The sequence below is a fragment of the Streptomyces sp. NPDC041784 genome, from assembly GCF_055591025.1.
In genome coordinates this window covers 1-43,423 of sequence record NZ_JBVJAB010000046.1, presented here as the reverse complement: position 1 = coordinate 43,423, position 43,423 = coordinate 1, and the positions used below count along the sequence as shown (strand labels likewise).

The following is a 43,423-nucleotide window of genomic DNA, read 5'->3' as shown; positions in this document are numbered from 1 at the left end:
CGCCTCACCGGTGAAACCACAGTCTCCTGGCGCGACCCGACACCACCGGACCAAAACCGCATCACGGGATGAAACAACGGGAGAAAACGACCTCTGAGGGTCCGGATGTGCGACCCGTCCACGGCACAGTCGTCCAGGTCCAGCAGGTCGGCGCTCCGCAGCTCGGCCGGTAGAGCCGCGTGCAGACGTGGCCAGACGCCGGCCTCGGTCCAGTTCCGCAGTCGGCGCCACGCCGTCACCCCGGAGCAGCCCACGGTCTCCGTCGGGACGTCGCGCCATGCGACGCCAGTCCGCAGCACGTACAAGACGCCAGCGAGGGCCACCCGGTCGGGAACACGCAGTCGCCCGGGATAGCGGTAACTGCGCTCGGGAGTACGCGGCAACAGCGGAGCCACCCGCTCCCACAGGTCGTCCGGAACAAGATCAGCACGCGCCCGGACACCCTGCCCACCGTGACCGCCGACGGCAAGACCCGCAGCTCGACTTTGTCTCGGAAGGCGTCTGGTGGTGAGTTGGCGGGACACGAATCGGATCAGCTCAGCTGTGGTGGGACCCAAGCGTGGTGCCGAAGGATCATGTGCGTTGCGGCGCGGGAGGGTGTCAGCCGCATCGCCGTGTTCCGCAGGGCGACGGCCAGTGGGTGGGAGAGTTGCTGGCCCATCCGCCCGGCCTGCCGGGCGGCCCGCGCGACGGCCTGGCTGCGCGGTCGGCGCTCGGCGTCGTAGCGAGCGAGCGCGGCCTTCACGGTGGCCTCGGTGGCTAGCGCGGCGGCCAGGGTGACTGCGTCCTCCAGCGCCTGGCATGCACCCTGTCCGAGGTTGGGGGTCATCGCGTGTGCCGCGTCGCCGAGCAGCGCGGTCCGGCCGACCGTGTACGAGGGGAGCGGTGTGCGGAGTTCGTTGACGTCGTGGTGCAGCACGGCGGCGGGCCGGGTCGCGTCGAGCAGGGCGGGTATCGGCTCGTGCCAGGTATGGAATCGTCTGCGCAGTTCGTCCAGTGGGTCGGCGAACCGCGTCCCGGCGGGGAGGTTGAGGACGGCGTGCCACTCGGCCCGCCCGTCGTGGAAGGCGATGTGCCCGAACTCGGCGCCGTGCCCCCAGGTCAGCTCAAAGTCGGTGCTCAGGTCGACCGCCTGCTCGGTGATGGCGCGCAACACCGTCGAGCCGCTGTAGACCGGACCGGGGTGGGCTGGGAAGAGATGGCTGCGTACTTTGCTGCCGATGCCGTCGGCAGCCACTACCAGATCGGCGTCCAGGACGGTCTCACCGCAGCCGACTCGAACCGTCCCAGGGCCGGGCTGCTCGACCGAGTCCGCCTCGGAGCCCATCAGCAGTGCCTCGGCGGGCAGGGAGTCGCGAAGCAGTCGGTGCAAGGTGGAGCGGGGGATGCCCATGATCGGTGTGCCCACCGCCTTCTCCAGCGCCGAGCCGTCCATCCGGGCCAGCCAACCACCCTGTGGTGTGCGAGTGCCGCCGTTGTACTGGCCTCGCGAGGCATCCCGTACCGCGTCGCCGACGCCGAGTTCATCCAGTGCCCGCAGGCCGTTGGCGGCCAGTGAGATGCCCGCCCCCGCGTCCTCAAGCATGGAGGCACGCTCGACGACCGTCACTTCCCATCCGATGCGGCGCAGTCCGATCGCGGCGGCCAGCCCGCCGATGCCCCCTCCGACCACCACTGCCGTGTTGCCCATACCGAAGCCCTCACCCTTCTACATCTGTAGAAGGGTGACTCTATCTGAGGCTCTACAGGTGTAGAAAGGAGTCATGGCTTCGGATCGGCGCACCCTCCTCGCGGACGCGGCTCTCGACGTACTTGCCGACGAAGGGGTCCGCGGCCTGACCCACCGTGCGGTCGACCGCAAAGCGGCCATGCCGCCCGGCACCACGTCTGCCTACTTCCGCACCCGGGCCGCGCTGCTCACCGGTCTGGTCACACGCCTGGTCCAACTCGACCAGGCGGAACTGCAAACGATGGCCGAAGAGCTTCCACCTCTGCGCACCGCCGAGGAACTGGTGGACGGCATGGTGCTGCTCGCCCGACAGCGACTCACCGGCGAGGGCCGCCGCCGCTCGCTCGCTCGCTACGCCTGCGCCGTCGAGAGCGTGCGTGACCGTGAGCTGCGCGAGATCCTCGTACCCCGCGAGAACGCCGGCCGTGATGCTGTCCGGCTGTTCCTCGCCGCGCACGGCGTGACGGACGTCGAGAATCGCAGTCACATCCTGCTGACCTGCATCGACGGACTGGTCTTCGACCGGCTGGTGAGCGGCGGCGAAGTACCGCGCGAGGCCCTCGAAGGCTTGGTCGCCGCCGCCCTGCGTTAGGACCCGGGCATCCACGGTCCCCCTTCGAACTGGCCTGCAGCCTCATCTGTCCGGCGCCGCCCACGCGCTCATTCTGAAACGATCAGTAAGCCCTCCGACGCACACGAAGGGGGCCCGGCGCCGTCGAAACGGCACCGGGCCCCACTGCACTGCTTAGCTGCGGGCGGTCCAGCCCTTGATCTCCTCGGCGACCAGGCGCACGTCCAGGCCGTCACGGGCGATCCGCTCGGCGAGGTCCGCGGCCTCCTTGGGTGACACCGTCACCACCGACCCGGACACCGTCAGGTACGAGGCGGCGACGACCGCGCCGAACAGGGCGTTGGCGTGCTCCAGCCCGGGGCAGCGGATGAGCTGGTGCATGAGCGCGGCGGCCCGGTGGTGCACTTCGGTGTAGACGGGGGTGTTCATCACCTTGTCGGCGTGTCTGGCGACGGCGGCTTGGAGCGTGCCGAAGTCGCGGACGTCCGGGTCGCCGGGAAGGCTGCGGTGGGCGAGGTCGAGCAGCCAGGCGCGGTCGATGTGCAGGATCACGCGGCGTGCCCGTGCGGCTCGTGCTTTGCGGGTGCGGGGTGGCCGAACCGCTCGGCGAAGTGCTCGCCCCACTCCTCGGCGAAGTGCGCGCCGGCGTTGAGGAATCGGTGCCGCAGGTCGCTGCCCTCGTCGGCGAGCACCGTACGGGCGTACTCGGCCACGTCCATGCCGACCGCGTGAGCGCGCTCCTCGATGGTGGCGTACTCGTCTTCGTCCACCCGTACGTTGATCTGCTTCTTGGCCATGCAGTCAGCGTAGCGGGTTGTACACGTCGCTACAGCAGCACGGGAGAAGTCGTCGTGCAGCGCGGTTCACATGCTGACGGAGCCCGCCATCGGCGCGGGCATGGCGCAGCCGAGATGGCCGTTCGGGCCGACGGGGGCGGGGGCGGGCCTGCGGTACCTGCCGGGATGAGCACAACGGGCCCGGGGGCCGGCCTGGTCATCGGCTTGCGCGCGGGGCTGTCGCTGCCGGTGCGCGCCCCTCCCTTGCGGAAGGTCTCGATGGCCTCCACGGACGGGGCGCGCGCGGCCGCCTCAGGGACTGCGAGGATGAGGTCATCGGCCCCCCTTCGGGGACCGCCTTGTCCCGGTCGCTGTGGACGTCCGAGGCCCGTGAGGTACCACGGAGCCGACGGCCTGCTGAGCGCCGCCGAGCCCGAGCGCCGCAGCGATCGCGCATCCACGAGCGTCAGGTGGCGTCGTCCCTGCCCGCTCGCGCCATCTGCGAGATCGGTCTTCATCGCAGACGATGCCGCAGTGAGGTGTACGCATTTAACCGCGACAGGCTGAGATGGCCGGTCACTCACCGCTACATGTCCGTCTGCCGTAGCTATACGAGCAGACCCCCGACTCCCGGGGCAGAACACTTAGCCCGTCCGGGCGGCGGCAAGGTGGGCGTCCACGGCGACGACACCGTCGACGCCCTGGCAGAGGCCCACGACCACCGGAACGAGGCGCGGTTCCGGGACGTGACCCCGAAGGGTGACGACCCCGTCCCGGACCTCGACCGCGACGGTGCCCTCGTCCAGGCCGAGGATGCGCCCGAGGACGTGCTGCTCGACCTCGCCGCGGATCTCGACGTCGGAGCGGATGAAGGCGTCGAGCAGGTCACTGCGGGTGACGATGCCGGTGAGGAGCCCGTCGTCGCCGACCACCGGCAGCTGCTTGACGTGCCGCCTGCGGAGTTCCCGTGCGGCCCGGGGGATCGTCCAGTCGGCGCGGGCGGTGAAGACGGGGCTGCTCATGAGCGCGCCCGCGGTCCGGGCCCGGGCCTTGCCCCAGGCACGCTCGTCGTTCCCGTCCTGCCTCTGCGGCTCGGGCATGCCGGCCTCGTGCCGCAGCACGTCGGACGCAGACACGACACCGACGGGAGCACCGTCGTCGTCGACGACCGGGGCCGCGACGATGTCGTTCGCGTCCAGCAGGACGGCGACCTCCTGGAACGGTGTGCTGGGGCGGACGGTGACGACATCCTCGGTCATCACGTCACCGACCGTGCGGCGGTACAGCATGGCATCGGCCTCCTCCGCTGTGCGACGGGGCGACCGCGATCGGTCCGCTCGGGCGGACCACGCGCGGCGCGGCGGCCTCCGCGCCCCTGTCGGCTCGTCCACGCCGTCTTCCCTACCCATGACAGCACCGCGCCGCTCCGGCGGCCAGTGACGTTCGGCCTGGCGGGGAGGGCCGGCGGTCCCACGGCCAGGAGTGCGACCGAGTGCGCGGTAGATGCTGGCGACGCTGGGCGCCTGGCCCTTGCCCTTGTTGATAGGGATGATCAGGTCACCCCCTGGCCGCTCACTCAGCGTCATTGAGCTGCGGGCTTCAGCCGCGCATACGCGACGCTTCAACATGCGAGCTCACCAGTCTCACACCCGTTTACTAGTTACCAGCGGTGCAGGTCCTTGCGTAGCTGTTCGTACCAGGATCGTCGGCGCTGGTCAGCGTCTGACGGATTCTCGCCGAGCGCGACGACCTGGTCGGTGATGTCGTAGGTGAGGCGATACAGCAGAACCTCGGTGGCGGTCTCAAGCCACTTCTGTGTGGACTCGGCTGATGTCACCGCCGGACCGGGCTCGGGCAAGACGGCCGTGCTCGGGCTGATCGCCGTCCTGTCCCATCCCGAACACCGCCTCACCGTCCCGACCCGCTCCCTGGAGCTGTCCGAGCGTCTGATGCCGGACGTGGGCAGCGTGGACGTCGCCATCTACGCTCAGAGCCTCACCAACGGCGATGTCCTGGCCGGACTGGCCGCCGCGGCCGGCCTGAGTGAACACGGTGGGGGAATTCCTCCAGGCCCTCGAAGCGCTGAAGCGTCCGCGGCCCTTCACCGCCCTGATCGATGCACTCGATGAGGCGACCACCCCCGACAGCCTCTGCTCACAGATCGTGCAGCCACTGATCCAGTACGGAAAGGGGAGTGTCCGGCTGCTGCTCGGCACCCGCCCCTATCTTCTGGACTGCCTCGGCCTCGCCTCTGCCATGCCCGCCTACCCTGAGCAGGTCATCGATCTCGACGACCGCCGCTACGCGGATCCCAAGGCCCTGCAGATCTACACGATCCGCAACCTCCTGGACGCCCAGCCCGACTCCCCCTACCGACAACACCCCTCCGCTCTCAGGGGAGTTGCTCAGGCAGTGAGTGAAGCAGCCGGGAATTCCTTCCTCGTCGCCCGCATCACCGCCAGCACCCTCGCGGCCGCCGGCAGGAAATCTCCGGCCGCCCCTACACCAACGCCGATCTGATGTGGCTGCGCCGCAACGCCGGCGCCTACGTCGTCGAAGCCACCAAAGCCGGCCGCTCCGCCTACCGCCTCTACCACCAGGCCCTGGTCGAGCACCTCCGCGACGGCATCGACCACACCGGCATCCACGCCGCCTACATGAACATCCTCATCGAGGCCGTTCCCTACTGCGCCGACGGCACCCGCGACTGGTCCCGCGCCCACCCCTACACCCTCACCTACCTGGCATTCCACGCCACCGCAGCCGGTCACCTGGACGAACTCCTCGACCACCACGGCTACCTCGTCCACGCCGCCCCCCGCTGTCTCACCCCCCACCTGCACCACGCCCGCACCCAACCCGCCCGCCAGACCGCAACCATTTACCGCTCCAGCGTGCCCCTTCTGGTGCAAGCCACCACTGACCAGCGTCGTCAGATTCTTGCCACAGGCGCTGCGAGTGCCGGAGCGACCAGCCTGCACGAGCGCCTCGCCCATGACATTCCCCCAGGTGCCTGGACACCACGCTGGGCCACCGGCGGCCTCTCGCACCCAGCCCTCCGCGACACATATACGGGGCACAGCGCCGTGGTGACTGCGGTGGCCTGCACGGTGCTGGACGGCACGCCCCTTGCCGTCACCGGCAGTTACGACGGCACGGTGCGGGTGTGGAACCTGGCCACCGGCCAGCAGATCCGCGAACTTTTTACCCTCGTCGTCCCGTCGCTGGAGCGGCTCGGCCGTTCCATCCAGGACCTCATCGCGATTGTGTCCGGCCTGCGCAAGCGTGGCGTCGGCTTCACCTCGCTGCACGAGGCGCTCGACACGACCACGCCCGGCGGGCGCCTGGTCTTCCACGTGTTCGCGGCGCTGGCGGAGTTCATCCGCGAACTCATCGTGCAGGGCACCAACGAGGGCCTGGACGCCGCTCGTGCCCGCGGCGCCCGACTCGGCCGCCCGCCGGCGATGACGGAGGAGCAGGTACGTCACGCCCGCGACCTGCTCGCCCGCCCGGAGAACACCGTCACCTCGATCGCGAAGCTCCTCGGCGTCTCCAGGAACACGATCTACAACTACGTGCCTGAGCTGAAGGGCGGTCGCCTCGCACTTGCTGAGGCGACGAGCACGCCGGAACTGCCCCAACCCACCAGGTCCGAGGACTGATCACCGCCGTTTGCGGCTGATGACACGGTTCTTACCGGCACGACGGCCGTGGGTTCAGCGTGACTGAGGGACTTTCACCGGGAACCCACGGCGTCTTCGGCAGGCAGGCTCGGAAGTGCGGTGGGTTCGTCGCTGCTGTTCCGGCTAGGGCCGGAGCTTCCGTGCCTGCGAGTCGAAGCAGTTGAAGACCATCGACCTGACAGGTCGGGGGCGGTTCTTCGTCTTGGCCCATGGGGGCAGAACGAGGACACGTTCGTGGGCCCCTCAGCTCAGTCGATACAGAACTCGTTGCCCTCGATGTCCTGCATCGGGATGCACGAATCATTGCCGTCATACAACGTTTGCACGTGTACCGCGCCGAGCGGGACCAGTCGTGCGCATTCGGCTTCAAGTACGGCGAGGCGCTCTTCACCCACGAGTCCAGTGCCGACCCGGACGTCAAGATGCAGCCGATTCTTGGCGGCCTTGCCTTCGGGGACGCGCTGGAAATACAGTCTCGGGCCCACACCTGAGGGATCTATGCAGGCGAACCATGAATCCCGCTGCTCAGGTGGCTGCGAGCGCTTGAAATCGTCCCAAGTGGCAAACCCCTCTGGTGGCGGCGGTACGACATACCCCAACACCGCGCACCAGAAACGAGCGAGGCGCTCAGGTTCTGCGCAGTCGAAGGTGACTTGGAACTTCTTGATCGATGACATCGGTCCACCGTAGTGGCGCGTGCTGGCACCGAGGTTCCGGGGTTTCATCGCCGTGCGGGTCGAGGTCTCGCGTGACATGAGTAGCGCCAACAGACCAGGTCGCCTGAGCCGACGAGCGAATCGGACCAGATCACCTGTGACAGGGGCCGATTAGCATGAGACGAGACAGTCGCCACTGAATCAGCAGATACTCATTCACCCTCGGCGGCCTGCTCGATCTGGTTGTCACGTCTCCAAGGATCTGGTCCCCGTCTCAGGTGATCTGGTCCGATTCACTTGTGGTCTCAGATGATCTGGTCCGGCGACTGCCCCATCCGTAACACGTGTCCGGTATGCGGCGTGACGGTTGCCGTTAGCGGATGTCGTGGTCGGGGTGGGCCCGGTCGTACGCATGCCGCGCCTCAGCGATAACAGCACGGTGAGTGAGGGACCAGTCGGCAAGTGCCTTAACGAGGTGGGTCAGGCCGGCCCCGGTCGCGGTCAGACGGTAGTCGACCTGGGCAGGGACCGTCGGGTACACAGTGCGTAGCACGAGGCCGTCGCGTTCGAGCCTGCGCACGGTGAGGGTGAGCATGCGCTGGGAGATGCCGTCGATGGCTCGCTGCAGTTCACGGAACCGGCGTGGCCCGCCCGCGAGTTCGACGATCACGAGCACCGACCACTTGTCCCCGATACGGTCCAGGACGTCGCGGATGCCGCAGTCGGGATGGTCCTCGCGTCCGCAGGGGTCGAGGTCGGCGGGGGTGGTGGTTACCCCGGTGTGCGTGAGTGACATCAAACTGCCTTCTTGTGGCCGGTGGGCGTGCGGTCAAGGATCAAGCGTAGTTACTGATGAGAACCACGACGGAAGACTGCGATTGACATGATCTTGGTGACCGGAGCGAACGGGAACCTCGGCTCGGCCGCTCTCGCGGCGCTGCGCGCCAGCGGCGTAGTCGCGACGGGCGGCAGCCGGACCCCGGACGAGGGGATGCGGCGTGTCGACTTCGACGACCACATGAGCCTCGACCTCGCCGGAGTGTCAACCCTGGTGCTGATCTCCGCCGGCTATGCCGAGGACGACCAGGTCGTCGGGCGACACGCGGCGGTCCTGGACACCGCCGTCAGGGATGGCGTCCGCCACGTCGTCTACACGAGCCTGACCGGTGCCGGCGACCATCTCGGTTTCGCGCTCGCGCACCGTGCGACCGAACGCCTTGTGCGGGAGAGCGGATTGCCATGGACGATCCTCCGCAACGGCCTCTACGCCGAACTCTTCGGCGGTCTCCTGATGTGGGCCGACGACGGAGTGGAGTCCGCGTTCGGCGGTGGCGCCCTGGCCGCGGTCGCGCGAGAGGATCTCGCCGATGCCGCGGCGATCGTTGCGGCGAATCCGGCACGGCACAGCGGGCGCATCTACGACCTCGTCGGTACGCCGATCACGGCAATGCAGGTGGCCGACCGGCTCGGGGTCCCGCACCGCATCATCAGCCTGGGCGAGTACCGGCGCAGGCTCCTCGGCGAGACCCCGGGACTGCTGCCGTTCCAGCCGCCGATGCTCGCCTCGATCGCCACTGGCATCCGGCACGGCTTCCTGGACGGCACCTCCCCCGACCTCGCCGACCTACTTGGCCGTCCAGCCCGTGATCCACTGGCCACGGCCGTTGCAGTCGCCTCCGCCGCGAGACCGGAAGCAAGTGTTTAGCAGCGGGCGCCACGCGCTCGGCGACGAACTGAGTCCTCCCGGCGATCGTGGCGGGGTAGCGGCTCGCGGCGGTGTGGGACATGTTGAAGACGAGGGCGAGGTGCAGCGGGTCGGCGCCGACGGTCAGCGCCTCGTGCAGTACCCGGTCGCCGCGGATGCGTTCTAGGTAGACGCCCCGGTGCAGCAGGTGCCGCTTGAGGAATTCGGCACTGACGGGCTCGCTTCCCAGGGCGGTCTTCGCGTTGATCAGAACGTGCCGGTTGGGGGTCTTCGGCCAGCTGACGCGACGCTGGGTGAGCCAGGCCAGCAGGGTCTGGTGGGGCAGTTCACCGAGCCGTTGGACGTGTCCGGCGATGGTGATCCGGCGGTTGGGAAGGCAAGGTCGTCCAGGGTGAGGTGTCGGATGGCCGTAGCGTGGGCGGCATGGACGGCGGCTAGGGCGACGATCAGCCGTTGCGCCGGGGTGAGGCGATCTGCTGGACGGCGAGTACCTCGGCGTCGGTCATCGGCAGGAGGCTGCGCGGGATGTCTTCGGTCTTGAGCCGGGTGGTGGGGTTGGCGAAGATCAGACCGCGCTTCTTGGCGAAGCGGGAACAGTGAGCGAAGTGCGGCGATGGCATTGCGACGCTGCCATCCGCGCAGGGGTGACAGCGCGGCCGTGACGTCGGCGACGGTGATCTCGCGCAGGTGCCCACGGGTCGTCGCCCAGTTCTCCAGCAGGGGTCGGACGCAGCCGAAGTAAACGTAAAGGCAGGTGCGGGACCGGGGCTTGGCACGCCTGTCGCCGTCGAGCAGGACCAGCAGCCAGGCGCGGACGTCACTGGCGAAGCCGGCGGGCAGTTCGCCGGTGCGGTCGTCGATCCAGGAGCGGATCGCCAACGCGCTGTCATCTTCCAGAAGTTCCAGGTCGATGAGGACCTCGGCGACCCGACGGCTGGAAGCATGTCGCGGTATTCGCGCACGGACTTCGGTGAGCTTCACGGGCTTGCCAGGCGGACGGCCCTCCAGCACCGCCGTCAGGCCGTCCATCGCGCACAGCACGAGTGACGGCGACCATCCGTTGGTCTCGCCGAGCTGCTTGGCGTGGGCCGCAGCCGACCGCAGCGCGGGGTTGTCCGAGGTCAAGGCGGGGTGCTGCCAGCGTGGCGGGGGTGAGATGCCTGCCTTGCGCCGGTAGTAGGAGCCCAGGCCCCGGCACTTGTTGTCACAGTACGCCCGGTCTCGCCGAGACCCTTCGGGCAGCGGCATGCCGCAGTGCACGCAGGTCATCGCGGTGGCAGAGACCTGCCGGTGCGAGGACGCGGGGCGACGGCGCGCGGCTGGCCCACCGCCGTGGCCTGTGAGTGGTCGCCGGCACCGGCTCCGGCACCTTCTCCGGCTCGGGCAGCAGCAGTTCCTCGACTCCGCATCCGAGCACGGCGCAGATGACGTCCAACTCATCGAGCTTGACGGTGTTCGGCTGGCCGGACCACAGGCCCGACAAACACTCTCAGTCGCGCCAGGGAGCTACGGACGAACACGGAACTCGGGGACTATTGCTCACCCCACTCCGTGTAACGGTCGCGAGCGGTTGATGCGAGGGCCCACTCGCCCTCCACGGTGGGGCCGTTGGCCACGAACCGCAGCCGGGCGAGATACCTGGTCTCCATCGGGGTCTCCTCCCGCTTCATTGTCGACCCCGGCGGGCGAAGGACGGCAGACAGCATCGCATCGGTTCCGAGGCCTTACCTCACTCGTACGCGGCGGCTCGAAGGGGCGGGCCCTGTCGTCGTCCGGGGGTCGAAGGTGGGCTGTGGCGGCGGCGTCATCGCCCAACTGCTCAACCCATTACGAACGGAGCCGGTAGGAGGCACTGCTACGGCGGCGAGTGAGGGTCAGCTGCCGAACGGGGCTACCTCACAGAGTGCTGCGCACCGTCGGGGGGAAGGCGGGACGGCAGCAAGGGAGGCGGACCGCCTGGCACGGGAGATCGGCGCCCGCATCCCGTCGACGGACTGATGAGACATGACCGCGGCTTGTGGCTGGATTCGTCGATGTCCCCTTCCCCGCCTCTGGATCAGGGGGTATTCCCTGGACGAGATGCGGGGCGGCCCCCAGGCAGGGAAGGGACACTGCGATGACCCATGCGGAGAGCTATGGCCGAAGAGACCTGGGGAGTACCGCCCCCGGTGAGTCGGCCGCCTGCGGCCAGGCGGAGATGACCTCGTTCGACGAGGTGTACGACCAGCCGGACCCCAGGCACTTCTTCCGTGTCCTGGGCCACTGGGACTATCAGACGCCTCACCATGCACAGGGGGTGTTCCGGCGCGTGGCCGCCGCCCGCACGCGAACCGCCCGCGCCTCCGCCCCGGTCACTGTGCTGGACATCTGCTGCTCGTACGGCATCAACGCGGCCCTCCTCAACCACAACCTCACCCTGGAGGATCTCTATGCCCACTACACGTCCCCGCAGGCCGCAGCGCTCACCACGGCGGAGCTGATCGAGTGGGACCGTGCCTACTACGCGGCACACCGACGCCCCGACGCGCACCGGGTGATCGGGCTCGACATCGCCGCGAACGCCATCTCCTACGCGCTCGCCGTCGGCCTGCTGGACGAAGGCTTCACCGAAAACCTCGAAACGGCTCCTCCCACCCCCGCTCTCCTGCGCGCCGCGCAGCCAGCCCTTCTGGTCACCGTCACGGGCGGAGCGAGCTTCCTGTCCCCGCGCACCTTTCAACCACTCCTCGCCGCCGCCCGTGAACCGGTGTGGATCGCGGCGTTCGTTCTGCGTACCGGCTCCTACCGCCACCTCTCTGACGGGCTGACACCGTACGGCCTCATCACCGAGAAAGCGGCTGCTCCGACCTATCCGCAACGCCGCTTCACCAGCGCGCAGGAGCAGCGGTATGCCATCACCGCGGTGACTGCCGCCGGCGAGGACCCCCGGGGCAAGGAGACCGACGGCTTTTTCCACACGGCCCTGCACCTGTCACGACCGGCGAAAGACGCCGCAGTCCATCCGCTCACCACGTTCACGTCGGAGAGCGCGTAAGCACACTCGCACCGACCCGGGTTGTCCGCTCGGTTCGGTTCAGGTGAGGCAGGGCGCGGGGCGTGCGTGCCCGAGCAGAAGGCCGCCGACTGGCCGTGTCGGCCGCGTTCGGCCCTAGCTGGGCGCGGTAGTCGAGGCCGATGTCGCCTGCGACCGTGTCGGGCGATGGCGGCACGCAGTCTGCCGGCATCGCGCCCGTCCCGGTCTCACCCGGGCCGCCGGCGGCCAGGGCGGCGCCGTAGGCGATCGCGACGTGCTCGACCGCCCTTATCGCGACGCACAGGACGCGGGCTTGGTGCTCGGTGAGCTCGTCGCCAGCGTCGACTGCGAGCGAGGGGCGATCGTCGCGAGCACGACGAGCGCGGCTAGCAGTGCGAGGTTTTGGAACAGGTGGGGCATCACTGCCTTTCCTGGGCCGGACGACGGTCGTCGGCCTCACTTCTTCCGCCGAGAAGCAGGCGTTTTGCAGGACGGAATCGCGAAGTGAGACGCACGTCACGCAAGTGCGTCCCGGGCCCGCTGATTCAAGGCCGTCTCGCTCCTTGCGGTCGCTGCGCGGCATGGGACAGCATCACGTCACCTGTTCGCACGCTTGTGCGATTTAGGGTTATGGTGGATACCTCGGCCGGCATGCGGGTCAGCGAACAGACCCTGGCCGCGCTCGAGGAGGCGGCCTCGCAAAAGGGGGAGCGCCCAGGGAACAAGACGGGCAGGACGGCGAAAGCGATCCGGTCGGCGCCGAACGCCGACGCATCCGCCGCAGGCGGAGGACCCGGCTGAAGGCCGCTCTGCTCGGCCGGTCCCGCGGCGGGCTGACCAGCAAGATCCATCTGGCCGCCGACCGGCGCTGCCGACCGATGGCCCTCCTTCTGACCACCGGGCAGGCCGCCGACAGCCCCCAGTTCGTTCCGGTGCTGAGCAAGGTACGGGTCCGCCTGCCCGTCGGCCGTCCCCGCACCCGGCCCGCCGCCGTGGCCGGCGATAAGGCCTACTCGTCTCGCGCCAACCGTGCCCACCTGCGCAAACGCCGCATCAAAGCGGTCATCCCGGAGAAGAAGGACCAGGCCGCCAACCGCAGAAAGAAGGGCAGCCGGGGTGGCAGGCCCCTCACCCACAACGCCGATCTCTACCGCGACCGCAACACGGTCGAGCGGGCCATCAACAGGATGAAGGACTGGCGAGGCATCGCGACCCGCTACGACAAAACGCCCGAGACCTACCTCGCCGGACTCCATCTCCGCGCAGCAACCATCTGGATCAGCAGCCTCCTGAAGCCCACTGATCACAACTGAAGACAGCCCCTAGCGGTCGAGTCGTCGCGGGGCTCCGGGCGGCCAAGTTCTTTGAGCCATCCAACGGCGACAAGCTCACAGCCATACCCAGAACCCCTGGGCCCGCTGATCTTACGAATGACCAGCTCAGACCACGCTTGGAAGGTAGGACAAGCTCATAGCCTGTTCCGCCCCGAAGAGGAGGGATGGGCTGTTCGTCATGACGCTCGTTTGACGCTCTGGGCGCCCACAGGCGGGACAGCGAGCCGAGAAAATGGCCTCTGCCCTGGCCTTTTCTGCGGCTCGCTCAGGCCGACACCTTTCCGATGACGCATCATGTGGAGTGCGTGGCGATCGTGGAGCCTGTCCGAGAGGGCATCTGACGCGTAAATAAGACCTGGTCAGGGTGGGTGCAGGCAGGGTTGGGTGCCCGGTGGCCGTGGTGGGCCGCCGGGTGTCGGGGCTGTCGGTCAGGCCGCGTTCTCGATGCGCTGACCGACGAGGGGCAGGCGACGTCACGGTCTCCTTCCTTCGCGGTATCCCCGCGGCCAGGGGCCACAGTGGGGGACTTGGGACGCTGAGCGCTCAGGCCGCATCACTCGGTCAGCTCGTGAGCGAGAGAGCCGGGCTCTCTCGCTCCAACGCGGGCTTCGCGGCCGCAGTCATCGAAGGGGATGCCCTGGTGGGCAAGCGCAGGGCTCCGGAACGGTGCGTCCTCCTCTTCGCCTCCCGACACCGGTGGCCGCGGGTGCCTGGCTCCACTCGGACGGCCGGCGCCGCCCACAGCAGCGGCACGTGACCGCGCGAGCGCTGTCGGGATCCCCGTCCCCGGCGATCGCGACGGCAGCCTCGAGCCGCAGGGCCGCCCGGCGGCCCTGCGGCTGGGGGGTCACTTCGCCAGGAAGGCGAGGAGCGCGGTGTTGACCTCCTCGGCGTGGGTCCACAGCAGGCCGTGCGGGGCGCCCTCGATCTCCACGTAGTCGGCGGCCGGGAGCGCCTTGTGGAAGGGGCGGGCGGTGCCCTCGACGGGCAGGATGCGGTCGCCCGTGCCGTGCAGGATCAGGGCGGGCACGTCGACGGCCGGGATGTCGGCGCGGAAGTCGGTGTACCAGGTCGACGGCGCGGCAGCGGCGGCGAAGAAGCCGCCGCCCGCGGCGATGTCCCAGCTGCGGCGGACGGCCTCCTCGCTGATCCGGGTGCCGAGGTTCTCGTCCAGGTTGTAGAAGTCCTGGTAGAAGGCGGTGTAGTAGGCGTAGCGGTCCGCCTTGACGGCCGCGACGACACCGTCGAAGAACTCCTTCGGGGCGACGCCGTCCGGGTTGTCGTCGCTCTTGAGCAGGCAGGGTTCCAGCGACGCCAGGAAGGCTACCTTGGCGACCCGGGCGGTGCCGTAGGCGGACACGTACCGGGCGACCTCTCCGGTGCCCATCGAGAAGCCGACCAGGACGGCGTCGGTCAGGTCGAGGGTCTCCATCACGGTGTTGAGGTCGGCGGCGAAGGTGTCGTAGTCGTAACCGGTCGTCGGCTGGCTGGACTGGCCGAAGCCGCGGCGGTCGTAGGTGATCACGCGGTAGCCCGCGTCGAGCAGCACGGCGCTCTGCCGCTCCCAGGAGTGGCCGTCGAGCGGGAAGCCGTGGATGAGGACGACCGGCTGCCCGGTGCCGTGGTCCTCGTAGTAGAGGTCGATGCTGGTGGAGTTCTCCTGGCCCACGGTGATGTACGGCAAGGTCTCGTTCCTTCGTCCGGAGTGACTGGCCGCGCAGGACCACGCACCGTCTCGATGAGGCAGGGCGCTGCACGGACGGCATCGGCCCATCGGCGGCCGACGTCCGTGCGTTCGCGGCGGGGATGGCATCACGCTAGGGCGAGCGTCTCGCCGCCTGTTGTCCTCGAGCGCACCCCTTCTGGCCTGGAAGTGCCATGAAGGGGGCATGTCCCGGCCCGCTGCTGCGCACGGGCTCCGAAGACGTCCGTCACTCGCACCCCTCATGGGCGCGAACAGGCCACAGGTGGTGCACCAACAGAGAGGATGCCTTCACCGGCCGCGCTCAATGTGCTGTTCAAGCCTGCGTGGCCCATCACCGGCTCGGACACCGCCTGCGCCGGTCCGCCCGGCGAAGCGCCTCGGCCGAGGCAGCGTCCCCTTCTCCTGGCGCCACTCGCTCCCAGCACAGGCCGGACCGACCCCGACCTCCCGGCCGCGCCTTCGCCGACGCGTCCAGTTTCGCCCGCGTCATCCCCGAACTGGTCGCCCGTGGCCTGGAAGTTGCGGCGCCGGCGGTGCCCAACCGCAGCCTGCTCGGCGACTCCGCCTACATCGCCTCGATCGTCCGTGACATGACCGGTCATCCTGGTCGGACACTCCTACGGCGGTGCCGTCATTCACCGTCGCCGGAGTGGAGGACGACGTCAGGGCGCTGGTCTACTGGCCGGCTACGCCCTGGAGGAGGGCGAGAGCCTGGGCGAGCTGCTGGCTTCCCCGACTCCGACCTCGCCAACGCGCTCGTCCACGCTCCCTTCCCGATCGAGGGTTCCCCCACTCCCGGCACCGACGTGTCAGTCCGGATCGACAAGTTCCCGTCCATCTTCGCCGGCGACGTCGCCCCCCGCCTCGCCGCCGTCCTCGCCGTCTCCCAACGTCCGCTTGCCGCGCGGGCCTTCACCGAGAAGGCGCCGAAGGCGGCTTGGAAGACCAAGCCCTCCTGGGGGCTGGTCGCTGCAGCCGACCGCACCATCAACCCCGATGCGGAGCGTCACGGCTACCAGCGAGCCGGCATGACCACCGTGGAGGTCGACTCCTCGCACCTGGTGATGCTCGCCTACCCCGAGCGCGTCATCAAGCTGATCGAGGAGGCCGTCCGGGCCACCGCCCACTGAGTCGGCCTGCCCCTCGAGCGGCTGCCGTGGGCCTCGGCCCCGCAGGCCGGCAGCCGCTCATCCTTGACGCGGACGCTCCAGGAGTTGTCCCCCTTTTTTGTCCTCGTTGTAGAACCAGCACACCGCGTACTTCTTGTCTCCGTCGATCTCGTGCTGGAGGTCGGGCCAGATGGTCTCGGCCTCGTTCCACTTGTCGTACGTGACGATCGGGTTGCGGGTGAGGTAGACGTACTGGTCGGCCATCGGGTAGCTGCCCAGCCCCGCCTTCAACGTCGGCGTGAGGCGCAGGAGTTGGGCGGGCGCGTCGCTGTCGCGGAAGGCGGAGACATCGACCGGGACCGTGCTCTGCACCATGAGGTAGCCGATGTTGGCAGCAGCAGGGTCATGCCGTAGCGCTCGCGTAGGGAGAGCAGCAGGTCGATGATCTCCCGGCCGGTCGCGCTGTCGAGGTTGCCGGTCGGCTCGTCTGCGAGGAGCAGGCCGGGACGGTTGATCAGCGCCCTTGCCGTCGCGACCCGTTGCTGCTGGCCGCCGGAGAGTTCGGACGGCAGGGCGTCGGCGCGGGCGGCGAGGCCGACGGCCTCCAGGAGTTCCGTGGCGCGGGCCCGCCGGTCGAAGTCCACCCGGCGGGGCAGCACGGGCGCGAGGACGTTGTCCAGCACGGTGAGCGCGGGCAGCAGGTGGAAGCGCTGGAAGACGAAGCCGATCCGGCGCCGGTGCGCGTCCAGTCGACGTGCCGTCAGCTCTTCGCCGTCGACCTCGATCGTCCCATCGTCCGGTCGGTCCATGCCGCCGACCAGGTGCAGCACGGTGGACTTCCCCGAACCCGACGGGCCGGTGACCGCGACCGCCTCACCGTCGCCGATCTCCAGATCGACGGCGTCCAGGGCGACCAGCCCCGGATACCTGCGGGTCACGCCTCTCAACCTCACACTCACTGCCGCTCCTCCTGCATTGTGACAATGCAGGAGTACATTGTCACAATCCAGGAGGTGTGTACATTGCCGCTGCACCACGCCGTGCTCGCCCTGCTGACCGAGGGAGAGAGCCACGGTTACGAGCTCAAGGGGCGCTTCGAGGAGGCCATCGGCCCGCAGTGGGGCGGCCTCAACATCGGCCACCTCTACCAGATCCTCGACCGGCTGGTCCGCGACGGATTCGTCACCCGGTCCCAGGTGGCGCAGCCGGACCGGCCCGACAAGACCCTCTACCGGCTCACCCCGGCCGGGCAGGAGGAGGTACGGGACTGGGCCACCAGCGCGTGGGTGCGCACGGGCGGGTTCCGCGACGAGCTGTTCCTCAAACTGTTCGGCGCCTGCGCGCTCGGCGCCGAGGCGCTGGACGCGTTCGTCGCGGCGCAGCGCCAGACCTACCTCTCCGAACTCGCCGGGCTGACCCGGCTGCGCCGCACCCACACCGGAGACCCGCTGGTGTCGCTCCTCCTCGACGCGGCCATCGGCCACACCAAGGCCGACCTGGAGCTGGTGGATGGCGCGGCCGAGCGGCTCGCGCCGGTGGCCGGGCGGGGCGCGGCGGCGACCGACGGCGACTCCAAGGAAGTCAGCCGTCGCCCGGCCTGAGCGGGCTCACCTGCGGGACCGACGCCTTGCCCGTGTTGGAGACCTTGCCGCCGCTCCAGGCCACCTTGATCGAAGCGGTTTCGTCGGGCGGGGTGACGAAGACGGCCGCAGGCGTCACGGTGGTCACGCCGGTGGCCGCCGGATTGGTGAACGTCAGCGCCGACCACGCACTGGCGCCGGGCTTCAGCGTCACCGTCGGCTCCTCCTGGCCGGCCCGCTCGGGATCCGGCGTGACCGCCTCGCCCGCGCCGTCGACGAAGGCGATGCCGGGGAAGCCGTAGACCGTGCAGTTACGGCCGGAGACGTTGGTCAGGACGATGGCGAGGTTCTCCTGACCGGCACCGGGATCCTTCGGACCGATGGAGGCACGCAGCTCTGCGGTGCGGCAGCGGGCGGACGGCGCGGTCGTCGCGGGAGACGCGGAGGGCCGCGTCGGGGCCGCTGACGTCGCCGACGCACTCGCCTTCGGGGTGGTACCGGCGACCGGGCCGCTGCCGGTGGCACCGCCGCCCTTGTCGGAGCTCGTGCATGCGGTCAGTACGACGGCCAGGGCCCCGGCCGCTGCCAAGGCCAGGGGGGCTCGACGGCGTCCGGGGTGTCTCGGTTGGCTGGGCAAGCTGCTCCTGACTCGCTCCGCGCGGCGGTCCGGATCACGAGGCCGCCTCGGTCAGGCTAAGGAGGAGCCCGGCAGAAGGCTTGACCGTCTGCGCACGGGCCGGGGCCTGGCAGCGCACGGGCCGGCCACCGCCCGGCCGCCTCCACCACGACTGTCCCCGCCCGGAGCTCGGCCACGGTCGGCCGCCTCGTCCGGTTCGATGAGGACGGTGCCGACGCCGGGGGTGCGGGACCACGCGTTGGACCGGTCCCGCCAGTCCACGATGCCCGCGCCGAGTCCGGTCATGCAGGTCTGCCGCTGGGCGAACACCATGTCGACGACAGTGGGTTCGCCGCCCATGAGCCCGACACCCGGTCCGGCGTGGCCTGCGGCGCTTCCGCCGCGGGCCACGGAAGAGAAAACGGAGGACCGCACAGAGCGTAAGTCACATGACGGATGGCACCGGCGGCCGGGGATCCGAGAGTGGATGCAGGAGACAGTCGCATTCTTTCGGAGGGCTCGTGAGCCTCAGTCCCAGCACACCTCGTCATCCCCGGTCGTCCGACGACGTCCTCGTCACACGCTCGTTCTCAGCACGTCCCCGCCAGCCCTGAGCCGACCCGGCTCCCGTGCCTGAGTGCGTGGGGCCCGTGCCCGTGTGAACCGGCTTCGCCCCGGCCACCGCCGATGTCCCCCAGGCCTTCCCCGCCTGCTCGCCTTGGGCGTCCCCCTGGCCGGCGCAGGTTCTTCCGCTCCGACGCGACGCTCTCAAAGAAGCGTCCGCATGACCGTAACGAGGAGTCATGATGTCCGTCGTACTCTCCACGCTGCCGTTCTCGCCCCCCGAACGGGCGGACTACTGGCACAGCCTGGTCTCCAACACGTTCATACCGTTGGACGTGAGGCTTCTCGAGCGTGAACCTTCGGTGGGGACGATCAGCAGCGATCGGCTCGGCCCGTTGAAGATCACCGTGGTCGAGGCTGGCCCCCAGACGGTTTCGCGCCATAGACGCTTGATCGCCCAGGGCGGAGAGGAGTACATGACCATCTGCTTGCAGCAACGAGGTACGGCGAGGCTCTCCCAGGACGGACGCGAGGCTCTGGTCGAGCCCGGGGCTTTCACCTGCTGTGACACGGGACGGCCCTTCAGGAGAGAGCATCCGGACGACTTTCGCTTCACATGGTTCGGTGTGCCGAAGACGGAGCTCGGCATGTCGGACACCGATCTACGGGCGATCACCGGGACTCTGTTCAGCAGTCATTCAGGTACGTCCGGACTCGTTGCCGGATATCTGACACGTCTGGCCGACCAGGCGGCCGGATTTGACCCGTACACGGGGCGGCAACTCGCGATGACCGCCGTGGATCTGCTGGCGGTGCTGTTGCGCGAACGCCAGGGTCGGCTGGACCCTCATGCGTCGGAAACGGCCCGGGGCATGGTGGCACGCGTCAAGGAGTACATTCTTCGGCACCTGGCCGAACCCGATCTCTCACCGGAGAGGATCGCGGCCGCGCACCACATATCGGTCCGGTATCTGCACAAACTCTTCGAGCCGGAAGGGATCACGGTAGGCCGTTGGATCCACCGCGAGCGCCTGGAGAGGTGCCGACGTGATCTGTCACAGCCTTCGTGGACGGCACCGACCGTGTCGGCAGTGGCGCAGCGCTGGGGTTTTGTGAGCGCGTCCCACTTCAGCCGGGCCTTTCGCACCGCCTATGGCGTGTCACCCCGGGAATGGCAGGCGAGCACTCGACACACGTGAGCAGTGGCCTGCGCTCCCACTCCAGCGCGCCACGCAGCACACTCGTGGCCAGCATGATGGCGGCCTGTGCCCCGCAGTGGAACGGAGGGTGTTGAGCATGACGAAGTCATGGATGGCGCCCCTGGACGCGGACGGCCGTGACGGGAACGCCTGCGGCCCGCAGCTTGGCCGTCAGGGCGGCGGTCATGTCAGGGGTCGTCCCGGAACAGTGAGGGAGTGCCGCCGCCGCGTTCCCGCAGCCCGGAACAGCCTGAGATTACGACCGCCCCGACCACCCGGCTTTCCCTCCTGCGCCCAGGTGTTGACTCGACAGCGCACTGCCGATCATGACCACGAAGCGGATCGATTCCACGGTGCAGCTCGCGCTGGAGATTCGTGAGGCCGGACCGCGCTCCGCGTGATTCGGGCAGACCTTCGCGCGTACGGCTCTCCCGCGTGATACTGGTGGACTCGCCTATTCAACTGTCGCGTGTTGGCCCAGGGCGACGTCGTTCAGTGGATCTGTCGGGGTTGATCACGTGAGCCGGCCAGCACCGCGCAGGCGGCGAGCGCGAGGACGAAGGCGAGGGGATGGCGGCGGCCCTTGGCCCGGCGCGGATCGGCAACCACGGCGAGACAGTCCAGCAGAACCGGGTGTTCCCCAGTCTTGGGAGGCCGGACAGCAGCGAGCTGGCCCAGGCCGGCAGGGATGGGTGAAGATGAGCGGGCAGGCACGGTCTTCCATTTGTGGTGATCAGGGACTCGACACCTCATGATCACCCGGGAGACGGCCTGCATTGATTCTGTCCCCGTCGATGAACTCCGCACCCACGTCAGTCACCTGAACCCGCATCAAGCCGGGCAGGTCCTCTGAACGACATTGCTCTGGCCCCAGACCGAGTGTCCAAGGTCGGTCACGCGAAACGTGGCCGCGCGGGGACCATCACGCGGAGGAGCGGGGGTGGTTCTGGTCGCGCCAGGCCCGAGGTGAGATCCCGTATGCCTGTTTGAACATCTTGCTGAAGTGGGTCGCGTCCACGAAGCCCCACCTTCGTCCTATTGCTGCGATGGTCCGCAGTCGGCCGTTCGGGCCGGCCAGCTCTCGCCTGCATTCGGCCAGGCGATGTGTACGGATCCAGTCTCCGAGGCTGATGCCCGAGCGGGACAGCACCGCGTAGAGATGCCGTACGGAGATGCCGTGTGCGGCGGCGATCCGTGCCGCCGACAGATCGGGATCAGCCAGGTGCGCCCGGAGATATTGAGTGATCCGCAGGCTGAGTGTCGCCTCCAACGGTGCTCTGGCCAGGCTGGAGTTGCCGTGCTGGGACGCCAGGGCGGCGCGGAGCAGTTCGATGCTGGGTTGCACGACGGCGTCGGCGTGCACGCCCTGGTGCAACTCGTCGGTGACGGCCAGTTGGGAGAAGTATGGGAAGGCGAGGCGCGCAACGGGGTTGTCGGATCCCAGGGGGACCGCGGTGATGTCCCGGAGCAACCGGTCGGGGAGCGCGAGTGCCGCGCGGGGGAAACGGATGAAGCGGTAGTCGACTCCCTCGTCGAAGAGATGTGTGTAGGGAGCGATCGATTCGTAGACGGCGAATTCCCCCGGCCTCAGCAGGCACTCGCGACCGTTTTGCACCACCACGCTGCTGCCCGTCATCTGCACACCGAGAGTGACGGCCGGCTCCTCGTCCTTCCGGGCGAGCCGCTCCGTCCGGCGGAGGGTGACCGCGGTCGCCCGCGCCGAACAGATCCTGATGGGCCCGACGGTGCCGAGCCCTATGCGAACGGAGATGTCCTCAGCCGCAGGACGGTGGTCGATATCGACTGCCACCATGGATTTCCACACCGCGTTGCGGACCACTTCCTCGCGGTCCCGCGGCGGTATGAACGCGGTGTCCAGGACCGGGCTCATGAGGCAGACCTTCGTCTGCGTCGGTCGCAGAGCCGGCCTGGCAGTACCTCGGCCCGTTCCCCCACAAGTCCCCCTCGACACGGACGGTTCAGACATCAGTTTGGCCGGATTCGATCTCGCCGCGCAACGGCTTCGGCAGACGCACACAGGACCCTCACCTGATGCGGCGTCACCTTGAGGCGGTGCACTACTGACAAAGTTCCCTGCACGGATGACAAAGTCCGAAACCCACGATGACCCTAAGGTCCATGGGCTAGGCCACAGAAACGTAGCTGTCCAGCAGGCGTCGACGCGCATAGATCAAACTCCATACTGAAAGGAAGCAATAGGCATGCGCAGAACAGGTAAAAGCAAGGCACTTCTCGCGACAGGGACCATGATGGCGGCCCTACTGGGAGGAGTGATCACCGCTGCCCCAGCCCACGCAGCAGACGGGGTGTGCACCGGATCCGCCACCGTCCAGAACGGGTCGACCGGCCTGCACTTCGTGTACCCGATCAACGTTGCGAACAACACGATTTACTGCTACCTGCAGTACGGGCACACCGGTGCCGGGGTCAGAGCCCTGCAGAAGAACATGAACAGCTGCTACGGCAAGAGGCTCGAACTTGACGGCATCTTCGGGCCGGCCACCAGAGAGGCTCTCCGAGACGTTCAGAGCAGGATCGGCGCGGCGGTTGACGGCGTCTACGGCCGCGAGACCCTGGGCAAGATGAAGTGGGCCCGCTACAGCAACGAAACCGGCGCGCGGTACGACTGCGTCTGAGGACCTGCGCAGGGCCCTCGATGGTGTCCCGCCACGTGGTGTAGCCGATCAAGCAAGCGGAACACCCAGGTCGCGGCCCTGATCGCCTTTGCCGGTGGCCCTGTCGGGGGTCACGGAGCCGGGAGCGGCGATGACTGCCGGGCGCTCCATGGCGGGACATGCCCGCTGGGCCCGGACCGGAGGAGACGGGGCATGATCGGCTACACCACGACAGGGGACGTGACCTTCTGGCGACCGGCGCCCTTACCGCCGGTCTCCTCGGCGGCGCTGTTGCCGTCGCTCCATCGGCGGCAGGGTGGACATACGTCGGGCACTGCTCGGGCAACTCACCCATCTCCTACACGGCCCGCTCCTCGCAGCAGATCAAGGTCCCGCACACGATGTACCAGAGGCTCAAGAATGTGCGCTGCTGGATGGACTACGGCAGCACCGGAGACGGTGTCAGGATCCTTCAGCTCGCCCTCAAGTCGTGCTACGGGCGCTCCATCACGGTCGACGGCCAGTTCGGCCCGGACACACGAGACGCCCTCAAGTACGCCCAGAGTCAGGAGAGGATCACTGTTGACGGGCTGTACGGCGAGGAGGGGTTCTACAACCTGAAGTGGCCGCGGTACACGCAGGCCGGGGCGCGCAACGGCTGTGCCAGTCACAGCTAGCTCCGGCCCTTCCTGACGGAGGTCGACAGAGTCGGCAGCCGGTCCTCGCGCCGTCGGGCCGGACGCGCGAGCGCGGCCCCGCACTGTGGCGTGCCCTCGCCGACGGAGGCTGGGGCACGTCCGTCTTCCGGCCGACGAGGCAGCTCGCCGTGGCCTTGCCGCCGGTCGACGTTGTCAGAGTGCGTGCGGTGACCCACCGGGCGCAGTAAGTGAGTTCATCCACCGAAGGGAACACTATGCAGATGCGCAATCGCCGTCGCCTCGCGGCATTGGCCACCACAGGAGCCACCCTCACTGCCATGCTCGGGGCAGCGGCTGTCGCGGCTCCCGCGGCGTCGGCTCACGGCTCCTACCGGCACTGCACGACCTCGAAGTCGCTGTTCGCGGCCAACAACTCGGACTACCGGGTGGCGATTCCCTTCGGGTACAACGAGAGCACCCTCACCGCCACGTGCTACCTCACGAACGGCGACTCGGGCGCCGGCGTAAAGGTTCTACAGAGGGCCCTGAACAAGTGCTACTCGGCGGGTCTGACGGTCGACGGCGCCTTCGGCGACCTGACGGAGGCCGCGCTGCGAAGAGCTCAGAGCGCGTCCGGCGCGACCGTCGACGGCGAATACGGCCCCAACACACTGGAGCACATCGGATGGCCGACCTACCGCCAGAGCACGGGGCAGTTCGTGAACTGCTACAAGTGGGCCAACATCCAGATGGTGCTCTGACCCCGCCCTCCTGACCACCGCATGAGCGCGGGCCTTCCCTCGCGACAGAGGGCAGGCCCGCGCGCGTCACCGGAGCGCCCTCCCAGTCCTCCGCAACCTGCTCGCTGAGCTTTCCTGGCTCAAGCCCTCACCCCGGCCCGCCCCCGCGCCGCCTCCTACTGCCCGAGCAGCTGACGCGCGACGCCTTCCCGCCCCGCCACCAGCACCGGCGACCCCCAGGTGAAGGCCTCACCGCCGTGCCCCAGCACGGCACCACCCCTGGCCCGTACGGGCGCGATGCCCGCCGCCACGTCCCACGCCTTCGGGTTCAGGCAGACGCACGCGTCCAGCCAGCCCTCCGCGACGCCGACTAGGTCGAGGCTCATCGCGCCATGCATCCGGACGCGGTACGCCTCCCCGTACAGGAGACGGAGGAACTCACCGGCCGCGGGCGACCGCCCGTTGCCACCGGTCCCGGTGATCCCGACAACGGCACGTGCCAACTCGCCCGCACTCGACGGAAGTCCATCGCCGGTCGTCGTCTCAGCGGTGCCGTCCGTACTCCACTGCCGCCCGAGCGAGGGAGCCGAGACCACGCCGATGACCGGCTCGCTCTCCTTCACCAGCGCCAGCGAGACGGCGTAGACCTGTCCGGCTTGATGCGGGTTCAGGTGACTGACGTGGGTGCGGAGTTCATCGACGGGGACAGAATCGATGCAGGCACGTCTCCCGGGTGATCACGAGGTGTCGAGTCCCTGATCACCACAAATGGAAGACCGTGCCTGCCCGCTCATCTTCACCCATCCCTGCCAGCCTGGGCCAGCTCGCTGCTGTCCGGCCTCCCAAGACTGGGGAACACCCGGTTCTGCTGGACTGTCTCGCCGTGGTTGCCGATCCGCGCCGGGCCAAGGGCCGCCGCCATCCCATCGCCTTCGTCCTCGCGCTCGCCGCCTGCGCGGTACTGGCCGGCGCGAAGTCCCTTGCCGCGATTGCGGAGTGGGCCGCTGACGCACCACCCGCCGTCCTCACCGCTCTCGGCGGCCCCGGTCGTGAACCGTCCGGACCCACCGCTCCGGCCGAGGCGACCATGCGCCGGGTCCTGCAGCGCGTCGACGGGGACGCCCTCGATGCCGCAATCGGTACCTGGCTCGCCGCGCGTGATCCCGACCGACCACTCCCCGGCAAGGACACAGCCGAGCGGCTCCGTCGCTCACTCGCTGTGGACGGCAAGACCGTGCGCGGAGCCCGTCGGGCCGACGGCACCCAGGTCCACCTGCTCGCCGCGATGACCGATGCCGGCCTGGTCACCGCCCAGCGCGAGGTAGACGGCAAGACCAACGAGATCGCCGTCTTCCGACCGATGCTCGCCGAGCTCGAACTGACCGACACGGTGGTCACCTTCGACGCCCTGCACTCCCAGTTCGCCCACGCCCGCTTCCTGGTGGAGAAGAAGAAGGCCCACTACATCGCGGTGATCAAGGCGAACCAGCCGCTGCCGCACCAGCACCTGAAGAACCTGCCCTGGCGGGACGTGCCGCTGCTGGACAAGACCCGCGCCACCGCGCACGGCCGCGACGAGATCCGCCGGGTCAAAACCTGCACGGTCACCCGTGGCCTCGCCTTCCCGCACGCCATGCAGGCCGTGCAGATCGTGCGGCGCCGCCGAATCGTCACCACCGGCAAGGTCACCCTGGAACGCGTCTATGCGGTCACCGACCTGACGGCCAGCCAGGCCGAAGCGCCGGAAGTCGCGCACCGCGTCCGCGCACACTGGGGCATCGAGAACAAATCCACCATGTACGCGACACTTCCTGGAGTGAGGACGCCTCACGCGTGCGTACCGGCAACGCACCCCGGGCCATGGCCAGCCTGCGCAACCTCGCCCTCGGAGCCCTCCGCCTCACTGGACGCACCAACATCGCCGCGGGACTTCGCCACCACGCGCGCGACGCCACCCGCGCCCTGGTCACACTCGGCATCACGTGATCAACCCCGACAGATCCACTGAACGACGTCGCCCTGCTTCCGATGCGGAGGGCCGAATAGGTGAAGCGCGTCGTAGTTCGCGTGCCTTCCGGTCGTTCATCGCCAGCAGTCTCGAGATCCTGTCCGCAGCGATTCCGCGATGTTCCCGCATGCCTGAGCGAAACGAGGCCGCCTTGAATCTCCCCAAGACGCTCGCCACGATCAGTTGCGCCGCCCTGGCTTCGGTCATCTTCGGCGCCGGCGGTGCCCACGCGGAAGGAGACGGCGGGCTACTCTCCCTTCTCGGCAACCCGTCGATTGTGCTTGCTTGCTTCCCCGCGGGGCAGGTCGGTCAGGGCAACACCTTCACCGGCACCCAGAACATCTCCTGCAGCCAGTCCGCCTCCGCTACGTCGACGACCCCGCCAGCCGTGAACGGTTTCACGGACCACGAAGTGGTGTCGAGTCCGTTCAGTGTTCCCGGGGGAGGACAGTCCCTCACTTTCTCTCAGGCGTGCCCAGACGGTAAGACCGCCATCAGTGGGGGGCACCGGATCGACGACTTCGGCATGGGGATCGCCGAGACATCGGCTCCCACAGCCGGCAACACCGGGTGGGAGTGGCGCATTAGGAACAACGACGATGAGACGATCAGCGGGACCGCGTACGTGACTTGTGCTGTGGTCACCAGCTGACGGAGGAACGAGAGGACGGCAGCCCGTACTGCTCTGTGGCGCAAAATCTCCTCCGGTTCCGGTTGCACTCGCTTCGTGTTCCTGAACCGTGAGGCTGGCTGGTCGCTTTGGATCACTGAGCTCTTTCAGCGCTGCCGCTCCAGAGTGAGCACGGCCGCGCAGATTGACGACATTCGCTTCGGACTGCACCGGAACCTGCGGAAGATCCGCCAGGACTTCAGTCGTGCGAGCCGGGCTCGCTCGCGCACGCCGTGATCGGCGCGGAGCGGACCGTCGAGCGCTACTTCCGCGCGTACGGCCCGTCCCGGCGCCTGGACACCCTGACCGCGCACGGCCTGCGCCTCTCCGGCCGCGACGAGGAGGGCGGAGTGCGCATGGCCGAACTCCCCGGCCACCCCTTCTTCCTGGCCTCCCTCTTCCAGCCGGAACTCTCCGGCGACGGCTCACGCCCGCACCCGATGGTCACGGCGTGGGCCCGAGCCGCCGTCGAACACGCACGTCAGCCGCCTGAGCCGAGGGGTCCGGGGGGGGTTGTCAGTGGGGGCTGTTACGTTCTGTGACGTGACCGAGCACGCTCTGCGCATCCTGCGCCAAGACCCGCCCCTGGCCGAACTGGCCGCGTCCCCCTTCGACTTCGACGTGAGCCGCGCCGCCCGCGGCCATGTCGAGCCGGTCCGCCTCGCCTCCGGCGGACCGCTGGAGGCCGTCGCGGGCACCGGCGCGGGCGGTACGTACTTCGTGTGCGCGGACGGCTCGATGCTGTACGCCGACTCGGAGGGCGGGGCCGGGATCATCGGCTCGAGTGTCGACGAGGCGCTGGAGACGGTGATCGGTCTGCCCGGCTGGTTGGACTTCGTGGATCTCTCGCCGGCCGACGGGGAGCAGGCGATTCTCGCCCGGTTCGCGGAGCAGGAGGCGGAACTCCGCGAGTACCACGACCTCGACGAGGCCCGGGCCGAACTCCGCGCCACCCTGGGCCTTACCGAGCGCTCCCCGGTGGAGCTGGTCACCCGGCTGCACGCCGCGCTCCTGCGCACCGAGCCCGACTTCCTGCTGCTCACCGAGGAGGAGGGCTTCGCCTACCGGCTGCTGGACGAGCACCCGCGTCCGCCGCTGTGGGAGCCGGTGCTCGCCCGAGGACGCGAGGATCTCGCCCGGTTGCGGGCGGATGACCGCGCGGCCTGGGATGCGGTGGCCGACGACCCCGTACGGCGCCGGCTCGCCCTGCGGGCCGTGCAGTTCGACCGTGCCGACGGGGACCTGGAGCTGCTGAGGCATCTGCTGCGGCGGGAGAGGGAGTCGTCGATGACGGACGAACTCCGGCTCGCCGCCGTCCTCGTGGGGCGGCACGGGGACGTCACCGATCTCGCGCTACTGGAGGAGGTCCGGAAGACGGACTTCGACACCCATTGCGGCCTCAGCGAGATGCCCGGACCGGGCGCCGGCGCCGCCGAGCTGGTGAGCTGGGCCGAGGAGCTGGACGACGCGATGTTCTGCACGGATCCGGCGGACGAGCCGCTCGCCACCTGGACCGAACTCGCCCTGGACCAGGGGATGACCGAACTGGCCCGGGTGGCGCTGATCCGCGCGCTCGACGAGATCTTCCTGGACCAGAGCACGCTGCGGCGCCCCGGTGATCCGTCGCAGCTGGAGACGTCACAGCTCAGCTGGCTCGCCCGCGAGCTGGAGCGGGCGGGCGACCTTCCCCAGGCCCTGCGGGCCCAGCGCCTGTGTGCCGCCCTCCAGGAAACGGCGTGGGACCGCGTCTCGGAGCGGCGGGACCAGGCGCGACTGGAGCGCCTGTGCGGGCAACTCCCGCGAGCGATCAGCACGTTGGCCGCGATACGCGGGCTCCTGGCCGACCCGGGCGACGACTCCCTGCGGCACTGGACCCGTGTGAACTTCGGCCGTTTCATCGCCGAGGAGCACTACGCCCTGGCCCGGGCCCTCGCCGACGCGAGCCACACCGACGCGGGCCTCGCCGAGGAGGCCCGCGCCCTGCTCACCGCCGCCGACGCGATACTCGGCGAGCTCTCGGAGTTCCCCGCGAAGTGGGTCCGGGAGCTCGCCGAGGAGACCGCCGAGCGAGTGCGGGACGTCAGCCCCTGAGTCAGCGGCCGACCGGGATCGCGGGCGCCCGGTCCGGCAGGAACCCGTGGGCTCGGCGGGCCAGGTGGTCGGCCTTGTAGCGGTCGACCTCCCGGTGCTGCCTCGTCCCGCAGCAAGAGCATCGGTAGGACATCATGAAGCCCGCACAGTCGGCGCAGATTCGTGTGCTGTCCCCGGACCGCAGGCCGGGAAGCGCGCGCTCGTCGCCGCAGCTGGGGCATGTGCCGCGGGCAAGGAGGGCCTTGTCGTGGCAGGTGCGGCAGACGTGGCCATCGGGCCAGCGGGCGGCGAACCAGGCGTGCCGCCGACAGCGGGCGCAGGTCCTCTTGTGCCAGCGCTCGCACTCTTCCGGGGTGTAGGTGGGGCTCATGCGTCGGGCAGAATTCGGGACGGCCGGGGTCGCAGTCTCGCGACCGTCGACGGCGGGGCCGGAACGTCACCAGTCGCGGTCTTGCGGACCCCAGCGTTCTCGGCAGTTGTCGCGACCAAGTCGGCCGGTGTGCAGGCGTGACAAGGACTCCCCACTACCCCTCGCCAAACGCTACGGTCACAAGGCGCTCTGACTCCCGATGTCGCTGATCAGCGGCCTCAGTCTCACGCCGCCCGGCCGCGATGCGCATACCGTCGCCAGTTCGCATCCAATGCAATTGGCGGCGCTTGTAGTTGAGGTAGAGGAAATCCCGGTGAGATTGATCTTGCTGGGGGGTGCACCTGCTTCGCGCGGCCACGCGGTGAGGTCCAGCTGGGCGCCGCCGTGCTCCGCCGCCAGTCCGTCGTGATCTCCTTTGCCCCTGATTGCCCAATGGGCCGGGTACGATGCGGCGCATGGCATGATTGGTGCCGTCGGCCGCACGCGTTGCGGCGGGCAGGGTGGTGTGCACGTGGCAAGGGAGAACATCGTGGCCGAACCCAAGGATGTTCCCCGGATAGCCTGCCCGGGCGCCGTGACCGAGGCCCGCCATGGAGAGTAGCCACGGCACCCTGCGCCCATCCGAACCCGGTGGGCCCCTGGTGGGTCGGGAGGCGGAGGTCGCCCGCCTCCTGGAGATCGTCGAGGGCCGCGGCGAACCGCGGATGCTGATCCTTCTCGGCGAGGCCGGCAAGGGCAAGTCGCGGCTGCTGGCGTTCGCCGGCGACCATGCGCGGGACAGCGGAACGCTCGTCCTGGCGTCCCAGGGCATCGAGACCGAGTCGCAGCAGTCCTTTGCCGCCCTGCACCAGTTGCTCCTGCCCGTGCTGTCCGACGCTGCCGCGCTGGCCGACCATCTGCGCAAGGCGCTCGAGACGGCGTTCGGTATCGCTCCCGCCGCGGGACCGCCCGAGCCCATGCTGCTGCGTGTGGCCGTCCTGACGCTGCTCAGCGAGGTCTCGGACCGGCAGCGCGTCCTGCTGGCCCTCGATGACGTCCAGCACTTCGACCGGGACTCCCTCGACCTGCTCGGTTTCGTGATACGCCGCATCACGGCACAGGACGTATCCGTGCTGCTGACCGCACGCGGGCAGACGGCCCCCGCCGGGGTTCCGGCAGACCTGCCCACCGTTGTGTTGGGGCCGCTGACCGAACAGGCCGCGGCCGAACTCGTGGACGCCCAGCCGCACGCACCCACCGGCCGGACACGGAGCGAACTGCTGCGGCAGGCCGGCGGAAACCCGCTGGCCATCATCGAACTGAGCCGCGTGGCCGGAACGAGCGGCACGGGCATGCTGCCCGGTGGCGGACTGCCGCAGACGGAGCGCATCCAGGAGCTGTACGCCGCGCGGCTGCGCGGTCTGCCGGAGGTGACGCAGCGGCTGCTCCTGTACGCCGCGGCTTCGCAGCACGAGGACCTCGCCACGATCATGGCGGCCGCGGGCGTCGGCCCGGATCTCTCTGCATGGGCCCCGGCCGAGGAGGCCGGCCTCGTGGCCATCCTCGACGGGCAGGTGCTCTTCCGGCATCCGCTGGCACGCACGGGCTGCTACCACGCGGCGCCGGCCTACCTCCGGCATCAGGCACACCGGGATCTGGCGACCGCCCTCACGGACGACCCGGCCCGCCGCGCCTGGCACCTGGCCGCCGCATGCGTCGGCCACGACGAGTCGGTGGCGGCGGCCCTTGAGGACACCGCCGAACTCGCCGAGCGGCGCGGCGGCTTCTACGCGGCGGCCCAGGCGCTGCAGCGGTCCGCCGAGTGCAGCCCCGCGACCGCCGACCGGGCGCGCCGGTACGTGAAGGCGCTGCATGCCGCCGTCAACGCCGCCGACCCCTCGTGGGTCAGCGAGCTGTACGACAAGGTCACCGCGCTGACGGAGGACCGGGACGTGCTGGGCATGGCGGCCTGTGGCGCGGGCATGGCCCTGTCGCTGTTCGGTTATCAGCGCCAGGCGTTCCGGGTGCTGATGGCTGCGCTGGAGCCGGATCCCCCCAAGTCCGGCATGACCGTGTTCGCCGTGGCCAGCGTGCTCGGGGCAGTCGCCTACCAGTCGGGACTGGCCGAGGTCGGGCGCCCGGCCGCCGGCGTGCTGGACGAGGCCGGGGCCATGCGCCGCGACACGCCCTACTCCGAACTGGCGACGAGTGACAGCTGGGCCGCCGTGCGGGCCGTGACCTTGGCCGCGGCCGACCCGACCGACGCCACCGAGTTGTTGCGGGGTGTCCGTCGGCGGGCGGGCGCGCCGGAGTCGGCGACCAGTGTCGCGGAGATGACCCGCGCCCTCGGGATCGGCGGGGTGGCCTGGTATGCCGACGAGTCCGACCTGTGTGTCGAAACGTTCCGCCAGGTGTACGCCCTGCTCAGCGCATACGGTGCCATGGGCCCTGGCGTGCCCACGCTCACGGCGATGGCCGGGGCGCTGATCGACACCGGCCGGTGGGCTGAGGCCGACGAGCATCTGGAGAGGACCGCGGCGCTGGCGGCGGTGCACAAGCTGAGGCATGTGCAGATCGACGTCGAAGCGCTGCGGGCGACCCTGCGGGCCCTGCGCGGCGGGACCGCCGGCATGACGGCGGACCCGGCCTGGACGGCGGTCGGCCTGGAGGAGAACCGCGCCACCCACGCACGCATCCTCCGGGCCGCCGGTACCGCCGCCGGGGCGGCCGGTGACTTCGACGGCGCGTTCCGGCAGTTCCGGTCCCTGTTCGAGGAGGACGGCACGCCTGTGCACTACTTCCTGTCACCGCGGTCGGTCGCCGACCTCGCCGTGGCCGCCCAGCGGACAGGCCGGCAGGAGGAGGCGGCGCACGTCCTCGGGGTGGTACGCGCCGCAATGGGGCCGCGCCCGACGACCCGGATGACGCTGCTGATGCACCACGCCGCCGCGCTGGCCGGCGATCCGAAGGTCGCCGAACACCACTTCCGGCTCGCCACGGTGAACCCGGTGGGCGATCAGTGGCCGCTGGCCCGGGCGCAGGCGAGGTTCCACTACGCGCAGTGGCTACGCAGACGGCGGCGCCCCCTGGAGGCCCGCCCGCTCCTGGCCACCGCGCTCGAGTCGTTCACCCGGCTCGGCGCGTCCGCCCTGGCCGAGCAAGCCCGCGCCGAGCTGCGGGCGAGTGGCGTGGCCATCGCCCCCGCCCAGGCCGACCCGCTGGCGGAACTGACCGCCCAGCAGCGCCAGATCGTACGGATGGCGGCACGAGGGCTGCGCAACCGGGAGATCGCGGAGCAGCTGATGCTCTCCCCGCGCACGGTCAGCACGCACCTCTACAACGTGTATCCCAAGCTGGGTGTCAGCAACCGCAACCAGCTCCGCGATCTGTTCGACGACCTGTGAGCCCCAAGGCGAGTCACCGGAGGCGATACGGTGGCCGTTCGGCGGACGATCGCTCGCGACGATGGAAGGAACGTGAGTCGTTTGAACTCCGAGCCCGTGAGGAGGCGAGACGAGCCGGAATGCCCTGCCGTCGTCCTCGATCCCCTCGTGCAACGGCTCGTGGATGCCTCCGCCGCACCGCCCTACCTGCACCAGCTGGGTCCGGCCGACGGACGCGAGGCACTGCTGGAGCTCCAAGGCCGTACGCTCGACGACCTGGGCCTGGACGCCGAGTTCCTGGTCGCACCGGTGGGCCCCTGCGGGCTCGTCGGCTTCTGGTTGTTCCGGCCGACGGGGCCGGCGCCGACGGGTCCCCTTCCCGTGGTCGTGTACCTGCACGGCGGCCGGTGGATGCTGGGCGACGCCCGGACACACGCACGCATGATCGGCGAGCTGACGGCCGCGAGCGCCGCCGCCTTCGTGGTGCCCGAGTACAGCCGCACCCCGGAGGCCCGCTACCCGGTCGCGCTGGAGGAGTCGTACGCGGTCCTGACCTCGGTGGTCGAGCAGGCCGACGCCCTGGGGCTGGACGGTCGCAGGCTGGCGCTGGCCGGCGACTGCGTCGGCGCGACCATGGCCACGGCGCTCACCATGATGGTCAAGCAGCGGGGAGGCCCGCGTATCCGCGCCCAGCTGCTGTACTACCCGATGACCGACCCACACGCCGCCACCCCGTCGCGGGACCGGTTCGCCTCCGGCTACCTCCTGACGCGTGAGGCTTTGGACTGGTACTGGCGCGAGTACACCGACGACGCCCGCGAACTCGCCGAGCCCACGGCCGCGCCGCTGCGGGCGACCCCGGCGGACCTCGCGGGACTGCCCCCTGCCCTGATCGTGACGGCGGAGGCGGACGTCGTACGGGACGAGGGCGAGCAGTACGCCCGCCTGCTGCGGCAGGCCGGCGTCCCGGTGACCGCCGTCCGCTACCTGGGGACGGTCCACGACTTCGCGTCCCTGAATCCGCTGCGGGACAGCCCGCCGACGCGGACGGCGATCAGACAGGGCGGCCACTTCCTCAGGGATGCTCTCGCCGACCGTCGCTGAGGCCGGGCTCGACGCGACGGCGGAGACGGACCGTCAACATACTGATGGTTCCGAAGCCGGCCGCTTGCGAGGGTGAGGGGCGTAAGGCCGCCTCCGGCGGCACGTCCTGCACGGTACGAGGGTCGCCGAACTCCTCTACGCCGGAGCCCTGGCAGCCCCCGGTGCCCTTCCACCCAAGCCGGACACACGCGCCTGGCAGGCTCGTCGGGGCGGGAGGAGGGCGGATCCCATGACGCCGGACGCTCTGCTCCAGACGCGGGTACTGGCGCGAAGCCTTGTCCCGGACCTTCGGCGCCGTGAACATGACCGTTCCCGACGAGGTGTACTCCGGCCCGATCCGTACAACGTCGTTCGGCCGGCTCCAGGCCGTCACCCGCCACACACCAGGGAGCCGATGGTCCATAACGTCGTGGACATGCTCGGCGTACCGACCGGCGAGTTGCTCGGCCGGGCGAGCGAGGACACGCCCGGCGGGAACCGGGCGCTGCTGATGCACAAACTGTTCGAGAGCGCGGGACTCATCGATACCTGAATCCGGTGCTTCGTTCTTTCTCGGGCTAGATTCCATGCATTCCTCGGCAAGGTGCACCCGACGCGGAATTTTACGGTTATTCGCAGTGAATCCGCCCATGCAGCCATTGTTGGGGAATGAAATGATGCGTCCTCTTCCCTCGGTCATGTGCTTGGTGACAGTGCACGTCAGCGTCCCGGACGAGCTGCCGGTCCCGCTACCCGCGGAGCTGCACTACGACATGGCCGACCCCTACGCCGTCCGACTTTCCATCGGTGCGCCCACGGCCGGACCCGTTCACTGGGTGTTCGCCCGCTCGCTGCTCACGGAGGGCATGCGCCGGTCCGCGGGTACCGGGGACGTACTGGTGATTCCCCGGCACCGTTGCCATCCGGACTCCGTGCGCATCGTCCTGAGGTCCGCCGCCGGCCACGCACTGGTCGACGTCGCGGCGTCAGCGGTCGACGCGTTCCTGCGGCGGACGGTCTCGCTCGTTCCTCCAGGGACGGAGACCCTTCACATCGACATGGACCGTGCCCTCGCCGAGCTCACGGGCAGGCGGGACTGAGCCGGGCGCCCCTACGTGCTCATCGCGTCGGGGGACTCCTCCGTCTCGGGCACCACGGGACCCGCGGCGGCGTCGAAGGCACGGGTCACCTCCGGTGCGGTGCCCTTCACGAGCAGGCTGCGGGCCCGTTCCTCGTGACGGCGGTCGGTGGCAGTAAGCCGGCTGTGGTGCTGGGCGAGATGCTCCGACCGCGAGGCGACCAGGTAGTTCTCGATGAACCGCTCCGGATCCTTGCCGTCCTGGTAGAGCCCCCATGTGAGGGCTCCCGTGCGCCGGCGTGAACGGGCCACATGGTCCATGCAGTCGGTGAAGGCGGCCCTGTTCCCGGGGTCGACCCGGTAGACGACGGAGACCAGAACGGGGCCGTCGGCCGGTCCGGGCTCGAACACCAGCGGCGGAACGGGCCAGATCCCAACAGGAAGGTGAGGCCGAGCAACGACTGGGGAGTGAGCGTGTCCGCGAACGCCAGCACGGTCAGCACGGTGGAGACGGCGAGCATGGCGAACTGCGCGGCCAGCAGCACCCTCCGGCGGTCGTAACGGTCGGCCAGCACGCCCGAGGGCAGGGCCAGCAGCACGACGGGGAGACCGGAGGCGGTCTGAACGAGCGTCACCAGGGCCGCATCGTGCCCGATCAGCAGCCACTGGGCGCCCACGGTCTGCATCCAGCTGCCGATGTTGGAGACCAGTTGCGCGATCCACAGCGCGCGGAAGACTCGCGCCGCGAGCGGTGCCCAGGCCGAATCCGGCGCCGGGCGGCGTTCTTTGGGTGGCGGTGTGGTGCTCATGCTGGTCCATTCCGGAGGGAGGACGCGGACACCTCGCATCCGGCGGTGTCTCAGGTGCCTTGCGGGCAGCGGCCGCCGGGCGTTTGCAGTGCGGGACGAGGCCTGTGCCGATGCACACGCCGCCACTCGGCCGCAGTGCGCGGCCTCCCGGACGACGGAAGGCGTCGGCCCCTCACCCGTGATCCGGATGAGGAGCCGGCGCCACGATCACGACTGCGGCCTGGTCCAGGCTTCGTCGGTGGCCGAGAGGCGATGGGTGGCCATGGAGGCCACCGCTAGCAGCAGCAGCGCCAGGCCCAGGGTGAGGGCGAGGTCGGTGTGCAGCAGGAGCGCGGCACCCGCGAGGGCGCCGAGGAACATGGCCAGGACGGACAGGATCCGCCTGCCTGGCCGGGTTGCCGCCCCGCCGGCCGGGGTGGAGTCCGCGGCCAGTCCGGTCAGGGTGAGGGTCAGCACGGTCGTGGTCAGGTCGGGGACACCGAGGCGGCGGGCGACAGCGTTCTGCAGTCCCATGGCGAGGCCGAGCAGCACGATCAGGGTGTACTGGACCGCGGTGGTCACCTTGTCGTGCGAGGCCGCTGCCGTGATGACGGCCGCGGCGACGAGCACGGCCTGCAGTGCCGTGGTGATCGTCAGCAGCCGCCCGCGGTGCGCCGCGAACCGGGTGCCGAACCGGCCTCCGCCAGCGCGCCTGCGAGGAACGCGGTCATCGAGACGATGGAGGCGAGCGCGGACAGGCCCTTGGCTCCCGCCAGGGCGAACCCCAGGAAGACCACGTTGCCGGTCATGTTGGCGACGAAGACGTGCCCGAGCGACAGATAGCTCACGGCGTCGACCAGACCGGTGACCACGGTCAGCGTCAGCATGAGCGGTGGCAACGGGCCGTGCCGGTCTCCCCTGGACGGGGCCAGCGTGCGGGCCGCGTCAGTCAGCAGCTTGGACATGCGGAGTTCTCCGGCCGGGAGCGGGCGGGCGGCGCAGTACCACTCGGGTGAGCAGCCCGCTGGCCGGGCCGAGCACGACGGCCGCGACGGAGACCCACAGCGGCCAGGGGGTCAGCCCGAGGACGTGGTCGGCCGATCAGCGGCCGGGGCCGGTCAGCGCCAGCACCGCGGAGACGACGACGAGGACCAGCGGGTACTCGTATCCGTCGTTCTGCACCCAGAGCCCGTTGTGCCATTTGACGGTGCCGGCGACCGTCATCACGCCCATGGCGGCCATCGCCGCCGCGGGTGTGAGCAGTCCGGCCGTCAGGAACAGGCCGGCGCCGATCTGGCTGGCGCCCGCGACGAGGGCCGTGAGCCGGCCGCCGCGGAAGCCGTCGTGCCGGAACTCCTCGGTTCCGCCCGCCAAGCCATTGCCGCCCAGCCGGAAACTGACCTTCTGCACTCCGTGCCCGGCGACGAGAAGGCCCGCCACCAGCCGGAGAACCAACAGTCCGGTGTCCATCCTGTTCCTGACGTTCCGTCGATGACCGTTTGAAGAGGTCAGCCGGCCGCGTGGGCGCCGATGACGGCCTGCGCGTAGACGACGCCGAGGCCGTAGGTACCGCCGTTCTCCTTCACCACATCCATCACGGCGCCGTACGTCTCCGTACGCGCCCAGTCACGCTGGAGTTCCAGCAGTACCTGCACCCAGGTCACCGGAACCGCTCCGGCCTGGATCATTCGCTGGATGGCGTGTTCGTGGGCCTGCGGGGTGACGCCACCGGACGCGTCGGTGACCACGTAGACCTCGTAACCCTGCGCGAGGGCGGAGAGCACGGGCAGGACGATGCAGACCTCCGTCCACAGGCCGGCGATGACGAGCTTCTTGCGGCCGGTGGCCTTGACCGCCTCGACGAAGGCGAGGTCCTCCCAGGCGTTCATCGTGGTGCGGTCGATGATCTTCTGGTCCGGGAAGACATCGGCGAGCTGCGGCAGGATCGGGCCGGAGAACGACTCGGCGGCGACGGTGCTCAGCACGACCGGCACGTCGAACGCCTTGGCCGACTTCGCCAGGCCCACCGTGGAGTTGATGATCGCGGTGCGGTCGCCGCTGCCGGTGCCGAAGAACATCTGCGGCTGGTGATCCACGAACAGCACCGCGCAGTTGTCGGGGGTCAGCAGGTCGGGGCTGGGGGACGCGGTGACCTCGGAGATGTTGACCATGACAGGGCCTTTCCATGAGGGTGGTGATCGCGGACGGACGTCCGCTGAGGAGAGCAACCGGCCGGTGGACGGCGCGAGTTGGGGTGGTGTCCCGGAAGGGGCGGCTCGTGGCCGGACCCCTCCCGGGAGGTCAGAGGGAGAAGCAGGGGTCGAAGAACGTGCTCGCGGACTCGGGGGTGAGGTCGCGTCGGGCGCGCCACTGTCGGTGCTGCTCCGACTCCGCGACGGCCTGGCCGAGCAACTCGGCCTGGCGGGCGCCCGACAGGCCCGTACCGGCGGTTGCCTGGTAGCCGCCGAAGTGCGCCACTGGGCTCCACTGCGGGCTGACCGGCGGCAGTTCCTCGTCGAGGCCCTCATAGTCGGCGGCGGCGTAGACGATCCGGCCGCCGACGACCGTCAGCAGGGACTCGATGTGCGCGATGTCCGGCTCGGGCACGGTGAAGTAGTCCTCGGACAGGACCGCGAGGTCGCCGAGGAAGCCTGGACGCAGCACTCCCTTGATGCCCTCCTCGCCGGTCAGCGAGGCACCCGCCTTGGTGAACATCTCCAGTGCCGTCCGCCGGTCGACCCGGTTGTGCGGCGGGCGGACGACCAGGTCACCGACGCTACGGCCGGTGACCAGCCAGTGCAGGGCGACCCACGGGTTGTAGCTGGAGACCCGGGTGGCATCGGTGCCGGCGCCGACGGTCAGACCGCGCTCCAGCATGGCCCGGATCGGAGGGGCGTCCGCGGCGGCACCGGGGCCGTAGCGTCGCACGAACGCCTCGCCCTGGAAGGACAGCCGGTTCTGCACGGACATCGCACCACCGAGGACGGCTATGCGGTCGAGGCTGTCGGCGGAGACGGTCTCCGCATGGTCGAACAGCCACCGGTTGCCCGCCGGGAAGAGCCCTTCCGCGGCGAGCTTCTCGAACACCCCCAGGTCCCGGCGGATGGTCTCGTCATAGGTGGCGTGAAGTCTGAATCCCCAGCCGTTCTCCATGAGGAGGCGTACGGCCTTCTCGAATTCCGCCTCGTAGTCGGCGAGTTCCGGGCGCGGCTCAGCAAAGTTCTCGAAATCCGCCGCCGCCCAAGTGAGGTTCTCGCCCGCACCGTTGAGACGCAGCCATTCGTCGCCGTCCTCGGGACGGGCCATTTCGATCCAGCGGGCGAGATCGTCGATTTCCTGGCCGGCGGTCTGCGGGAAGAGATGGTAGGCGATCCGCAGGGACAGTTGGCCGGCCTTCGCCAGTTCGACGACCGTGCTGTAGTTGTCGGGGAAGTTCTGGAATCCGCCCGCCGCGTCGATCGCCGACGTGAGCCCGAACCTGTTCAGTTCCCGCAGGAAATGACGGGTCGAGGTCTTCTTGTCCTCGCCCTCCAGTACCGGGGCCTTGGCCAGGGTTGAATAGAGGATCAGGGCGCTGGGGGCAGCCAGCAGCATGCCCGTGGGCTCACCGTCCCGGCCCCGTACGATCTGGCCGCCCTTGGGGTCGGGGGTGTCCCTGGTGAATCCGGCGGCCTTGAGCGCCGCCCGGTTGAGCACCGCCGCCTGGTACAGGTGCAGCACGAACACCGGGGTGTCCGGCGCGGCGGCGTTCAGCTCGGCGACGGTCGGCAGTCGCCGTTCGGCGAACTGTTCGGCCGACCATCCCCCTACCACCCGCACCCACTGGCCCTTGGGTGTGCGGGCGGCCTGCTCACGCAGCATCGCCAGGCCCTGGCGCAGTGTGGGAACGCCGTCCCAGCGCAGCTCCAGTACGTAGTTCAGCCCGCCGCGGATGACGTGCAGATGGGAGTCGTTGAGGCCGGGGACCATCCGCCGGCCGAGGGCGTCGACCACCTTCGTGGCCGGCCCGACATGAGGGGCCACGTCGTTGTCGTCGCCGACGACGGTGATGACACCGTCGCGGATGGCGATCGCCTCGGCCTGTGGGCGGACCGGGTCTCCCGTGTGGATCTTCGCGTTGCGGACGACGAGGTCCGCGGCGTTGTCGGTGGCGCTGGGAACCAGCCCTCCGACCGGCATCGTGGACACCTTTCGACAACCTCCTGCGGCGTGAACAACGTCGATTTCGATCTGAATCGACTTCTGTCTTCATCGACAGCAGCGGGCGGGAGAGAAGCGGGACACGCGTGAGTACTGCGCTCCCGCGATCAACCGAAATCAATTCCGGGCCGGCTTTCTGTGCGATGCACAGGCCCGGACCCCGGCGACCCGCGACTGCTTCGCCATCAGGCTATTTCGAGCCGAAGCATCCGTGTATCCAGGTGGTGCACTGGATACGTTCCGACAGTGCACCACCTGCCGTTCCTGTGCGTTGTGGGAGCAGCACCGCTGCACTGGTGGACAACTTCCGCCGTCTGCGCGGCGCAGCGCCCGCCGGCTGGAGCGGCGTTCACCGAGCCGGCCTCGGCGCCGCGTAGAAAACCAAGCCCTCCGGGGCACTCGTGGCCGATCTGCTTCGCGACGCGGTACGCGCGACGAACCGAGAAGGCGACGGGCGGCATGGCGGCCGCGCAGACGGACTCCCTACTACGGTCCGTCCGCGCGGCCCGTTCGTCCTGGCTCAGGGCGGGTCCCGCCGCGAGCTCTGTCACCGGCGCGGCACCGTGACCACGACGACCAGGACCGCCAGCATCACACCGGCGAGAAGCGCGGGTTCCGGGAACCAGGCGGCCAACAGGACACCGAGTGCGGCGAGGGGAAACGGTATCCGCTCGGTCATGCTCCTTTGGTGGGGCCGCAGGTGCACCGCCCAGACAGTGATCAGGAAGACGGCCGCTGGAACAGTGACCGCAGCGCCGGCAGCAGGCGGCGAGGTCCCGGTGTGACGCGTGACGTGATCGGCGTACGCGGCCAGGCCTGCGCCCTCGGCGGTCGCCGAGGCGAAGATCAGGTAGTGACCGTAGGCCCAGGGGAATCTCCTGCGGTGGGCCTGGTGCGTCGTGGCGAGCAGCGCATGCGCGGGGCGGGCGAAGTACAGCCACCACATGGCATAGGCCATGAGCAGGCCGCCGGCCGCCAGCCCGTACAGCGAACCGGTGCCGTGGTGCCGGTCGAAGGCGGTGCGGACGGCAACGGTGGCGGCCGCGACGGACTCGCCGAGCACGATCAGGGTGAACAGTTCGTAGCGCTCGGCGATATGGTGCGGATGCCAGGGCGTCATCCCGGCGGACTGCGCCCACACGGGGACGGAGACCTCGGCGACGATCATCACCACGATGCCCGGCAGCCGCACCGGCACGGGCACAAAGAGCAACGCCACCCAGCCGAGCTGGCACACCGTCACCCCGGCGGCAAAGCGCAGCGTGGTCCTCCGCCGGGTGGGGTCGGCCAGGGCGGCACGCAGCCAGAGTGCGGCCAACGCCGTACGCAGCACGACGTATCCGAGCGTGATGACGTGCAGATCCCCGTCCTCGAACGCGCGGCGCACGCCGGCGGCGAGGATGAGCGAGCCGGTGATCTGGGCGAGCACCGTCAGCCGGTACGGGACGTCGTCCGGGTCGTAGGCGGAGGCGAACCAGGTGAAGTTCATCCACGCCCACCAGATGGTGAAGAAGACCAGTGCGAAGCGCAGGACACCGGTGGCACAGTCCCCCTCCGTCAGCGCCCCGCGCAGGCTCGTGGACGCCTGCGCCACCGCGACGACGAAGCACAGGTCGAAGAAGAGCTCCAGCGAGGTCGCGGACCGGTGCGGCTCGTCGGGGTTGCGGCCCACCATGGTGCGCCACCGCCTGGCACCCGGGTCCGCCTGCATGATCGGCGCGCGGTTCAGCGGAGGGCTCCCGGAGCCGCCTCGACCGTCCGGTGGAAGGAGGGGTAGGTGAAGATCATGTGCCGGAGCCGGCTGACGGGTACCTCGGCGTGGACGGCCCCGTTCGGCCCGTAGAGCACCTCGCCTCCCGCCGGCCCCGCCGAGGTCGCGCCGATCAGCACGCCCCGGTCGGCGTCCTCGACGAGCTTGGCGACCCCCACCACATCGAGACCGGCCTCGGCCGGCGTGCCCGCGACGTACTCACCGCCCGGGCCCAGCCCGACGACCACCACGTCCGCCTGCTCGTTCGCGCTCATGTCTCTCCTCGTTCGCCGGCTCCCCGGGCGTGGGCCGGCCTGCCGAGGCTAGGTCTGCGGGGGCGACGGCCCGTGCCCGCAGGCGCACGGGAATGTGCCCGAGAGCGAACGCCGGGCACGGCCAAGGCCACAGTGCGCTGGCGGGCACCACCGCATGCGCTGCCGGGCAAACCGTCCCCCACCGGAGCACCTAGCGTCACCCGGGTACATACAGCACGACACCGCAGGAGGCGGACCATGACCACCAGTTCCCAGCCCGTGAGCGGCAGCCAGCCGTGGCTGCACCAGAAGGGCGAGGTGATCCAGGAGTTCGGGACCGTCAAACAGTTCCCGGTCGGCCTGTCCTACGAGGCGCGGATGTACTCCTGCCAGCGCTTGAACAAGGTCCTGGCGGACACGCAGATCCTCTACGGCCTCTACAAGAAGCACCACTGGCTGATGCGCGGCGCGACCTTCTACCAGCTGCACCTGGTCCTGGACAAGCATGCGGGCGAACAGCTCGAGATCGTCGACACCATCGCCGAACGAGTCCAGACCCTGGGCGGCGTCGCGGTGGGAGACCCCCGCCACGTCGCCGAGATCACGTCGATCCCGCGGCCTCCGGACGGCGTGGAGGAGGTGCCGGCGATGCTGTCACGGCTGCTGGAGGCGCACGAGACCATCCTCATCGAGGCCCACGACGCCGCCTCACGGACCGCCGAGCTGGGCGACGACGGCACCAACGACCTCTTGGTGTCCCAGGTGATCAGGACCGGCGAGCTGCAGGCGTGGTTCCTGGCCGAGCATCTGGTCGACACACCACTGGTCCGCGCCTGAGGAACGGCCTCGGTCTGCCGCCCCGACGTACGTGACCGGTACCTGCAAGGCATGAGCCGGCACCGGCACAACACCCCGCAGTCCGCATACGTCCGGTCCGCCGTGTCCAGCAGGGGCCACCAGGCCCTGGCCCCGCTGCGCACGGTGGACCTGGCCATGGTCGCGCTCGACCGCCGGCAACAGTACCTGTGTCGAGCTGACGGAGCGCCGCGCGAGCAGGGCGCGGACCGCCGCTGCCGTGAGGCCGGCGAACGGGCCGTCGACGAATCCACACCAGTTGCCATGACAGGGCCGTGACGTGCCGCGAGTGAGGCAACCCCCTCGGCGAGCACTGCCTTCTCCTGTCGCAACGCACGGCTTCTGATTCGGAACCTCCGCTCCGGTGGCCGGCGCAGCAGAGGAGAACGCTGTGGGACCACCTCCCGTGCACGCACAGGCATCCCGGCCATGCCGTGGACTCCTACCGTTCGAAAAACCACTCAATCACCTGATAGCAGGAGGAACCTTGCAGTTCGGGATCTTCAGCGTCGGCGACGTCACGCCGGACCCGACCACGGGCCGGACGCCGACGGAGCGTGAGCGCATCAAGGCCATGGTCGCCATCGCGCTCAAGGCCGAGGAGGTCGGCCTGGACGTCTTCGCGACCGGCGAGCACCACAACCCGCCGTTCGTGCCGTC

At 69.5% G+C, this 43,423-nt stretch carries 43 protein-coding genes and 7 pseudogenes; 23 read left to right on the top strand and 27 right to left on the bottom strand.

Features of this window, described 5'->3' with window-relative positions; genetic code table 11:
* Positions 1-92: 92 nt before the first annotated feature.
* Together ACZ6D7_RS44095 and ACZ6D7_RS44090 are read right to left on the bottom strand one after the other, a co-directional pair.
* Positions 93-407: pseudogene (locus ACZ6D7_RS44095) on the bottom strand (transposase); the annotation flags it as partial.
* A gap of 125 nt (positions 408-532) precedes the next feature.
* Entirely contained in the window at positions 533-1,690 is a 1,158-nt protein-coding gene (locus ACZ6D7_RS44090) for an FAD-dependent monooxygenase (protein WP_469503744.1), read from the bottom strand.
* A 73-nt stretch (positions 1,691-1,763) separates the two neighbouring features.
* On the opposite strand from ACZ6D7_RS44090, the gene ACZ6D7_RS44085 reads away from it, so the two are divergent.
* Positions 1,764-2,321 carry a TetR/AcrR family transcriptional regulator gene (locus tag ACZ6D7_RS44085; RefSeq protein WP_469302254.1) on the top strand — a complete coding sequence of 186 codons (558 nt, stop codon included), beginning with the start codon at positions 1,764-1,766 and terminating at the stop codon, positions 2,319-2,321.
* 153 nt (positions 2,322-2,474) lie between these two features.
* On the opposite strand, the gene ACZ6D7_RS44080 is transcribed toward ACZ6D7_RS44085, so the two are convergent.
* The 4 genes from ACZ6D7_RS44080 to ACZ6D7_RS44065 form a co-directional block, all read right to left on the bottom strand.
* The gene (locus ACZ6D7_RS44080) at positions 2,475-2,852 is read right to left on the bottom strand and encodes a fic family toxin-antitoxin system, toxin component (RefSeq protein WP_469503741.1); all 378 of its coding nucleotides are present in this window, start codon (positions 2,850-2,852) and stop codon (positions 2,475-2,477) included.
* Positions 2,849-3,097 carry a plasmid mobilization protein gene (locus ACZ6D7_RS44075; protein ID WP_469503738.1) on the bottom strand — a complete coding sequence of 83 codons (249 nt, stop codon included), beginning with the start codon at positions 3,095-3,097 and terminating at the stop codon, positions 2,849-2,851. Before ACZ6D7_RS44075 ends, ACZ6D7_RS44080 begins: the two co-directional genes overlap by 4 nt.
* 623 nt (positions 3,098-3,720) lie before the next feature.
* A complete protein-coding gene (locus ACZ6D7_RS44070; protein ID WP_469503736.1) occupies positions 3,721-4,365 on the bottom strand; it encodes a CBS domain-containing protein in 645 nt (214 codons plus the stop codon).
* Between the two features lie 371 nt (positions 4,366-4,736).
* Positions 4,737-4,913, bottom strand: coding sequence for a hypothetical protein (locus ACZ6D7_RS44065; RefSeq protein ID WP_469503733.1), 177 nt, complete (start codon positions 4,911-4,913; stop codon positions 4,737-4,739).
* 215 nt (positions 4,914-5,128) lie between these two features.
* Here ACZ6D7_RS44065 and ACZ6D7_RS44060 point away from each other — a divergent pair, with 215 nt between their 5' ends.
* Both ACZ6D7_RS44060 and ACZ6D7_RS44055 read left to right on the top strand, forming a co-directional pair.
* Positions 5,129-5,596, top strand: a complete 468-nt coding sequence (locus tag ACZ6D7_RS44060; protein ID WP_469503731.1) for a hypothetical protein — start codon at positions 5,129-5,131, stop codon at positions 5,594-5,596.
* Entirely contained in the window at positions 5,596-6,738 is a 1,143-nt protein-coding gene (locus tag ACZ6D7_RS44055) for a recombinase family protein (protein WP_469503728.1), read from the top strand. The genes ACZ6D7_RS44060 and ACZ6D7_RS44055 overlap by 1 nt, the downstream gene beginning before the upstream one ends.
* A gap of 269 nt (positions 6,739-7,007) precedes the next feature.
* On the opposite strand, the gene ACZ6D7_RS44050 is transcribed toward ACZ6D7_RS44055, so the two are convergent.
* Entirely contained in the window at positions 7,008-7,436 is a 429-nt protein-coding gene (locus tag ACZ6D7_RS44050) for a VOC family protein (RefSeq protein WP_469503725.1), read from the bottom strand.
* Between the two features lie 352 nt (positions 7,437-7,788).
* Positions 7,789-8,211, bottom strand: coding sequence for a winged helix-turn-helix transcriptional regulator (locus ACZ6D7_RS44045; RefSeq protein ID WP_469503721.1), 423 nt, complete (start codon positions 8,209-8,211; stop codon positions 7,789-7,791).
* 87 nt (positions 8,212-8,298) lie between these two features.
* Between ACZ6D7_RS44045 and ACZ6D7_RS44040 the strand changes: the two genes are divergently transcribed.
* Positions 8,299-9,120, top strand: a complete 822-nt coding sequence (locus ACZ6D7_RS44040) for an NAD(P)H-binding protein (protein ID WP_469503719.1) — start codon at positions 8,299-8,301, stop codon at positions 9,118-9,120.
* A 246-nt stretch (positions 9,121-9,366) separates the two neighbouring features.
* Here ACZ6D7_RS44040 and ACZ6D7_RS44035 read toward each other — a convergent pair whose 3' ends face one another.
* Together ACZ6D7_RS44035 and ACZ6D7_RS44030 are read right to left on the bottom strand one after the other, a co-directional pair.
* Positions 9,367-10,245, bottom strand: coding sequence for a hypothetical protein (locus ACZ6D7_RS44035; protein WP_469503717.1), 879 nt, complete (start codon positions 10,243-10,245; stop codon positions 9,367-9,369).
* 79 nt (positions 10,246-10,324) lie between these two features.
* On the bottom strand, positions 10,325-10,555 hold the full coding sequence (locus ACZ6D7_RS44030; RefSeq protein ID WP_469503751.1) for a hypothetical protein: 231 nt from the start codon (positions 10,553-10,555) through the stop codon (positions 10,325-10,327).
* Positions 10,556-11,236: 681 nt separating this feature from the next.
* On the opposite strand from ACZ6D7_RS44030, the gene ACZ6D7_RS44025 reads away from it, so the two are divergent.
* Both ACZ6D7_RS44025 and ACZ6D7_RS44020 read left to right on the top strand, forming a co-directional pair.
* Positions 11,237-12,154: a hypothetical protein gene (locus tag ACZ6D7_RS44025; protein WP_469503715.1), complete on the top strand. Its 918-nt coding sequence runs from the start codon at positions 11,237-11,239 to the stop codon at positions 12,152-12,154.
* Between the two features lie 519 nt (positions 12,155-12,673).
* A pseudogene (locus ACZ6D7_RS44020) lies at positions 12,674-13,446 on the top strand (IS5 family transposase); the annotation flags it as partial.
* Positions 13,447-14,314: 868 nt separating this feature from the next.
* Here the strand turns inward: ACZ6D7_RS44020 and ACZ6D7_RS44015 are convergent.
* The gene (locus ACZ6D7_RS44015; protein WP_469503712.1) at positions 14,315-15,151 is read right to left on the bottom strand and encodes an alpha/beta fold hydrolase; all 837 of its coding nucleotides are present in this window, start codon (positions 15,149-15,151) and stop codon (positions 14,315-14,317) included.
* Positions 15,152-15,684: 533 nt separating this feature from the next.
* On the opposite strand from ACZ6D7_RS44015, the pseudogene ACZ6D7_RS44010 reads away from it, so the two are divergent.
* Positions 15,685-16,302: pseudogene (locus ACZ6D7_RS44010) on the top strand (alpha/beta hydrolase).
* Between the two features lie 57 nt (positions 16,303-16,359).
* Here ACZ6D7_RS44010 and ACZ6D7_RS44005 read toward each other — a convergent pair.
* Both ACZ6D7_RS44005 and ACZ6D7_RS44000 read right to left on the bottom strand, forming a co-directional pair.
* Positions 16,360-16,545, bottom strand: a complete 186-nt coding sequence (locus tag ACZ6D7_RS44005) for a hypothetical protein (protein WP_469503710.1) — start codon at positions 16,543-16,545, stop codon at positions 16,360-16,362.
* 23 nt (positions 16,546-16,568) lie between these two features.
* Entirely contained in the window at positions 16,569-17,219 is a 651-nt protein-coding gene (locus ACZ6D7_RS44000; RefSeq protein ID WP_469503708.1) for an ABC transporter ATP-binding protein, read from the bottom strand.
* Between the two features lie 75 nt (positions 17,220-17,294).
* Here ACZ6D7_RS44000 and ACZ6D7_RS43995 point away from each other — a divergent pair, with 75 nt between their 5' ends.
* Positions 17,295-17,882: a PadR family transcriptional regulator gene (locus ACZ6D7_RS43995; protein ID WP_469503705.1), complete on the top strand. Its 588-nt coding sequence runs from the start codon at positions 17,295-17,297 to the stop codon at positions 17,880-17,882.
* Here ACZ6D7_RS43995 and ACZ6D7_RS43990 read toward each other — a convergent pair.
* On the bottom strand, positions 17,863-18,450 hold the full coding sequence (locus tag ACZ6D7_RS43990) for a DUF4232 domain-containing protein (RefSeq protein ID WP_469503703.1): 588 nt from the start codon (positions 18,448-18,450) through the stop codon (positions 17,863-17,865). The two genes, ACZ6D7_RS43995 and ACZ6D7_RS43990, sit on opposite strands and share 20 nt — an antisense overlap.
* Positions 18,451-18,549: 99 nt before the next feature.
* Positions 18,550-18,837, bottom strand: a complete 288-nt coding sequence (locus tag ACZ6D7_RS43985) for a hypothetical protein (protein ID WP_469503701.1) — start codon at positions 18,835-18,837, stop codon at positions 18,550-18,552.
* 443 nt (positions 18,838-19,280) lie between these two features.
* Between ACZ6D7_RS43985 and ACZ6D7_RS43980 the strand changes: the two genes are divergently transcribed.
* Positions 19,281-20,240 (top strand): AraC-like ligand-binding domain-containing protein, encoded by a 960-nt coding sequence (locus ACZ6D7_RS43980; RefSeq protein WP_469503698.1) that lies wholly within the window; start codon positions 19,281-19,283, stop codon positions 20,238-20,240.
* 492 nt (positions 20,241-20,732) lie between these two features.
* Here ACZ6D7_RS43980 and ACZ6D7_RS43975 read toward each other — a convergent pair whose 3' ends face one another.
* Together ACZ6D7_RS43975 and ACZ6D7_RS43970 are read right to left on the bottom strand one after the other, a co-directional pair.
* The gene (locus ACZ6D7_RS43975; protein ID WP_469503695.1) at positions 20,733-20,849 is read right to left on the bottom strand and encodes a transposase family protein; all 117 of its coding nucleotides are present in this window, start codon (positions 20,847-20,849) and stop codon (positions 20,733-20,735) included.
* 313 nt (positions 20,850-21,162) lie between these two features.
* Positions 21,163-22,131: an AraC-like ligand-binding domain-containing protein gene (locus ACZ6D7_RS43970; RefSeq protein WP_469503692.1), complete on the bottom strand. Its 969-nt coding sequence runs from the start codon at positions 22,129-22,131 to the stop codon at positions 21,163-21,165.
* A 331-nt stretch (positions 22,132-22,462) separates the two neighbouring features.
* Between ACZ6D7_RS43970 and ACZ6D7_RS43965 the strand changes: the two genes are divergently transcribed.
* The 3 genes from ACZ6D7_RS43965 (at position 22,463) to ACZ6D7_RS43955 (ending at position 24,275) form a co-directional block, all read left to right on the top strand.
* Positions 22,463-22,897, top strand: coding sequence for a peptidoglycan-binding domain-containing protein (locus ACZ6D7_RS43965; RefSeq protein WP_469503690.1), 435 nt, complete (start codon positions 22,463-22,465; stop codon positions 22,895-22,897).
* 380 nt (positions 22,898-23,277) lie between these two features.
* Positions 23,278-23,553 (top strand): peptidoglycan-binding domain-containing protein, encoded by a 276-nt coding sequence (locus ACZ6D7_RS43960; protein WP_469503687.1) that lies wholly within the window; start codon positions 23,278-23,280, stop codon positions 23,551-23,553.
* A gap of 242 nt (positions 23,554-23,795) precedes the next feature.
* Positions 23,796-24,275: a peptidoglycan-binding domain-containing protein gene (locus ACZ6D7_RS43955; RefSeq protein ID WP_469503685.1), complete on the top strand. Its 480-nt coding sequence runs from the start codon at positions 23,796-23,798 to the stop codon at positions 24,273-24,275.
* A 155-nt stretch (positions 24,276-24,430) separates the two neighbouring features.
* Here ACZ6D7_RS43955 and ACZ6D7_RS43950 read toward each other — a convergent pair whose 3' ends face one another.
* Positions 24,431-24,925, bottom strand: coding sequence for an inositol monophosphatase family protein (locus ACZ6D7_RS43950; RefSeq protein WP_469503749.1), 495 nt, complete (start codon positions 24,923-24,925; stop codon positions 24,431-24,433).
* A 212-nt stretch (positions 24,926-25,137) separates the two neighbouring features.
* On the opposite strand from ACZ6D7_RS43950, the gene ACZ6D7_RS43945 reads away from it, so the two are divergent.
* From ACZ6D7_RS43945 to ACZ6D7_RS43930, 4 genes and pseudogenes are all read left to right on the top strand, one after another.
* Positions 25,138-26,262 (top strand): ISAs1 family transposase, encoded by a 1,125-nt coding sequence (locus ACZ6D7_RS43945; RefSeq protein WP_469503682.1) that lies wholly within the window; start codon positions 25,138-25,140, stop codon positions 26,260-26,262.
* Positions 26,263-26,389: 127 nt separating this feature from the next.
* A complete protein-coding gene (locus tag ACZ6D7_RS43940; protein WP_469503680.1) occupies positions 26,390-26,914 on the top strand; it encodes a hypothetical protein in 525 nt (174 codons plus the stop codon).
* A 227-nt stretch (positions 26,915-27,141) separates the two neighbouring features.
* Positions 27,142-27,474 (top strand): annotated as a pseudogene (locus ACZ6D7_RS43935) (CTP synthase); the annotation flags it as partial.
* Position 27,475: 1 nt separating this feature from the next.
* Positions 27,476-29,023, top strand: a complete 1,548-nt coding sequence (locus ACZ6D7_RS43930; RefSeq protein ID WP_469503678.1) for a hypothetical protein — start codon at positions 27,476-27,478, stop codon at positions 29,021-29,023.
* A 1-nt stretch (position 29,024) separates the two neighbouring features.
* Here ACZ6D7_RS43930 and ACZ6D7_RS43925 read toward each other — a convergent pair whose 3' ends face one another.
* On the bottom strand, positions 29,025-29,393 hold the full coding sequence (locus ACZ6D7_RS43925) for a hypothetical protein (RefSeq protein WP_469503754.1): 369 nt from the start codon (positions 29,391-29,393) through the stop codon (positions 29,025-29,027).
* A 590-nt stretch (positions 29,394-29,983) separates the two neighbouring features.
* On the opposite strand from ACZ6D7_RS43925, the gene ACZ6D7_RS43920 reads away from it, so the two are divergent.
* From ACZ6D7_RS43920 to ACZ6D7_RS43905, 4 genes are all read left to right on the top strand, one after another.
* Positions 29,984-32,776, top strand: coding sequence for a helix-turn-helix transcriptional regulator (locus ACZ6D7_RS43920; protein WP_469503675.1), 2,793 nt, complete (start codon positions 29,984-29,986; stop codon positions 32,774-32,776).
* 147 nt (positions 32,777-32,923) lie between these two features.
* Entirely contained in the window at positions 32,924-33,859 is a 936-nt protein-coding gene (locus ACZ6D7_RS43915) for an alpha/beta hydrolase (protein WP_469503672.1), read from the top strand.
* A gap of 394 nt (positions 33,860-34,253) precedes the next feature.
* Positions 34,254-34,391 carry a hypothetical protein gene (locus ACZ6D7_RS43910; RefSeq protein ID WP_469503670.1) on the top strand — a complete coding sequence of 46 codons (138 nt, stop codon included), beginning with the start codon at positions 34,254-34,256 and terminating at the stop codon, positions 34,389-34,391.
* A gap of 145 nt (positions 34,392-34,536) precedes the next feature.
* Positions 34,537-34,938 carry an SsgA family sporulation/cell division regulator gene (locus ACZ6D7_RS43905; protein WP_469503667.1) on the top strand — a complete coding sequence of 134 codons (402 nt, stop codon included), beginning with the start codon at positions 34,537-34,539 and terminating at the stop codon, positions 34,936-34,938.
* Positions 34,939-34,949: 11 nt separating this feature from the next.
* Here the strand turns inward: ACZ6D7_RS43905 and ACZ6D7_RS43900 are convergent, their stop codons facing one another.
* The 8 genes and pseudogenes from ACZ6D7_RS43900 to ACZ6D7_RS43865 all read right to left on the bottom strand — a co-directional run bounded on the left by ACZ6D7_RS43900 (position 34,950) and on the right by ACZ6D7_RS43865 (position 41,929).
* On the bottom strand, positions 34,950-35,327 hold the full coding sequence (locus ACZ6D7_RS43900; RefSeq protein ID WP_469503664.1) for an MFS transporter: 378 nt from the start codon (positions 35,325-35,327) through the stop codon (positions 34,950-34,952).
* Positions 35,328-35,411: 84 nt separating this feature from the next.
* Positions 35,412-35,725, bottom strand: a pseudogene (locus ACZ6D7_RS43895) (MFS transporter); the annotation flags it as partial.
* Positions 35,726-35,932: 207 nt separating this feature from the next.
* Positions 35,933-36,669: pseudogene (locus tag ACZ6D7_RS43890) on the bottom strand (YoaK family protein).
* Positions 36,650-37,174, bottom strand: a pseudogene (locus tag ACZ6D7_RS43885) (DoxX family protein). The pseudogenes ACZ6D7_RS43890 and ACZ6D7_RS43885 overlap by 20 nt, the downstream one beginning before the upstream one ends.
* Positions 37,175-37,212: 38 nt before the next feature.
* Entirely contained in the window at positions 37,213-37,875 is a 663-nt protein-coding gene (locus ACZ6D7_RS43880) for a hydrolase (protein WP_469503661.1), read from the bottom strand.
* 130 nt (positions 37,876-38,005) lie between these two features.
* Positions 38,006-39,883 carry an amidohydrolase gene (locus ACZ6D7_RS43875; RefSeq protein ID WP_469503659.1) on the bottom strand — a complete coding sequence of 626 codons (1,878 nt, stop codon included), beginning with the start codon at positions 39,881-39,883 and terminating at the stop codon, positions 38,006-38,008.
* A gap of 568 nt (positions 39,884-40,451) precedes the next feature.
* Positions 40,452-41,579, bottom strand: coding sequence for a low temperature requirement protein A (locus tag ACZ6D7_RS43870; protein WP_469503656.1), 1,128 nt, complete (start codon positions 41,577-41,579; stop codon positions 40,452-40,454).
* A gap of 50 nt (positions 41,580-41,629) precedes the next feature.
* The gene (locus ACZ6D7_RS43865) at positions 41,630-41,929 is read right to left on the bottom strand and encodes a hypothetical protein (protein ID WP_469503654.1); all 300 of its coding nucleotides are present in this window, start codon (positions 41,927-41,929) and stop codon (positions 41,630-41,632) included.
* Between the two features lie 237 nt (positions 41,930-42,166).
* Here ACZ6D7_RS43865 and ACZ6D7_RS43860 point away from each other — a divergent pair, with 237 nt between their 5' ends.
* From ACZ6D7_RS43860 to ACZ6D7_RS43850, 3 genes are all read left to right on the top strand, one after another.
* Positions 42,167-42,745, top strand: coding sequence for a Dps family protein (locus ACZ6D7_RS43860; protein WP_469503651.1), 579 nt, complete (start codon positions 42,167-42,169; stop codon positions 42,743-42,745).
* 51 nt (positions 42,746-42,796) lie between these two features.
* Positions 42,797-43,042 carry a hypothetical protein gene (locus tag ACZ6D7_RS43855; RefSeq protein ID WP_469503648.1) on the top strand — a complete coding sequence of 82 codons (246 nt, stop codon included), beginning with the start codon at positions 42,797-42,799 and terminating at the stop codon, positions 43,040-43,042.
* A 208-nt stretch (positions 43,043-43,250) separates the two neighbouring features.
* Positions 43,251-43,423: LLM class flavin-dependent oxidoreductase (locus tag ACZ6D7_RS43850; RefSeq protein ID WP_469503747.1), on the top strand; the 173-nt coding region annotated here is incomplete at its 3' end.

Bases quoted from the DNA above. Each gene is read 5' to 3' on its own strand.
- ACZ6D7_RS44090 (WP_469503744.1), bottom strand. From the start codon at position 1,690: ATGGGCAACACGGCAGTGGTGGTCGGAGGGGGCATCGGCGGGCTGGCC.
- ACZ6D7_RS44085 (WP_469302254.1), top strand. From the start codon at position 1,764: ATGGCTTCGGATCGGCGCACCCTCCTCGCGGACGCGGCTCTCGACGTA.
- ACZ6D7_RS44075 (WP_469503738.1), bottom strand. From the start codon at position 3,097: ATGGCCAAGAAGCAGATCAACGTACGGGTGGACGAAGACGAGTACGCC.
- ACZ6D7_RS44070 (WP_469503736.1), bottom strand. From the start codon at position 4,365: ATGCTGTACCGCCGCACGGTCGGTGACGTGATGACCGAGGATGTCGTC.
- ACZ6D7_RS44055 (WP_469503728.1), top strand. From the start codon at position 5,596: ATGTGGCTGCGCCGCAACGCCGGCGCCTACGTCGTCGAAGCCACCAAA.
- ACZ6D7_RS44050 (WP_469503725.1), bottom strand. From the start codon at position 7,436: ATGTCATCGATCAAGAAGTTCCAAGTCACCTTCGACTGCGCAGAACCT.
- ACZ6D7_RS44045 (WP_469503721.1), bottom strand. From the start codon at position 8,211: ATGTCACTCACGCACACCGGGGTAACCACCACCCCCGCCGACCTCGAC.
- ACZ6D7_RS44040 (WP_469503719.1), top strand. From the start codon at position 8,299: ATGATCTTGGTGACCGGAGCGAACGGGAACCTCGGCTCGGCCGCTCTC.
- ACZ6D7_RS44025 (WP_469503715.1), top strand. From the start codon at position 11,237: ATGACCCATGCGGAGAGCTATGGCCGAAGAGACCTGGGGAGTACCGCC.
- ACZ6D7_RS44005 (WP_469503710.1), bottom strand. From the start codon at position 16,545: ATGGCCGACCAGTACGTCTACCTCACCCGCAACCCGATCGTCACGTAC.
- ACZ6D7_RS43985 (WP_469503701.1), bottom strand. From the start codon at position 18,837: ATGGGCGGCGAACCCACTGTCGTCGACATGGTGTTCGCCCAGCGGCAG.
- ACZ6D7_RS43980 (WP_469503698.1), top strand. From the start codon at position 19,281: ATGATGTCCGTCGTACTCTCCACGCTGCCGTTCTCGCCCCCCGAACGG.
- ACZ6D7_RS43970 (WP_469503692.1), bottom strand. From the start codon at position 22,131: ATGAGCCCGGTCCTGGACACCGCGTTCATACCGCCGCGGGACCGCGAG.
- ACZ6D7_RS43965 (WP_469503690.1), top strand. From the start codon at position 22,463: ATGCGCAGAACAGGTAAAAGCAAGGCACTTCTCGCGACAGGGACCATG.
- ACZ6D7_RS43960 (WP_469503687.1), top strand. From the start codon at position 23,278: ATGTACCAGAGGCTCAAGAATGTGCGCTGCTGGATGGACTACGGCAGC.
- ACZ6D7_RS43955 (WP_469503685.1), top strand. From the start codon at position 23,796: ATGCGCAATCGCCGTCGCCTCGCGGCATTGGCCACCACAGGAGCCACC.
- ACZ6D7_RS43940 (WP_469503680.1), top strand. From the start codon at position 26,390: ATGCCTGAGCGAAACGAGGCCGCCTTGAATCTCCCCAAGACGCTCGCC.
- ACZ6D7_RS43925 (WP_469503754.1), bottom strand. From the start codon at position 29,393: ATGAGCCCCACCTACACCCCGGAAGAGTGCGAGCGCTGGCACAAGAGG.
- ACZ6D7_RS43920 (WP_469503675.1), top strand. From the start codon at position 29,984: ATGGAGAGTAGCCACGGCACCCTGCGCCCATCCGAACCCGGTGGGCCC.
- ACZ6D7_RS43910 (WP_469503670.1), top strand. From the start codon at position 34,254: ATGGTCCATAACGTCGTGGACATGCTCGGCGTACCGACCGGCGAGTTG.
- ACZ6D7_RS43905 (WP_469503667.1), top strand. From the start codon at position 34,537: ATGTGCTTGGTGACAGTGCACGTCAGCGTCCCGGACGAGCTGCCGGTC.
- ACZ6D7_RS43880 (WP_469503661.1), bottom strand. From the start codon at position 37,875: ATGGTCAACATCTCCGAGGTCACCGCGTCCCCCAGCCCCGACCTGCTG.
- ACZ6D7_RS43875 (WP_469503659.1), bottom strand. From the start codon at position 39,883: ATGCCGGTCGGAGGGCTGGTTCCCAGCGCCACCGACAACGCCGCGGAC.
- ACZ6D7_RS43870 (WP_469503656.1), bottom strand. From the start codon at position 41,579: ATGGTGGGCCGCAACCCCGACGAGCCGCACCGGTCCGCGACCTCGCTG.
- ACZ6D7_RS43865 (WP_469503654.1), bottom strand. From the start codon at position 41,929: ATGAGCGCGAACGAGCAGGCGGACGTGGTGGTCGTCGGGCTGGGCCCG.
- ACZ6D7_RS43860 (WP_469503651.1), top strand. From the start codon at position 42,167: ATGACCACCAGTTCCCAGCCCGTGAGCGGCAGCCAGCCGTGGCTGCAC.
- ACZ6D7_RS43855 (WP_469503648.1), top strand. From the start codon at position 42,797: ATGAGCCGGCACCGGCACAACACCCCGCAGTCCGCATACGTCCGGTCC.